Consider the following 57,671-nt stretch of genomic DNA (forward strand, 5'->3'; position numbering starts at 1 on the left):
ACAAGCCCAAAGATATATTCAAAACGGCCTGAGATGGGTTGTGGACCTCGACCTTGAGAGATTCTTTGACCGGGTAAACCACGACATGCGGATGGCAAGAGTGGCGCGGAAAGTGACGGACAAAAGAGTACTGACCCTGATTCGCGCGTATCTGAACGCCGGAGTCATGGTGAATGGAAAATGGGAACACAGCCGAGAAGGAACGCCGCAGGGGGGGCCGCTCAGTCCGCTTTTGGCAAACATTCTACTGGATGACCTGGACAAGGAACTGACCGGACGCGGGCTGCGCTTTGTACGCTATGCAGACGACTGCAACATCTTGGTGGCGAGTAAACGGGCAGGGGAACGGGTCATGGAATCGGAAAGCCGGTTTGTAGAAGGAAAGCTAAACCTAAAAGTGAACCGGGAGAAAAGTGCGGTAGCTAGACCCTGGCACCGAAAGTTCCTAGGATTCAGTTTCCTGAGCCAGAAACAGGCAACGATTCGAATCGCACCGAAGAGTCTCAACGCATGTAAAGAAAGGATTCGGGAGCTAACGAATCGGACCTGGTCCATTTCCATGGAAGAGCGAATAAGTCGACTAAACCGGTATCTGATGGGCTGGCTCGGTTATTTCCGTCTAGCCCCGGCGAAGACACACTTCCAAACGCTGGACCAGTGGATTCGAAGGAGACTTCGAAGGTGTCTGTGGAAACAGTGGAAACGAGTACGTACACGAATCCGTGAGCTTCGGGCACTCGGGGTTCCCAAGTGGGCTTGTTTGAAGATGGCCAACTCGCGGCGAGGCGCGTGGGAAATGTCCCGGAACACGAATAATGCCCTTCCGACTTCCTATTGGGAAGCGAAAGGGCTGAAAAGTTTACTTTCATGTTACTTGGAGCTTGGTTAACCTTTTGGAACCGCCGTATGCGGACCCGCATGTACGGTGGTGTGAGAGGACGGAGGCTTGCCGCCCTCTCCTACTCGATAGGATTAAATGTAGAGGCAGTCTTCAGGTGAATTACCAGGCATAAACCCCGCTCACATCCAAAAACTCTCCATTATGGCGCTTCCCGTCCGTGGCATAGCCTACGATAATGGCCGCCCCGGCTTCTTTGGATTTCCCGCCTTCTGCATTCCCGTTCAGGTCCGTCTTAGTGAACCCCGGAGTTACGGCGAAGACCTGGGCTTTGCTGTTTTTTAATTCCAGGGCCATAGAGACCGTCATTGCATTGTTTGCCGTTTTGGAGGAATTGTAGTCAAACGCATTCAGCGCATATTCGGAACTCTGCATGAAGTGAAGCGACGCCATATCGGTTGAGACATTCACAATCGTCCCTTCATTCTCTTTAATTAGTGGAAACAGGCGCTGGTTCAGACGGAAGGTCCCGAAGAAATTCACTTCAAATGCGTTCCGCAAATGCTCCTCCCGGGTCTCGCTGAATGAACCCGAGAACGCCCCCGGCATGCCGGCATTGTTAATCAGGAGCGTCAGACCGGCATACCGGCTGCGAATCGTCCCGGCTGCCTGCTCAATACTGTCCAGATTCGTCATGTCAATAGGGAGGAACGCTGCGTCCAGTCCTCGGCCGGTTAACTCAGATACTGCCGCTTCTCCCCGTTCGGGGCTGCGTGCGCCAAGCAATACCCTCCAGCCCGCTTCCCCGAGCTGTCTTGCGATTTCGAATCCAATCCCTTTATTGGCACCTGTTACAAAAGCGACTTTGGTCATTGTTATCCCTCTTTCCGTAAATTTGTAGCTATCAACAATTCCTAGCTTACTATGCTACACTAGGTGTAGGTCAACACTAAAGGTCAGGGAGTGATGAAGATTTTTACGATAGGACAAGTCGCCAATAAAGTAGGGATAAATATAGGAGCGATTCGCTTTTATGAACGGAAAGGCCTTCTGGAGCCTGCGGTCCGCAACGAACAGAACAACCGGCTGTATACCGAACAGGAGATCAACTGGCTGGTATTTCTTAAATGTCTGCGGGAAACGGGAATGAGTGTCGAGGAGATTAAGAAGTACCACGACATGGTCAAAGCGGGAACATCCACTCTGCCGGAGAGGATCAAGCTTATTCAGGACCAGAAGCAAGCCCTTTTGGACGAAATTGAACAGAAAAAAGCTCAACTCGTTCATCTCGAGCATAAGCTTGAGCGCTACTATCGCGGGGAAAATTATTAGGAATATGGCAGGATGGAAATTTCAAGCACTGCCCTGGCGCAGCCCGAACCGTTGCCGCCCCCGCTTAATTCCGGCAGCTCAAGATTATTCCTCTACCCAGCTATCCATTGTGCAAAAATCTCCTTCTCACCCTCCCGGTCTTCCATCAATGTCACAATCCTTGCTATAAAGGTCACCAGATTAGTAGCAGGCAGAGCGGCGGATTTCTACAATCAAGGTAACGGAGCAGTTTTCCGCACGCCTTCCTTCCTTTGCCGAAAGGAGCGTACACCAGGAAGAACGGAGGAGTGAGTCAAATTATGAACACAATGGAGGTAATGACATGTTAAGAAGGTTAAGGAGCAACAAGCTCTTAGCGTACGTACTGGTTCTATCCTTGCTGGTGCTGCAATTTCCGCTGGGGAATCATGTTGTATCTGCGGCGGCGCAAACGTATGAAGCGGAAGCCGCGACCCTTGCAGGCGGAGCCGTTATTGCGGCTGACCATACAGGGTATACGGGAACGGGCTTTGTAGGCGGGTATACCGATGCCAATAAAGGCAATGCTTCTGTGAAATTTAACGTAAGCGCTTCCGCGGCGGGCAGCTATACGACTGTTTTGAGGTACGCAAACGGTTCAGGTGCGGCGCAGACCTTAAGCCTGTACATTAATAACACCAAGCTGAGACAGATATCCCTTCCGGCGACCTCCGACTGGAATACCTGGGCAACGGAAACAGAGAATATAACGCTGAATTCCGGCAGCAACACCATCACCTACAAATTCGATACGACCGACACAGGCAATGTGAATCTGGACAACATCGTGCTGGATGCCTCCCTCGGAACCAATCTGGCCCTCAACAAAAGCGTCACCGCAAACAATACGTTCTCCGGCTTCCCAGCGGCCAACGCGGTGGACGGGAATGCTGCAACTTACTATGAAGGTGCGGCGAATGCTTATCCGAGCACGCTGACTGTAGATCTGGGCAGTGCGCAAAATGTGGGAACCGCAGTGCTGAAGCTCCCGGCGGGCTGGGGAACCCGGACGCAGACGCTTTCCATTCTGGGCAGCACCAATAACACCACGTACAGCACATTATCAGCTTCACAGACCTATACCTTCAATCCAACCTCGAATAATACGGTCTCGATTTCTTTTACAGCGGCTTCCGCAAGATATGTAAGAGTGAACATAACCGCTAATTCAGGTTCTGCCGCAGGCCAGGTAGCGGAGCTTGAAGTGTACGGCTCCGGTACAGTTACGCCTACGGCAACTCCAGTGCCAACGGCCACACCGACGGCAGTACCCACCGCTACTCCTGCGCCAACCGCCGCACCGGCGGGAACCTATGAGGCGGAGACGGCAACCCTTGCAGGCGGTGCAGTTATTGCAACGGATCATACGGGCTATAGCGGATCTGGTTTTGTGGGGGGATTCACGGATGCGAACAAGGGCAATGCCTCGGTAAAATTCACCGTGGGCGCAGCCTCCGCCGCCAACTATGATATCACCCTGCGCTATGCCAATGGTTCTTCAGCAGCGCAGACCTTAAGTCTGTACGTGAACGGGATCAAGGTCGGCCAGACCCAGCTGGCCGCAACAGCCAGCTGGGATACCTGGACTACGAAGCTGGATACCGTTGCCTTGAATGCAGGCAGCAATACGGTCATGTACAAATACGACACGACAGACACCGGCAATGTGAACCTGGATAGAATCAGCGTAGCGGTTGCCCCGCTCCCAACGCCTACACCAGCGCCGACCGCCACTCCGGTTCCAACGCCTACACCATCACCAGGTACGTATGGAGCGTCTATGCCGTATGACACCTATGAAGCAGAAAATGCAGCCTACACCGGAGCGCTTATCGGTTCCTCCACAACGGCAGGCAATATCGCTTCCGAGGCTTCCGGCCGCAAAGCGGTTAGGCTTACAGCTGCAGGCCAATACGTACAGATTACCCTTGCCAAAGCAGCCCAAGGCGTAACGGTAAGATACTCCATCCCGGACAATGCAGCCGGAACCGGAATCGACTCTGCAATCAGCATGTACATCGGCGGAGCCCTGTTCAAGGATATTAATCTGACCTCCAAATACAGCTGGAATTACGGGGAATGGGGAACCGAAGGCGGAGAGATCCGCTGGTCCAACAATCCGAATGCCGCCTCTACCACACCGGCTCATATGTATGACGAGGTTTCCGTAGTGCTGGATAAATCCTATCCGGCCGGAACCGTCATCAGGCTGCAAAGAAATGCATCGAACCTGAACTTCAGCTCCACTGCGGGCGTAACGGTGGATCTGATCGAAACCGAAGCTATCCCCGCGGCATTAACCATGCCTTCGAATTATGTGTCCATCACCAGCTATGGCGCGGTAGCGAATGATGGTGTCGATGATACCACAGCCATCAATAACGCAATCAATGCAGTCAAGAACTCCGGCGGCACCTACAAGGGCGTGTGGATTCCGTCAGGCAGCTTCACTCTGAACACAGGAACCCGGGGCGCGGGGTATAACAGCACGGGAACAAGACTCTATCTGGACAGCGGCGTTTCCGTAAAAGGGGCCGGGGTCTGGTATTCCACCCTGTCCGGCAATTATGCAGGCTTCTACCTGCGGGGCGGCAATGTTACCCTGTCCGACTTCAGGATCAGCGCCAATGACCTGATCCGTGACGACTATAACGGCGTGTCCGGGGTGGAAGGCAACGGCACCAACTCCATCATGAACAATCTGTGGATTGAGCATGGCAAGGTAGGCTTCTGGTTCACCAACCAGACGAATAACGTCACCATCTCGAACTCCAGAGTCAGAAATGTCTGGGCGGACGGCATCAACCTCCACTATGGCACCGCCAATTCCACTGTTACCAATAACTCTGTCCGCAACACCGGAGACGACGGAATGGCCATGTGGTCCGACACGTATCTGAATACCAGCAATACGTTCAGCTACAATACCGTACAGATTCCAACCCTGGCGAACAACATCGCCATTTACGGCGGCAAGGACAACAAAATCATCGGCAACCTGCTCACAGATACCGTGCGGACAGGCGCCGGGATCGCCTTCGGCACGAACTTCAATCCGCCGTCCATGACCGGAACCCTGACCATCCAGAACAACATGCTGCTGCGCACCGGCTCCGCCCACCGCGACTACGGCTACCAGATCGGCGCCATCTGGGCCTACTGGCTGAACAACAACGGCAAGGCCCAGAACCTGGCCGTAACCGTATCCGGCAACACGCTCCAAGACAGCACCTACTCGGGCATCTTCATCGAAGAACCGGCACCGAACATCTCGGTGACTTATGCTTCGAATACTATTATCAACGCCGGAACCTACGGCGTATACGTCCAAGGCACCGCCACCGGAACCTCGGTGTTCAACAATAACACGGTAACAGGTGCACCATCCGGGAAGTTCCTGAATACCTCGGCGAGCTTTACGGTGTCGGGGTCGGGGAATAACTGGTAAGTAGGATGGAAGAGGGAAGGCAAGGAACGGGAATGGGATTTAAAAGTGAATAGACGGTAAAAGGGCTGCCCCCAGATAATCGGAAGATTATTTGGGGGCGGTTTTTAATACATTTCAAGGATCGGAATGGGGGTGAGTACGCCTCGCACATACTGCCGATTGTATTCCTCAGGTCTGTCAAAGTAATCGCCTTTTCCAAAGGTAAAGAGGGCATTAATTACTAGCGGCGAGGGGGAAACCAATATCGATATTAAACGGGGTTGGTTTTTGCAGTATTATCTAAAGGTTATGCTTCTTCTCGTTCCACTCGATAACAGACTTCAGTACACTAAGCGCCATCTTCTGATCCTCCGATGGAGGTTCTGGGCAGATCAAGCACAGCAATTACTTCCCGATTGATCTTAGTGAGTGCTGCTATTTCCGCTGTACTCCTATCACAGATCAAAGTCATATGTTCATCTAACGCTTTGCGGTGGTCTGTATCATCCCCAAAACGGAAAATTTCTATAGCGGGAACTTGGAAGGCAGCTATTATTTTCTCCAGTGTCTCCAAAGAAATGTTCCGGTCGCCCCGTTCTACTCCACCTATGTAACTGTAATGAAGCGATGCTGCTTCGGCCAGTTGTTCTTGTGTCCATCCTTTTGCTGTTCTAAGCTCTCGTATCCGATTGCCGGCTCTTTCGGGTAAATTCATGTGATCACCTCGTTCATGCTTAATCCTTGAAAGCTCCCCGCACCTCTCTAACAACTCTCTTCAATGTATCAATTTGTTTTGCACTCAACTCACTGACAGTAACTGCATATTTCATCAATTGCTCTACGCTTCGCAGCGTTCTACTGCCCCAATGTATGCATCATCCAAGTTGGATAGTTCCGCTAACTGTTGTTGTGTTAGTCCCTTTGCTTTTCTTATAGCCCGAATTCTGTCTCCGACTGTACTCCGTAAGTCTGTCATGGTAATCACCTCTCCTAAAAGGTTAGGGTATGCGCGATTTCTTCAGGATAATCCGGAGGCGCTGGACTGGACGATACAGTCTTTGGTGCTGGCTCACCAGTCCAGGCATGACGGGGATTTCAAGCGCTGCCTGGCGCTGTTCGAAACACTGCGTGAAGGGGTCACTGAAGAGCAGGCCCGGCGATATCATGAGGTGCTGACGGAGTGTCTGGGTCAAGTTGTTTTGAAGATACCGGAACTTGCGCAGGCCTGTGGCTGAGGGTCAAGTGGTTTTCTTGTTCAGCAGCAGAAAGATCATTCCGCCAAAAACAAATCCGCTAATTACACCCGCCAATAAACATTTGATCAAACTGAGTGCAATGTCAGATGCCGTGCTGTCAGGAGTGGCTACTATATTTATAATGAACAGCAGGCTACACAGGATGGATGTAATCAGAAAAGACTTCGATTTCAGGAACCGCTTCATTTCTTTCCTCCATTCAGAAACAATCCTTTTGTTATAAACCTCCAAAGCAGGACTTTGCATAATTCTACCATAATTATCCTGAGAGTGCAGCGGCGGTGGGCTTGGCTGGCTGGTCCCGGTAGTATATAGTAAAGGGACATATTTTCCAGGCAGAGGAGCGATGAGGGATGATAGCCTTAATCTTGGCTGCAGGGTATGCGACCCGTCTCTATCCGTTAACCCAAGACACGCCGAAGCCGCTGCTGCCGGTACAAGGAAGCCGTACAATTCTGGATCTGCTGGTTGGCCGTCTGGAGGTGCTGGAGGAAATTACGGAGATTCTTATTGTGACGAATGAGCGCTTTTTCCGCGCTTTTGAGCAGTGGCATCGGCAGTATAGGGGTGCGAAGCCGATCCGTATTCTGAATGACGGCACTACTACTCCTGAGGGGCGGTTAGGCGCGATTGGCGATATCCAGTTTGTCATTGAACGGGAACGGCTGGCGGATGATCTGCTGGTGCTGGCGGGCGATAATGTGCTCGGCTTTGGCCTTGAAGGGTATCTGAATTATTTTCATTCGGTGGACAAAGACTGTATTCTGGTCCGGACGGTGGACGATATTGGAGAGCTGCGCAGTGTCGGGGTGGCCGAGCTGGATGCGGAGCTGCGGGTCCTTTCTTTGGAAGAGAAGCCGCAGAAGCCCCGGACGAACATTGGTGTATTTGCGCTCTACATCTATAAGCGTTCTACGCTGCCGCTGTTCTCGCGTTATCTCGCCGAGGGCGGCAACCCGGATGCGCCGAGTTATTTTCCTGAATGGCTGCATTCCCGCCAAGAAGTCCGGGCCTACTATACTCAGGGCACTATTGAGGATGTAGGCACTCCAGAAGCGTATGCTGAGATGCGGGCCAGGCTGGGGAACGGGCCGGGGGAGAAAGGATAATTCTCCAAGCAGCTCATCTATAGGAGATGAACCGTTTGTTGCCTCCTGAAATAGTCATAACAGGTACCCTACACGGATGGAGCTGCCAAGGTCCGCAATGCAGTTTCCTTCTAACCCAAACCAAACGGCGGTCCAGCCCGGAATACCGGGGTGAACCGCCGTTTGGTTTGAACTATTCCTCCTTGGAATGCGCTGCTTCGTCCTTCACTTCCTCACGGAAGCCTTGGAGGCTGTCCTTGCGGCGTTCGTTCTTTTCTTCGATTTGTCTCCGTTCTTCGCTGCTGATTTCCGAGGCGAATTCGCTTAAATAGCCCTCGGCTTCATTTAGGTTCTGCTCTGTATTCTGTATGCTTTGCTGTAGATGTTCAACATTGTCTGCACGGTTATCCGGCTTCGCCATTCGATAGTCGCCTCCTAAGATTAACGCGCCCAAGATGAACGCTAAGCATTAGGTTGACCTTTGCCGGATGATTTCATGCATGGGAAGCCCCAAGCCCCAGCCTGCCATCTGCCACTAATTGGATCACTGCCCGGCCTGTGATCTCGCTCAAGGCAGCTGCACATAGAACGTCGTAGACTCTCCGACCACACTCTTGGCGTAAATCCTGCCCTTGTGCTGATCGACAATCGATTTGGCGATGGCAAGGCCGAGGCCGTAGCCGCCCTGCTTGCGCGCTCTGGATGTATCCGTACGGTAGAAGCGGTCGAAGATGCGGGTCAGGTGCTCGGCGGCGATGCCCTCCCCGGTATTCGAGACGGACAGGAGCACGTCGTTATTCTGTTTTTTGAGCGTGATCTTGACTGAGCCCTTGGGGTTTGTATATTTCACGGCGTTGTCGAGCAGGATCATCACCACCTGCTTGATCTGCTCACTGTTGCCCTGTATGGCCAGCCCCGGTTCGATATCATAGTCGAAGGAGACATTCTTCTCGAAGATTACGGCTTCCATCGTCAGGATGATATTCTCCACCGCATCGCTCATATTGAACCTGCTGTGGATCATGCCTGTCCGCGAGTCGTCCATTTCCGTAAGATACAGCAGATCGTTGGTCAGCCGCGTCATCCGCTCCGTCTCCGACTTGATATACTGCAGCCACTTCGCCTGATTGCGGATCGTGTCGTTGCTGTTCGACAGGAGCACATCGGCATTGGTATTGATGATCGTCAGCGGCGTCTTCAGCTCATGGGAGGCATCGGCAATGAACTGCTTCTGCTTGTTAAAAGCCTCCCGGACCGGTGCAATCGAGCGGTTAGCGAAGAAACGGCTGGTGAAGTAGAGAATGATCAGCATCAGCAGGCCAACGGCGGTGAAGGTGTAGATCAGGTTGGTGAGGATTTTTTGCTGGGCCGTGATGTCCAGGAAGACGATTATCTCCCCGTCCGCCGTATGCTTGACTGTGAAGATCCACCGGCTGCCATCCAGGGTGAACCGTCCGGTATCCTTGCCTATGCCAAGGGCTTCCTTAAGCGCAGCGGCATAGAACTCATCGTCCATCGTGAATTTGGATTCCTTGTCTACCAGGGTCCCGTTCGCGTCGGTTTGCACTGTGAAGGAAATGGAGCGCTCCGGCGGCTGGTTGCCGTCACCCATAGGACCGTTGTCTTTGGGCTGTGCGCCTCCTCCTCCGCCAGTGCCGGGGCGGCCGGCCGCTTCGCCGGGACCGTTTTGCTGATAGTCGGCAATCCGGTGCAGATCCATATTAATATCGCTCTGCACATTCCGGTACGTAATCACGTAGATGGAGGCGAAGGCGATCAGCATCATCACCGAGATCGTTGCCAGATTGACGATCAGAAACCGGTTTCTGAGCTTTTTGAACATCAGCCGGTCACCTCTAATACATAACCTACGTTCCGGATGGTGTTAATGCGTACCTCCGAATTCAGGAACGCCAGCTTTTTCCGCAAAAACGAAATATAGACCTCCACATTGTTATGCTCCGCCTCCGAGTCGAAGCCCCACAGCTTCTCGATAATCTGCTCCTTCGAGGTCACCGCCTGCTTCCGCAAGATCAGCAGCTCCAGCAGCTCATTCTCCTTCAGATTCAGCTTCATCTCCTTGCCCTTGACGGTAAGCTTCAGATTCGCCGTATTCAGCTCCATATCCCCAAGCTTCAGGGTATCATCCGGGATGACCTCGCCCTTGCGGCGCAGCGCCGCCCGTATCCGGGCCATCAGCTCCTCTGACGAGAAGGGCTTGGCGATATAGTCATCGGCCCCATAATCAAGCCCCGTCACCATATCTGTAATCTCTCCCTTGGCGGTCAGCATGATCACCGGAGTGGATACGCCGTCGCTGCGAAGCTTCTTCAGCACGCTGATTCCATCCATTTCCGGCATCATAATATCCAGCAGCAGCAGATCATAGATCCCGCTCTCGGCGTAATCCAGTCCCGCTCTGCCGTCATGGACCGCGTCCACCGAATAATTCTGCTTCTTCAATATTTGGGTCAAGGCTTCCGCCAGATGCACTTCGTCTTCCACTATTAATATTCTCATGGGTATGCCCATCCTCTGCACATAAAGTTTGCTTATTCCTTAAGTCATTATAGCAAGATTACCTTTAACCAACCTTAACCGGGTTATATCCGCCAACAATGCTATAGATGAAGGAATTCAATCGGAGCCTCCTGTTTGTTAACGGGGTGTAAAAAATATCAGGGGAATGTAAATCCATTTAAGCTTCGTTAAAGGTTCCAAGGCTAAGATACATTCATAAGCAAGCGAGACACACAAGGCACACACACATACAGCACTCCTGAAACTTTTAAAAGCACTCCAATATGAAAGGATATGGCCCTTATGGCAATTGAGGTATTCAACCGATACGAGAACAAATATCTGTTCGATCATGCAGCTTACCTGAAGCTTTACAACGACCTGCTCAAGTATATGGAGCCGGACGATCACAACAAGCAGCATGAATTCTACTCCATTACGAATCTCTATTATGACACTGCCCATGACACTCTGATCCGCAGCAGCCTGGCCAAGCCCAAATATAAGGAAAAGCTCCGGCTTAGAGCCTACGGCATTCCGAACCAGGACACCAAGGTGTATCTGGAGATCAAGAAAAAGGTGTTCGGCCTGGTCAACAAAAGAAGAACTTCGCTTGAGCTGCAAGAGGCTTATGATTTCGTCGCCACAGGCGTGGAGCCGGAATTCAAGGATTACATGAACAAGCAGGTGATTGAGGAAATCAAGTATTTGCTGTCCCGTTATGATCTGGTGCCCAAGGTGTATCTCTCCTATGAACGCAAGGCACTCTTTTGCAAAAACAACCGCGATCTGCGGATCACCTTCGACACGAACATCCGCAGCCGCCGGTACGATCTGAAGCTGGAGCACGGCACGCATGGAGAATACCTGATGCCCCAGGGGCAATGGCTGATGGAAGTGAAGGCCGAGAAGACGATTCCGGTCTGGCTGGCACAAATGCTCTCCGAGCACCAGATGTACCGCACCAGCTTCTCCAAATACGGCAATGAATATAAAAAAATGCTGAAGGACAGCAAAATCGAAAGGGAGAGTGCCTTGTATGCTTGACTCTATTTTCTCCGCCGCGCTAACCAGTACTGAATTAACCTTCACCAATGCTATTCTAACCATTGTGATATCGATTGTACTCGGCGGCATTATCAGCCTGACCTATATGAAGACCAATCCGGGGGGATACTCGCAAAGCTTCACGCTCACGATGGTCCTGCTGCCGGTGATTGTGGCCATCATCATCCTGCTCATTGGCAGCAACGTAGCCCGTGCCTTCAGTCTTGCCGGAGCCTTCTCGATCATCCGCTTCCGCAGCGCACCCGGCGACCCGAAGGATATCACCTTTGTCCTGTTCACCATGGCTTCAGGCCTTGCCTGCGGGGTCGGCTCCTTCGGCTACGCGGTACTGTTCACGATCATTCTCTGCGTGCTGATGGTAATCCTGAACCGCACCGGCTTCGGGGCCAGAAAGACGCAGCAGAAGACGCTGAAGGTGACCATTCCCGAGAATTTGGGGTATGAGGAGGCTTTTGCAGAAGTATTCAACAAATTCAATGTCCGCTTCGAGCTGAAAAAGATTAGAACTACCGAGCTGGGCAGCTTATACGAGCTGGTGTATGACGTTACGATTAATGAGCATACCAGCCAGAAGGAATTCCTGGATGCGATCCGCACCCGGAACGGAAATCTCGATCTGTCACTGACGATGAGCCCAACCGCCACTGACTACTAAAATTGAAGGGAACGATGACATATGAAAAATTTCATGGCAGGGAGCAAGCTGGGAATTGTGCTGCTGACTGCAGCGTTAATGACAGCGTGCAGCACGAATACAGGAGCGGCGACCGATACAACAGGCAGCGCGGCAACGGGTACAGCCGTTACAGCCAGTGCAGCTAGCGGAACTACTGCCGCTGTAGAGCTGGCAAGTGTGAAAACAAGTGATCTGGTAACCTTTGACGAAGACGATACCACGACGGCCTGGACGGCAGATACATCGACAGATATTCTCCTTGCCGGAACAACTGCGGAGATCGAAGGCGGCACTGGCGCTACAGTCAAGGATGGATCAGTAACCATTACGGAAGCCGGAACCTATATCCTCTCCGGATCACTGAGCGACGGGCAGATTATCGTCGACGAGCAGGCGGAAGGAACGGTGCGGCTGGTGCTGAACGGCGTTAAGCTCACAGACAGCGACAGTGCTCCTGTCTACATCAAGGAAGCAGGCAAGGTTGTCATTACCCTGCAGGAAGGCACGGAGAACAGTGTTACCGATGGAGCCGCCTATGTGTTCGCCGATGCGGATACCGACGAGCCAAGCGCAGCTGTCTTCAGCAAAGCCGACCTGACGATTAACGGCACCGGCACATTGACGGTTGCCGCGAGCTACAACGACGGCATCACCGGCAAAGATGATCTGAAGATTGTGAGCGGCACGCTTAATATTACGGCAGCCGATGACGGCATCGTAGGCAAGGATCTGGTGGCAGTGCAGGACGGCAATATTACCATTAAGGCGGAAGGCGACGGCATCAAGTCCACCAATGACGAGGATGCGGAGAAGGGCTTCGTAGCCATTGAAGCCGGAACGTTCGATATTACGGCCGGCAACGACGGCATTCAAGCCGAGACTGCGGCAGTCATTGATGGCGGAACGTACAGCATCGTGACGAACGGCGGCTATGAGAACGCTGAAGTGAAGACCGGCGATCAAGGCGGCATGGGCATGGGCGGCGGCAGAGGCTTCGGCGGCCAAGGGGCAGCGGCAGGAACTTCGGCGGATACAGCGGCAGCGGCTCCGGCGGCAACCGCGGCAGCGGCAAGCACAGGGACAGCAGCGTCGGATGCAACAGCAACGACAGAAACGGAATCCACGAGCGCCAAAGGGCTGAAAGCCGGTGGAGACCTCACCGTGAGCGGCGGCAGCTTCACGATTAACTCCGCAGATGATGCGGTGCACAGCAACAGCAATGTCTCCATTACGGACGGCGAGTTCAAGATTGCCGCAGGGGATGACGGAATCCACGCAGATGCCCTGGCAGTGCTGGCTGGCGGCACCATCGATATCACGAACAGCTATGAAGGCATTGAAGGAGCCAACATCACGATCTCCGGCGGAGAAATCCATGTGGTCGCTTCCGATGACGGCGTGAACGTGGCCGGGGGCAATGACAACAATGCGGCGCAGGGTACTGCACAGCAGGATCAGTTCACAAGCTCCGGCAGCAATCTGCTTACGATCAGCGGCGGCACCATAACGGTTGATGTGAACGGCGACGGCCTGGACTCCAACGGCTCGATCTCCATGACAGGCGGTACCGCAATTGTCAACGGCCCAACCAATGACGGCAACGGCCCGCTGGATTATGACGGAACCTTTGACATGACAGGCGGCTTGCTGGTCGCTGCAGGCAGCTCGGGCATGGCCCAGGCGCCGGGTGAGGATTCCAGCCAATACTCTGTCAGCATGAGCTTCAGCGAAGCCCAGCAGGCAGGAACGCTGATCCATCTGGAAGACAGCGACGGCAACAACATCCTGACCTTCGCACCTTCGAAGAGCTTCTCGTCCGTAGTTGTCAGCTCCCCGGATCTGAAGGAGGGCGGCTCTTACACCCTCTCCACAGGCGGAACCTCCACAGGCTCCGCAGTAGACGGATTGTATACAGACGGCGAGTACAGCGGCGGCACTCAGGTAGTGGCGTTCGACATCTCCGGCAGCGTGACCTGGCTTAATGAATCAGGAGTCACGACGGCTAACACAGGCCGTGGCCCTGGCGGCGGTGGCGGCGGAGGATTCGGCGGCGGAGGTGGAGGCACCAGACCCGAAGGCGGTGCTGGCGGAACGCCGCCTGAAGGCGGAACAGGCGGCGCAGCACCTGGCGGCACAACCGAAACCACAAATTAAGCAGCAGCTAACAATAAGCGGCCCCTCTCCGGTGGATGGAGAGGGGCCGCTTATGCTTGGGACCGTTATGTGTGCTCCGGCTTGAACGCCGAACCTGAGAATCATAACCATGCCCGTGTAAAGGGTATACGGAAATCACTGACCGTCAGCCTGTTGATGAGCGTATTTTCATGTGGCGGGCTGGAGCCATGTAGCCGAGTGGAATTAGTAACATCCCCGGATATAAGCCGATTTTCAGCCCGTCCGCGCATCGGTGGCTCAATTAACGGCATTTCTGCCGTTAATCCAGCCCGCCTGCGCTTCGGTGGCTCAAATAACGGCATTTCTGCCGTTGCTCCAGCCCGTCTGCGTTTCGGAGGCTCAAATAACGGCATTTCTGCCGTTGTTCCAGCCCGTCTGCGCTTCGGGGGCTCAATTAACGGCATTTCTGCCGTTAATCCAGCCCGCCTGCGCTTCGGAGGGTCAATTAACGGCACTTCTGCCGTTATTCCAGCCCGCCTGCGCTTCGGGGGGTCAATTAACGGCACTTCTGCCGTTAATCCAGCCCGTCCGCGCATCGGTGGCTCAAATAACGGCATTTCTGCCGTTAATCCAGCCCGCCTGCGCTTCGGAGGCTCAATTAACGGCACTTCTGCCGTTGCTCCAGCCCGTCTGCGCATCGGTGGCTCAAATAACGGCATTTCTGCCGTTAATCCAGCCGGTCTGCGCTTCGGGGGGTCAATTAACGGCATTTCTGCCGTTAATCCAGCCGGTCTGCGCATCGGAGGCTCAAATAACGGCACTTCTGCCGTTATTTCAGCCCGTCTGCGCTTCGGGGGGTCAATTAACGGCATTTCTGCCGTTAATCCAGCCCGTCTGCGCATCGGTGGCTCAAATAACGGCATTTCTGCCGTTAATCCAGCCCGTCTGCGCATCGGTGGCTCAAATAACGGCATTTCTGCCGTTAATCCAGCCGGTCTGCGCTTCGGGGGCTCGTTTTACCACTTGAGGCTGTTCGGGACCGGGGAGCGGCGGATTCGCTGCGCTTTTTCCACTTCAGGCCGACGCAGTTTTGCTAAGCTGCAAGCGGGGATTAGACCGTTTCTGCGAAGCTCACCTGCTGCTCCAGCAGTGTGCGGCTGCATTGCCGCTTATTGCGCTTGATGCTACATGAAGTCAAAAAAATACCGGATCACATGGAAGAACACCGGCGAGGTATAGGCCAGGCTGTCGACGCGGCTGAGGTAGCTTTTCTGCAGCGCTGCGAACTTGTCGTCATCGCCGATCAGCAGATCGCGCTTCAGGACGGAGACGGTCAGGCTGCCGAAGAAGCCGGCCAGACTGATCAGCATGCCGGAGAACAGCCCGAAGACCGGGGTCAGCGGTGTCAGGTAAGGGTAGATCAGATAAGATACCGCTGCAGTGATCACGAATGCGCAGCCAAAGCCTTCCCAGGTCAGATTCGGGTTGGCGGTCGGAACGACCCTGCGTTTGCCGAAATAGATCGAAGCCAGATAATGCACGGCATCGTTCAGCTGTGTAAGCACCACCAGGAACAGCACCAGTCCCGCCCCATACTCCGGTGTGGCAAATTGGAAATAGGCGAGGTGGCTAAGCCCGAAGACCATGAGCATGAGGCCCCACTGGGTTGCGCTTACACTGCGCAGGAAGCCCAGGGTGCCTTTGTTGATGAGCCGGGGCAGCGGCAGGAGCAGGAAGACATACACCGGAATGAAGACGATGAACATGCCGTACCACTCGGTGTAGATCCAGTAGAACTGGAGCGGAATGGACAGGTAGGCCCACAGGAACAGCCTGCGGTCCGCCTTGCGGGTACGGATCATGGAGAAATATTCTTTGAGCGCGAAGAAAGCAAGCACCATCAGGGACAGCAGGGACACGACGGGGTTGAACAGGGTAGCCAGGCAGAAGATGAAGAGCATGCCCCACCAGGTTTTGATGCGGAAGCCAATTCCCGTGTAATCCTTGTCCTGCTGCAGTCTGCTCACCAGTATGTAGATCAGATGAATGGAGGATAAAGCCGTAAAGATAAGTATAAATGTAATGAGCGAGCTGTCCAAGCAATCACCAACTTGTCGCGGGATAGGATTTCAACAAGGGGATCATATGATAAAATATAAAAAAGCGCAAGCTGCATGTTAAGACACTTGGATAAGGGGAAATAGGTACATGGAAGCTGATCATTCGGTCTTTATTCTGCTTACGAACACAGGCACGCTGTTCACGAAGCTTATTCAGGGCTACACCAGGGCGCCTTACAATCACGCCTCGATCTCCTTTGACCGGGGACTTGCGGAGCTGTACAGCTTCGGACGGAAGAATCCCAGCAATCCCCTGAATGGCGGCTTTGTAAAAGAGGATCTGCACACTGGCACGTTCAGCAAGTATCCGAATACCACGTGCGTTATTTACGAGCTGCAAGTAACCGCACGCGAGATTGAGAAAATGAGGCGGGTGCTGCACATCTTCATCCGCAGCCGCCAAAAGTACCTCTACAATATTCTGGGCGTCATTGGCATTGCCCTCAGGGAGCCTGTCGAGTTCAGCAACTCCTATTTCTGCTCGCAGTTTGTTGCGGAGATTCTGGACCGCTCCGGCATCAAGCTGTGGAACAAGCTGCCTGCGCTCGTCACCCCGGACGATTTCCGGCAGAGTGAGCGGCTGCAGCTGGTCTACCAAGGAAAGTTAAGCGAGTATGCGCCGGAGAAGGGCAACTGACTTATTCTCCGCCAGGATTGCCTGCCCTCATAAGCTTTTGGGAATTACCTGCCTCCGCGAATCTTATGCATTGACCTGCAAACGCATACAGATTAATATTATGATAAATGTATAACAACTAAATAACAATGCTAACAGAATTTGAGGAGGCATCATTGATAATGGATATGGTCAAGCATTACATTCCCTGCAATCCAAACGCATCGGAGGAGGTCCGCTCCGTCATGAAGTATCTCAGCGATATTTCCGGCAAAGGGATTCTTACGGGGCAGCATACACAGACCACCGTACAGAAGGAGCTGCATTATATTGAAGAGGCGACGGGCAAGCTGCCTGCCCTCTGCGGATTTGAGCTGCTGGCGTATTCGCCGAACATCAACGCCGGGAATACAACCCCGGAATGCATGCTGGAAGTGGAGGAGAATAAGAATACGCTCGACAATGCCTGGGATTGGGCGCTGAACCGGAAGGGTCTGGTCACATTTACCTGGCACTGGTTCTCGCCTTTTGGCAGCTGGGCCAAGGGCTTTTATACAGAGAATACTACCTTCGATGCTTCCAAGGCTGTGATAGAGGGAACGGAGGAGTACGCAGCACTGCTGTCAGACATGGACGTGATGGCGGATATTTTAAAAGAATTCTGCGACAAAAAAATTCCTATCCTGTGGCGTCCGTTCCATGAGTCGGAAGGCACGTGGTTCTGGTGGGGGGCGAAGGGGCCTGAGGTTGCGGCGAAGCTGTTCCGGCTGATGTATGACAGATACACCCATCATCACCGGTTGAACAATCTGATCTGGGTATGGAATTCTCCGCTGGCGGAGGGCTATCCGGGCGATGATGTAACCGATGTGATCTCCAGAGACTTATATCCGCCCAAGCATGTCCACACGGATCAGCGGAAGGAATATGAGGAGCTTGTTCGGATTACTCCGACACCTAAGGTCACGGCTCTTGGAGAAATAGGCGTGATCCCGAGTATGTCCCAGCTGTCGGAAACAAGAATTCCGTGGACATGGTATATGACCTGGTCCAATGAATACGGTGCGTCGGAGGAATGGAACTCGCGGGAGGCGCTGAAACAAGCCTACCACCATGAATACGCAATTACCCTGGACAAGCTGCCAAGGCTGTATTAAGGGAACCGGGAGGGAGGGGCGGGGGAAGAAGACGCCTCTCCCTTCACTGCTGTTCCGGCACTACAACCCGGATATGGCGGGGGATGATGCTCAGCACAACCGGCAGCGCGGGGCCCTCTTCGCCGTCCACATTGGTCCGTACGGCTTCTGCCGAGCTTACGGTTACCTCTCTGGCGGTGAAATACTCTACATCCTTGTGGCTCTTCAGATTCCCGAGCAATAAAGAAAGGCTGACCGTAAGGGTATTGATGAAATGAAGATCCTTAATAATGTAGCAGTGGATCAGCCCGTCGTCGACAGCGGCTTCCGGGGTCAGCTTCTCGAAGCCGCCTACCGAGTTGGTCAGTGCGGCAAGGAACAGGGGAGCTTCTCCTTCCCAGGTTTCGCCGTCATGCTGAACCGTAAGCGAATGGGCTGAATTGCCTGCAAGCTCCTTAATGCCCTCTTTGAAGTAAGCCAGCGCCCCTAGTCTGGATTTGTCAACGGAGGAAACGGAGGACAGGGACTCAGCCAGCTTGCCGGCGGCGACAACGTTGACGAACAGACTGCCGTTTATCCTGCCGGCGTCGACTTGCTGCACCCTGGAGGAAGCCAGTGTCCGGATGGCTTCTTCCGGAACGAGCGGAATCTGCAGCGCCCGGGCAAAGTCATTTACCGTCCCGAGCGGAATAATTCCCAGCTTAGGCTGATGGGCCTGGCCGGACAGGCCATTGATCGTTTCATGAAGCGTGCCGTCTCCGCCGATGGACACGACCAGATCAGCCTCTGCTTCGCAGGCGGCAATGCAGTAATCGGTGGCATCGCCTTCCTTTTGCGTCTTCCTGACCGTAACCTCATAGCCTTGACTCCGCAGCAGTTCTTCTACACTCCTGACATGGTCCAGGGCTTCTTCCTTGCCGGAAGAGGGGTTAATAATGACAATGGCCTGCGTCATGCACAGCTTCCTCTCTATTTCAGATATGTGGCGTACCTACCATTACCCCAAAAGAAACGGTTGAATGACAGCAGCCGGCGTATCAGCGTGCAATATGGACAATCCGGTTGCGGCCTTTATGTTTGGCCTGATACAGAGCTTGGTCCACTTCTTCGAACAGGCTGGTTTTCCGGGAGAAATCATTGATGGTCAGGAGTCCCATGCTGATCGTAACGGATACAGGCCCGGCCGTATTTGCGATCGCAATTTGATTCCATTCAACCTGTGTCTTGACATGTTCGGCTAAACGCAGCGCCTCGGATTCACGGGTATCCGGCATATAAACAATGAATTCCTCTCCGCCATAACGCGCTAAAACATCAGTTGGGCGCAATTCCTGCTTAAGCACCTCCACGGTTTGGCAAATCACCTCATCTCCGGCCAGATGCCCATAAGTGTCATTCACCGTTTTGAAGAAATCGATATCCAGCAGGATCAGCGCGAAAGAAATGTGCGCTTCCCGGTTCTGGATCACCTCGTCCTCAAGGTGCTGCGTCAGATAATGGCGGTTATAGCAGCCGGTCAAGCTGTCGGTGACAGCCATCTGCTGCAGCTGCCGGTTTGTCTCGAACAGCTCTTTTTGCACCTCGATTAAGGAATGGTTGCGTTCCTGCAGGATCTTATTCTGGTGATTGGTTTCATGAATCAGCCGCTGCAGCTCGGTGATATCCTGGAATGTGACGATCCGCCCCACCCGTGATCCGCTGATCATAATGGGCGCCGCCTGAATATTCAGATAACGCTGGATAAACGTATGAAAGATTTCAATTTCGCTTCTCTCCAGCGGATGCTCGCGGTATGCCTGAATGAATGACTCAACGCCGGGTGTGCCTTCCGGAAAAATAATACCGATGTCGAAAGGCTCGCCCCGGTGCAGATGCATATAGGGGGACAGGAAACGGTTAATCTCGACCACATTGTCATGTTCATCAAGCACAAGAATACCATGCCCGATCGTGTCCATTACATCCTGATGCGCTATGGTCACAATGTCAAATACCTTGTCCCGGTTGATGGAAACCACAAAAAAACTGGCCGACAATAAAATGCCGAGCGAGGTCATTCCGGGGATCACGGGCAGATACCGGTCCAGCACCACATTCAGCAGAATATCAAGCAGGATAAACGCCGTTACGGTGAGAATGCCCTTAAGAACGAGCATAACCTGTGTCCGGACACGGGGGACAAGATTCTGGGTTAATGCCGCAGAGATGACATACAGCGAAATGATGACCTGAATGATGACTACGGTTATAAAAAGCCAAAAAAAAGGCCCGTAGGTTCTTTGAATATAACCCCCGTTGACAGGCTGCACAAACCAGCTGTGCGGATTGGCTATCACACCGGCCGAGGCCAGCACTGCCGGGACCGAGAGAAGCAGCATTGTTCTGCGCCGCAGAAACCGGGTTTGTCCGGTCAGCAGAATGGTGAAAAAGATCCAGCCTGTGCTGAGCAGCGCCGAATCCACGAATGCGGCCTTAACATAAAACAGTTGGTAGGTGGAATTATCGGTGGTTTTGACGGCAAACTGGCAGAAGGGCCATATCATCATAGTGAAGTGGAAGGCTAAATAAACTTTGTGCAGATTCGTGATGTTAACAGAAACGAAAATATAGACGAATAGTGCAAACAGAACGAAAAATAAAATCAGATCAATCCATACCACAAAACCCAATAAGTTACACCTTCCTGCTAATAGTAGTCATTATGAATGGTCTTTGGGCCTAAAGTCTTGCATCTTGCTTCTAATATATAATCAGCATGACAAGAATACAATATTTTAGTGAATGCGGCCTGAATGATGACTGAGCCAATGTCGGTAGCGCTTTAGGCAAAGGAGCATTTTTTGAAGCCGGATGTTGTCATTTTGCCGTTATTGGGAGCAAGAAGCTCAAAAGCGCTGCCCTTAAAGACAGCGCCTGTTGCTCAGGACAACAGCCTGGAATCCAGCCATGGACGGAGTAAGGGCAGGACATGTGCGGCTTGCATGGCCTGGGTATGATCCAGCCCTTCAAGCACTTCGACCTCCCAGCCGAGCGCTTCCAGTTCTGCGCGCCTGCGGATGAGCGGCCCGGCTATATCCACCCGTACATCCCCCCAGCGTTCGCCGTATTCAATGAGATCTGCACTTCCGGCGAAGCAGAGGCGGGGACAGCTTATTCCAGCCTGAGCCGCCCGGTCATCAAAGGCTTGCAGAGATTGATACAAGGTGACGAACTGCCGGGCCTGTGCTTCGCTCATCGCGACTTCAACCTGTGACCAGTCGTATTCATCTGTGCTCCCGTCCCATGCGGCAGGGGAGGAGCCTGAGCTGTCATGTGCTGATTGGGCAAGCTCGTGTGTAGCCAACGTCACCCTCAGCATTTCCTTGTAGGGACCGTCAACAGGCGGAAAGCCGCCCATGGCAAGCGCCGACAGACGATTGGTACGCTGAGCAAGCTGCATGCCGCACAATGCTAGCCAGGAGTAGCCGTAATAAGCGAATTGCTGAGCAGAAGCCGCATCGGCTATGGCGAGAAAGTCTCTGGATATATTATCAGGCGTCAGGGTATCGGGCTTAGGCGCATGTTGAACATGGCCCTCGTAGTCGAAGGCGATCACACGGCAGCTGCCGCTGAGCCGCTCAATCAGCGAACGCCCGAGCGCCGGGTCAACACCCCATTTCATCATCTCTTCAGCCTGCGGCCCTTCAGCAGGCCGGGGGTTCACCGGGAGCAGCAGGCAAGGTCCTGCTCCGTGAATCTCGACCCCGATCCAGCTTGTATCATGCATTTGTACTTTTAGCATTGTACCCCTCCAAGATAAGAGTTTTGTGTGGATATCGTCTACAAGAACCAATATACAACATTGATGCAAGTGAGAAGGTTTGCCTGAAGAATCCCTGATATGCCTGAATGCTTTTGGTTTGAGATTCTTATAGCACTTGAGGGTTTTATATGAAGGTTTGCAGGCGGTGCCGGTCTTTGGTAGGTTAGTATCAACAGACTGAAGGCAATGGGGTGAACGAATGCAATATTACAAACCGGCCGAGATTGCCGCAGCGCTTGGCATCAGTACCAGCGCTTTGCGGCATTATGAATCCCGGGGTGCGGTTCCAGCTCCGGAAAGGGCGGCTAACGGCTACCGTTTGTTTACAGAGCTGCACCTGGCCTATTTCCGCTGTCTCCGGGCCATGAATCCCGGGTTTGGCTACAAGGTGACCTATGATGTGCTGCGCTGCATTCAGCGAGCAGACATGGACCAGGCCCTGTGGCTTGCGGGTGCAGAGCAGGCCAAGCTGCAGGAGGAAAAAGCTGCAGCAGATCAGACATTGATACTGCTGCAGGACCCCGGGATAAACATAATCAAGGGCAAGCCCGTCAATCCACGGATGACGATCGGGGAAGCTGCGGAGATTGCGGGTGTTAAGCCCTCGGCGATCAGGCACTGGGAAAAGGAAGGGCTGCTGACTCCGCTGAGAAATCCGGAGAATGGCTACAGAATATATACTGCGGTGCATCTGAGGCAGATTCTGCTGATTCGCACCTTGAGAAGGACGGTTTACTTTCTGGAGAGAATGAAGGAGCTGGTGGAAGCCGTGGAACAGCATAGCCTGGAGAAGGCAAAGGTGGTTGCAGAGCATGCGCTGGACCGCATTAATCAGCGCAACCGCCAGCAGTACAGCGGCGTGCACCAGCTGGTGGAGCTATGCTTCAAGGCGGGCCTGATGGGACCGGAGGACACGGCGGCCCCTTCCATGTCAACCTATCAGGGCGTCAAAGACAAAATGGACAACCCGACGCCGGTGTAATCTGCTTAGCTGCAGCCTCAGCGTCCCTCGCTTCGTCTACGGTAGGAATCGTTGTAGGCGTCATGGCGGAAGTTAAGGATGGGGTCATCCGTCAGGGCCATTCCGGCCGGGATGGCCGTAGGGTCCATGACAAGTCCGGCGGGCTCCTCGATTATTCCGGTAATGTACAGACGTCCAAGGTCGATCCTCCGCCGGTCCTCAGGCCAGGCGCGGGTAGGATCATCTGTGGGATCGCCTTCCCCGCCGAAGATGGCGGCAAGCTGAAAAACAGCGGGAGCATCCTTGAAGCGCAGCTCCAGCTCTTCCGCGAGATAATTCTCAGGCTGCTGCGCAGCAGCCGGAACCGACAACGTCCGCACTCCTGCATCGGGTAACCATTCGAACTTCACTGGCCAAAGGGCGCCCTCGGGGTCTGCGAAATAGTATGCATGAATGCAGTAGTAGCGGCTCTCGGCATAGCTGGCCGGCGGCTTCAGGGCTTTGATGGCAAAGAGACTCTCTCTGCTCTCTGAGAAATGAGTCGTGATCTCCTTGATCAGTTCAAGCGGACCCAGCCTGCCCTCTTGTGCCTTGTGTGCAGCCCTGAGGATGCCGAGGAATGATTCGGGCGTCCGGGCAAAGAAGACGGGGAACGTGGCCCCGGTCAAATTTGTGACGCCTCCGCCGGGAAGGGAGAATTGCACGGCCATGCCCTTGGCCGGAGACAGCACATCGGCCAGCACGGGATTAGTGGAGCTGCCGGAGAAGCGGACAACCGCCGGGACTTCCTGCTCCTGCAGGTGGGGGGCGGTTGTGAACGGCGAGGCCAAGCCGCTCGGGCGGAAAATGGCCCGGCAGCACACTCCTTTGGCATGGGCCCGGCGGTAGCCGGGGTGAACGCCGGACAGATTCTCGATCGCGTCGACGGCTTGGGCGGCGAGGCCGGACTGGCCAAAGCCCGTATCGCCGGGTGAGGCCGGATTAAGTTCAGGTTCATTCATCAAAGCTTCCTTCTTCCTTGTTTTATCCAATTATTACCACAATATGGATGATTTGAACCATTTCTTGGCGTTTAACAAGGAGAAGAGCTTTCAGCGAACTAATTCCTTCTCGTACACATTGACCCTGTTGCCGTGCTGATCCTTGGTGCTTTTGATATTGGTATAGCCGCTCTTGTGCCAAAAAGAAGCCCCGATTAAATTCTCCAGCTGTACCGCCAGTCTGGTCTTCGTTACATTCTCCTGTTTCAGTCTCCGTTCAAAAGCATGAAGTGCGATTGACCCAATCCCCAGCCTGGCAAAGCCGCGATGGACAATGAAAAGACCGATCCAGCAATGCTTGTCGCCAGGATTGCTGGGCAGGTAGGCAATGATGCCGATGGATTGCCGGTTCTCCTTGATGAACAGCAGCTTCTCTCCCATTTCAAGAACATTCTGCTTGTTCTCTTTGGTGATTTCCTCCGGAGTGATGAGCTCTTTGTGCAGCACCATCAGGTTGAACGCGGGGTGCGAGTTGAGGATGGAGGCCTGAAGCTCAACGCTCGCCGGGGATGCAGAGTCCAGGACGGGTTCTAGAGTAATCAATAGATACACCTGCTTTGAATAAGATTTGGTTGTATTGAAAGTGAATTTTTAAAAACAAGTAATTCAATAAACTTCTAATTAGATAATAATCTAATTTATGTGCGAATTCAAGATGAATGAGTGCCAGTCATTGGACAGTTAACATTTTAAATACATAAATATGAATAAATATTAACATTCAAGTTGTAACCTTGTTAAGATGCTTACCGGAAAACTATGGGTTGGCGCATAATACCAGAGAGATTTTGATTAGGAGGAAGAGTTGTGAGATTGAAGAGGAATAAAATGGCGGCAAGCCGCGGGCTGCTGGTCATGCTGTGCTGTTTCCTGATATTTTCTGCCAATGGCATGTATCTGATGCCGCGTGCCGGAGCGGTGCAGAACGAATCCAACCTATTCCTGCTGCCCGGTGTAACCGCAGAGGCCAGCGGTACGCTGTCACCCGAAATGCCAGCAAATGCAATCGACGGTATAGAGACTACCAAATGGGCATATGACACGGGAAACGCTTCTCCGTCCGCAAGCAACCTCTACTGGCTGAAGGTGGATGCGGGAGCCGAGGCCTCAGTCAGCCGTTTTGAGCTGCAGCATGCGGGTGCAGGCGGCGAGCCGGCCGCATACAACACCAGGGCTTATACGATTGAAACCAGCAATGATAATGTTCATTGGGCTACTGCCGTTACCGTAACCGGCAATGTCTACGATAAGACTGTCCACGAATTAACTGCTCCTGTAACCGCAAGGTATTTCAAGCTGAACATCACTGACAGCGGTGATGCCAATCCTTCCGATGGCCATTATGCGGCCAGAATCTATGAATTTCAGGCGTTTGGCGTCCTGGGGGAAGCCGATGCGAAAGTTGCAGTCTCAGGGATTACCCTGAATAAGTCACAGGTATTTCTGGTGACGGGTGAACAGGAGCAGCTTAGTGCGCAGGCCACTCCCGGTGATGCTGCGGAGCCGGATTACGAATGGTCCTCCGACAATCCGGGTATTGCCAGTGTGGATGCCGGCGGGATGATCACGGCAACGGGTGCGGGCACTGCCATCGTCACTGCGGCCACGGAAGACGGCAGCTATAAGGCGTCGGCGACAGTGGTTGTCGAAGAGGCCAAGCTGATCGGCAAGAACAGTGCGTGGAGATACCTGGATGATGGCTCCGATCCGGGTACTGCCTGGCGCGCAGCGGATTTCAGCGACAGTGCCTGGAAGAGCAGCGCCGCGCCGCTTGGCTATGCAGGCAGCGGCAAAGGGCTGGACCTGAACACCCGGATCGGATACGGCCCGGACTCGGGCAGCAAATATATCACCGCCTATTTCCGCAAGGACTTCCAGGTGGATGATGCGGACAAGCTTGGCAAGCTTGCTGCAACGCTGATTCGCGATGACGGCGCGGTGATCTATTTGAACGGAACAGAGGTGTTCCGCACCAATATGCCGGATGGGGCGGTCTCCGCCGGCACATTGGCCGCAAGCGCAGTCGGAGATGAGCGGAATGCCGTTTCGTTCACCATTGATCCGTCCCTCGTGTCAGAAGGCAGGAACGTCATCGCCGCTGAGGTGCATCAGAATGCCGCCAGCAGCTCAGACCTGTTCTTCTCGCTGGAGCTGGAAGGCTCGGAAGCGCCTGCGGCAACCCAAGGCCTGCTGGCTGAATACTACACCAATAAGGGCCCGGCCGGGGATTTTGCCTATGATGTCCTGAAGTCCACGATCATTGATCCGCAGATTAACTTCAGCAACCTGGAGCCTGTGTTTCAGGAACGGATCGGAAGACAGGATGAAGGCTCGGTGCGCTGGACAGGGCAGATTATGCCGGCGACTACCGGGGATTACACTTTTTTCTTAATAGGAGATAACGGCTTCAAGCTGTATATCGGGGATATGAATCAGCCGGTCATCACATTCTGGGAGAACAAGTGGGATTTGGAGCAGACGAGTGCTCCGGTTCATTTGGAGGCCGGGAAGAAATATAAATTCAAAATCGAATATTTTGAAAATAACGGCGGCTCGAATCTCTACCTGCGGTGGTCCAGCCCAAGCCTAGCGAAGCAGATCGTTCCGGCGGCCGCCTTCTTCCTTCCGGCGGAGTATACGGGGCCTGTGAGCGGCACGCTGCTGGCAGCCGGGGATCAGGGCGAGCTGCAGTTTGCAGAGGAACTGGGCAATCTGCCGCAGGATCTGGCTGCTCACCTGACGGTTACTGCGGGCGAAGAAGCCCGGACGGTTACGGCAGTTCAGAGCAATGCGGGGAATGCATCCAGGCTGACGCTGCAGCTGAATGAGCAGATCGCACCCGGAACCGCGGTTAATGTCCGGTATGACGGCAACGGCGGCTTGCAGACCTTGGCGGGAGCGGCTGTGGGCAGCTTTGCTTTTACACTGGACAACCGCTCGGAATTCGCAGATTATTCGCCGATCTCTATTGCAATGTCCTTCAACGGAAGCCCTAAGACGAATCGCGCTTTCGCATGGTATACGCCGTATGAGCTTCCGGAGAATGCACCGGCTAATGTGAAGGACAGCATTGTCGAGGTTGTTCCGGCCGGGGAGAGCTTCGAGTCGGACGAAGTGATGCGTTACACGGGCAAGCCGGAAGAGACACTGGTGCTGAATTTGAAAATTACGAACTCGGAGAACGGCTCCTTTATCAGCCACAAGGTGCTTGCAGACGGCTTGACTCCGGGTACCGCCTACGATTACCGCGTTGGCAGCGACGGCAACTGGAGTGCTGCCGGAAGCTTCACTACGGAAGCGGACAGTGAAAAAGAGTTTGAGTTCCTCTATATGACAGACTCTCAAGGCGGCAGCTCGAGTGATTACGAAGTATGGGCCAACACGCTGAAGAACGGCCTTGCGGACTATCCGGATTCCAAATTTTTAATGATGACCGGAGATCAGGTGGATGCCGGTGCGCTGGAATACCAGTGGCTGGATTATTTCGGCAAGCCGCAGGCTCAGCTGATGAACCTTCCGCTGATGGCGGCTGTGGGGAACCATGAAGGGCCGTACAACGACAACTATTACTATCATTTCAATTATCCGAATGCTTCAATTGAGGACCCTCTGCCTCCGGGCAGCGTGTATTCCTATGATTACGGCGATGCTCATTTCATGGTCATCAATACGATGGATATGGGCTGGGATGACCGCCAGAAGGAATCCTTCAAGCAGCAGATTGAATGGCTGCGCAGAGAGGTGGCGCAGACCAGCAAGAAATGGAAGGTAGTCGCGTTCCATAAGGCGATTTACTCGGTTGGCGGCCATTCCGTGGACAGTGATATTCTGGCCCTCCGCCAGACCCTGTACCCGGTCTTTGACGAGCTTGGCATTGACGTTGTCCTGCAGGGCCATGACCATACTTACATGAGATCCTATCAGATGTACGGGGACAAGGCGGTTGCGGATATAGAGCAAGACGAGAGCGGCAATCCGCTGAATCCGGACGGAACGATGTATATTGTCAATAATGCTGCAGGCACGAAATACTACGATGTGAACAATAACCTGGATAAATACTATGCGGCGGTGTTTGAGCAGCCGAAGGTGCCAATCTACTCGGGAATCAAGTTCACAGAGAACAGCTTCACTGTTGAATCGTACAGATCCGGTGAGGCCGCCCCGTTCGATACCTACACGATTGTCAGGAATGACAGTGCACCCAAGCCTGTCGAAGACTTGGCCGCAGGCAGAACGGGGGACGGGAAGACGGTTCTCACCTGGACCAAACCGGCAGACAGCAGCACTGAGGATGCCATCCGGGGCTTCCGGATTTATGAGAAGAACGGCAAGCTCGGCATGAACTGGAGCGTGTATGTTCCGGTGGAGCAGGGCCGTGAGAACTATCAATATCTTGTCGAGGGTGCTGACAGCAGCCGGGCTTATGAATTTGAAGTCAAATCTGTCGATAAGCGGGACAACTCGGCAGCCAGCACGGTAACTACTGGCGGCGGCCGACCGGCAGCACCGACTGGAGCAGTGGTCAACGACGGATTTAATACATTCGGCTGGACGAATGTCTCCGGATATGCGGACCTGGCTGATTACGAATACAGCACCGATGGCGGAAAGACCTGGATGCCGGTTACGGCAAATCCGCAGCCGCTGGAGGATGCCGATTACCCTGCCGGAATGGTCATGGTGCGTATCAAGGAGGACGAGGCTGCGGGCATTCCTGCGGGAGCACCGCTTGTGTCCAGCCAGGCTTTTACAGTGAATAGCATTCATAACTCATATTCCGTCACCGGCTCCGTGCACCGCGGCAATCAGATGAAGGTTGAGGTTACTGTGGAGCAGCGCTCTGACTACAGCGGTGAGGCCTATGCAGTGTTCGAGCTGTTCGACGGAGATACGCCGCTGCTGATCAATGCGATTCCGATTCAGCAGAGCAAGCTGAGCATCTCCCAGTACTTCAACGTCAGCGGAGCAGGGTACAGGGTGAAGGTCTTCGTATTCGATGCATTCAACAGTGACATTGAGGTTCCGGTCCATCTGGCACAACCGATCGAGCTACAGTAACGGAAGAGAAAGAGAGGACTAACAACGGTGAAGAAATATTTAGCTGCCCTACTGGTGTTCCTGTTCGTGCTGTCTCCGGCTTCCGTCTTCGCGGCGGACTCCTTCACGCTCAGCCTGAGTGCGAAGGAGGTTCTGCGCGGAGAAGACATCGTGCTGTCCGGAACAGCTTCGGAAGGCATCAGCAATATCGTAATTAAAATGGTGCGCCCCGATCAGACCGTTTTGTATATGGATGTATTGTTTCCTTCGGCAGGCAGCTACTCTGCAAGAGTAACCCTTCCGGCTGCCGAAGACGCGGCTCCTTATGGCGTGTACACGGTTATTGCCGGCAGCGGTACGGTCAAGCAGACCGGGACGTTCTCGGTAGTCGGGAAGCTTGGCGCAGAGCCAACACCGACTGTAGCGCCAACCGCGGCACCAACCGCAACGGCAACAGCGAAGCCGACGGCATCGCCAAGCGCGGCACCAACCGCAACACCGGCACCTGCGCCGTCGTACGAACCCGCGGCGACCGATACTCCATCGTCGACACCGGCACCGGCAGGAATTCCGGTTGACGCCGGTCAGGCCGGCGGCTCCACGATTCAGCCGGAGCCGGGACCGAACGGACAGTTATGGCTGGGCAGTGAAACGATGAGCGAGGCGATCCGGCAGAACGCGGGCTTGGTAACGGTTGAGCTGCCCGCCTCCGCCGCTCAAGCCGGTACTGCCCTGGAGCTGCCGGGAGTGTCTCTGGAAGAGCTCTGGAATCAGAAGCAGGATTTGCGGATTACATCCGGCAATCTTACGATGCTGTACCCGGCAGGGTCCATCACGGCTTCCACCGGACAGGAGTCGCGAATCCGCATTACGCTGAACACTGCCCTTACGGGCGAAGCGAGTACGATGGTTGCCGAGTCACTCCGGTTAAGCTCGGGCTACACGGCAACAGGAGTCGTCCTCTCTGCTGTGCTTGAGGATGTGGCCGGAGGCAAGACTACTGAAATTCACAAGATGAACAAGCCGGTCCAGGTCAGCCTCAGGCTGGCACCGGAGAGAATCAGCTCCATCGCCGCTGATCTTGCCGGGGCGTATTATGTGGACGGACAGAGGATCGAGTATGCCGGGGGCAGCATTGTTGATGGCACGCTTAACTTCAAGGCCAGTCATTTCTCTTACTATACAGTGCTTCAGTATAAAAAAGTGTTCGCCGACTTGACGGGACATTGGGCGGAGAACCCGGTTCAATCGCTTGCGGCGAAGCATATCGCCACCGGTGTGGACGAGCAGCATTATGAACCGGCCCGCAGCATTACGCGGGCGGAATTCGTCTCCCTGATCATGCGTTCCATGGAATGGGCGGACAAGGCCACGGCCAGCGCAGCAGCTAATCCGTTCTCGGATGTCGCCGCAGGCAAATATTATACCCAGCAGGTAGCCGCAGCAGCGCAAATGGAAATTATTTCGGGCTATGGCGGGAAGTTCAGACCGGCTGATCCGATTACGCGCGAGGAAGCTGTTACGGCTCTGGTGCGGGCTGCGGAGCATTTCAGTCTCGCCGGAACGGTTCAGGCGAAGCCTGATTTTGCCGACAGCCGGGTCATTTCTTCATGGGCACTGCCGGCGGTCCAGGAGGCTTGGACGCTTGGGCTCATCCAGGGCGATGGTTCCCGCTTCCGTCCGCAGGACCCGGTTACCCGGGCGGAAGTTGCTGTAATGATCAACCGGCTGCTGCAGGACGGCACATTATAATACGAAATCAGGGGGGATAACAGAGGCAATGGGCAAACAGCTTAGTTCAATCGCAATGACGTTATTATTCCTGTTCCTGGCCACAGTTGGACCGTTATTGCCGGAAGCCGCTTCGGCGGCCTCCGTTCCGGTGCCGGCAGGTGTCACCGTACAGGATGCGGCAGAGACCGTCAACGTGGCCTTAAATGCGCAGGCTACTGCTTCAGGACAGTGCAATGACAATGAGAAGGCAAGCTTCGCCGTCGACGGCAAGACCGACACGAAATGGTGCGATAACTCCGTGGGCACCAAGAAGTGGCTGCGCCTGGATCTTGGCCGGGAGTATAACATCAACGAATGGATTGTCATGAATGCAGCGATCAATGAATCGGGCAACAGCCCCTTCTGGAATACCAAGGACTTCCGCCTGCAGAAGAGCGTGGACGGCACTGTGTGGGAAACCGTCGATTTCGTCACGGACAATGTGCAGACAATTGTCGACCGGTATGTGCCGGCATTTACTGCCAGGTACGTCAGACTCTACATTGATAAGGGTGCCTATGACAGCAATACGGTCCGTCTGTATGAATTCAAGGTATTCGGAACCACTACGGACAAGTCCCCGGCCTACCCGCAAAGGAACCTGGAACCGGTGGAGTATGTAGATCCGTTCATTAACACTCTGGGCGACAACGGGCAGACGAATCCGGGCGCCACAACACCCTTTGGCCTGGTTTCCTTGGGACCGGACAGTGATGGAGGAGCCTTCAGCGGCTACTACTATCAGAATCAGTATCTGAAGGGCTTCTCACATCTGCGCTTCAGCGGCGTGGGGTGCAGCGGTGCGGGCGGCAATATTCTGATGATGCCCGAGACGCAGTCTTTTACCAAGAACAGCAGCGAATACAAGCAGAAATACGACAAGGCAAGCGAGACGGCATCCCCCGGATATTACGCCGTGCAGCTTGCTTCAGGCATCGGCGTCGAATTGACCACCTCCCGGAATGTCGGCTTTCACCGCTATACGTTCCCGGCAGGCGAAACGGATGGCTCTGTGCTTATTGATCTGTCCAATTCCTACGCCGGAATGGTGGACGCGAATCTGAAGGTGGAGAACAATAATACGATTTCGGGGATGATCCAGTCCAAGAATGTGTGCGGGCACGGTTACTACACGATGTATTATTCCATTCAGTTCGATCATGATTTTGAATCTTACTCCTCCTGGCAAGGTGACGCGGTGGGAACCGAAGCAACGCGTACCGGCTCGAACAGCGGAGTCTGGGTGAACTTCAACACAGCGGCGGCCAAGGTAGTGCAGGCGAAGGTGGGTCTGTCCACGGTCAGCGTGGAGCAGGCGCAGCTTGAACGCGATCACGACATCGAAGGCTGGGATTTCGCTGCCCAGCATGCGAAGACACGCAGTCTGTGGAGCGACATGCTGAACAAGGTTGAAATTACCGACAGCAATGAAGAGAACAAAACTGTATTTTATACCCAGCTGTATCATGCGTATCTTCATCCGAATAATGTAACCGGCTCAGACGGGACCTTCCGGGCCGCGAGGGATGAGAATACGATCCGCAGCACTTCCGGGATCGGCGAAGACTTCGAGTATTACAACGGCTGGACCACCTGGGATGATTTCCGTAAATATTCCCTGTACTCCCTGCTGGAGCCCCGGAAATTTGAGAATATGGTCAAATCGATGATCGATGTGTACAAGACCAGAGGCTCCTATGCACAGTGGGGTGACGGATATTGGCCCAGCCCGACCGTGCGCAATGAGTTCAATGGTGCGGTGATCCTTGATGCATACGCCAAAGGCTTCGACTTCAACAGCTCCGATGTATACACCGCGCTGCAAGGCATGTCTGTAGACACGGACAACTATACTGTCAGCGACAGTGAAATCTCCGGCAAGCTGGAAAAAGCGTACAGCGCGTATTATCCGATGAAGCTTGCCGGGATGATCGGCGACAAAGCGACTTACGAGAAATATAAGCCAATCGCCCTGTCTTACCAGAATCTCTGGAATGCCGGCCAGGCAGATGAGAAGGGGGTGAAACGCGGCTTCTTTACACCGAATGGCGGGACGGTAAGCCAGAACGACATCACACCTGTTGACAAGTTTGCCTACCAGGGCAACCTGTGGACGTACCGCTGGTTCGTGCCCCAGGATATTAACGGACTGGCTGAGCTGATCGGCGGCAAAAGACAAATGGCTGAAGACCTCCAGCATTTCTTCGCCATTGATGAGTATATGGCTATTAATGAGCCGGATCTGCATGTGCCGTATCTGTTCAACTATCTGGGTATGCCTTACCTGACCCAGTATTATGCCAGAGAATACACAACTGAAGTGGTAACCCAGAAGTACCATAACCACGGGCTGTACGCCTATCCGATGAAATCCCGTGTATACCGCGATGATCCGGAAGGGTATCTGCAATCCATGGACGACGATGCCGGAGCGATGTCCTCCTGGTTTGTCTACAGCGCCATGGGTCTGTATCCGGGGAATCCGGGGGACCCGTATTATCTGGTGGGATCACCGATTTTCTCTGAAATGAAGCTGCATCTGGACGGAGGCAAGACCTTTACGATCAAGGCGGACAATGTCTCCAGCGATAACCGGTTCATCCAGTCCGCGAAGCTGAATGGACAGAGCTTCGATCAGGCCTGGATCAGCTATGAGGATGTGATGGCCGGAGGAGAGTTCGAGCTTGAAATGGGCGCGGAGCCAAATACGAAATGGGGGGCGTCGTCTCTTGCCGCGCCGCCGACAACCGATTTCTCGGCGGACTTCGACAACCTGCTGCTCCGCAAGGAACTGATCGCCGGAGAGTCAACCTGGAGGTACTTCGATCAGGGGCGGGAAGCCGGAACAGGCTGGACCAGCCTGGAATACGATGACAGCAGCTGGGCTTCCGGACCTGCAATGCTCGGCTACGACAAATTCAATAATGTGAAAACCCGGGTGGGCTATGGGCCGGATGCGAACAACAAGTATGTCACGACATACTTCCGCACGACCTTTGACGTTAAGGACGCAGCTGATTTTGCAACCCTTGAGGCCAGCCTCATCCGCGATGACGGTGCGATTGTGTACCTGAACGGACACGAGATTATCCGCACGAATATGCCGTCCGGCCAAGCGGGCTACGGCACTTACGCCAACGTCACAGTCAACGATGAGCGGGACCGCAATGTCTATGCTGTCGATCCGGCGTATCTTGTTGAAGGGACGAATCTGCTGACAGCGGAGGTTCACCAGTCGGCAGCGGGCAGCTCGGATATTGCCTTCGACTTCAGTCTTCAGGGAACCCGCAGCCTGAGCGTGCCGGAGGCGCCAACCGCTCCGGTGGCCGATGATGAAGCGAATACCTTCGGCTGGACTGCTGTTCCGGGCTTTGAGGAAGCAGCCGCTTACGAATACAGTACAGACGGCGGCAGGAGCTGGAAGACGGCGGCTGCGAATCCGCAAAGTATTGGACCCGGCGCGTATAAGGCTGGGGCGGTACAGGTGAGAGTCAAAGCCAATGAAAGTCTGGACCTCGCTGCAGGGCGTGTATTGGCTTCTGACAAAGCGTATACCGGCGACCGCCTGTGGGATGTGTACGAGCTTGCGGTGAAGGTGGAGCAGAAGGGCAACCTGCAGGTGAATGTCTCCGGCAGGCTGACGGGTGACTATCACGACTCGGCATTGGTTGTCTATCAGCTGATGGATGGCAAGGATCACGCCTTGCTGTCGAGCAGTGTTCCTGTGCAGAATGGAGACTTCCGGCTGACACAGATCTTCAACGTGAATGCTGCTAAATACAAGGTGAATGTTTACCTTGTAGATGCCTACAACGGCGATGTCTACGACTCCACCTGGCTGGCAGAGCCGGTTGCACCGCAGCCGTTGCCGGAGCCGGAAGCCCCGGTCGATCCTGACCCGCAGCCGGAGGAACCGGAAACGCCGGTCGGAGAATACCCTGATCCGCTGCCTCTGCCGGAGAAGGAGCCTGCGCCTGCCATGCCGGAAGACGGCGAGGAAGAACCGGGAGAGGTGCTGACCGTCGAGTTCGAGAGCAACAGCGGCTGGACAACGGCTGTGAATACTTTTAATAACGGCCCGTTGAAGACAGAGGGCAATAATGGCGGAACTACGGTCGGCAACACATTCACAGGTGCCTGGATTGCTTATAAAGGCCTTAATTTCGGGACAGAGGGCAAGAACAGAGTGACCATCGAGTACGATGCGCCTAAGAACAGAGTGCCCGCAGACAGTGCAGTTGAAGTTAGACTCGGCAGTGTGGATGGTGAGCTGCTGGGTACAGCTGCACTTAAGATTACAGGCGACGGATGGGGCACTTACGCAACCAGCGGAGTGAATTTGAGCCAAACCTTAACCGGCAAGCAGGATATCTATCTGGTGATGAAGGGCAGTACGGACAGCAATCATCCCTACATTGGGAATCTGGACCGCTTCAGCTTCGAGAAGATCCGGACCGATTATGCCAAGCTTGAGCTGGAGAGCTACGATGCCTGGTCTACAGGGCTGAATCCGGAGAATCATGCTCCACTGAAGACCGAAGCCGGCAAGAGCGGCAAGCAGGTCGCCAACACCTTCAGCGGGGCCTGGATGCTCTACAAAAAGATGGATTTCGGCAGCAATGGCGCCAATCAGCTGTCCATAGAGTACTCTGGCAACAGCGGCAACTGTGCCGCCGACTCTGCGGTAGAAGTTCGACTCGGCAGCGTGGACGGCATCCTGGCCGGCAGAATTGCCATCCCTCCGACGGCAAACGGCTGGGGGACCTATGCTACGGCTACGGGCAATCTGACGCAGAAGCTGACCGGTATTCAAGATGTGTATCTGGTGCTTACCGGTACCACAGACACCACCTTCAAGTATATCGCGAACGTCGACAACGCCAGCTTTTCGCTGCGCGCGGCAGAGCCGGATACGACCGTGGAATTTGAGAGCGGAGCGGGCAACTGGTCCCAGGAGCTGAATACGTTCAATGGCAGGGGGCTCATGACTGAATCCAACAATGGAGGAACCATGGTCGGCAACACGTTTACCGGCATGTGGATCAACTTCAGCAAGGTCGACTTCGGAGCGCAGGGCAAAAATCATGTAGAGATTCTATATGATGCCCCTGCGAACAGGGTGCCGGCGGATGTCACCGCCGAAATCAGATTAAACAATAAAGACGGCGAAGTGATCGGTACGGTCAATATGCCGAATACAGGCGGGGCCTGGGGCACGTACCAAACAGCCGGTGCGGATCTGAAGCGGGCGCTTAGCGGTGAGCAGGACGTTTGCGTGGTTTTCAAAGGCTCTACTACAGCAAGCCTGATGTATATCGGCAATCTCGATAAAATGACATTCTCCTTAAAATAGCAACACCATGCAGGACTGGCCCCGAACAACTGGGCCGGTCCTTTTTTGTGCAGGAAATTATGAATTTCTTTTGTCGTGTATAACGTGTATTCAAAGTTGGGATCAGTCCAAATGCGTGGTAATCGTGCTGAACCTGCGGGTTGTGCTTTGCTGGAGGAAGCGGGGATTTAGGGGCCGGCCCGGGTCTCGGGGGGCAGGAAAGTAAAGTGGAATGGAGTGAAGTGGAATTCGTAAGAATTAGTACACTTACTCGGACGCCCGGACGGAAAAGTCTTAAAGGAATCGTGGGAAAAGCTGGCTCCATCTAAAAATTAGGGGCCGGCGCTAAGTGCGGACATAGCGGAGGGTAGAGGAATTCCGGAGAAATGATAGTGTTCGCTTTTAAAGACCGGTTCCAACCTGCAATCTTATTCCAATATCAGGAAACCGGGCTGTAACAGCGGCCGGAAGAACCCTCTGAACCCGCAGCGGACTTCATTCACATCGTCAACCGCTGATTTTTGTGTTGAGCCAAAAAGGTAATTGAATGTATAGGAATGGAACCGGCGGACCTGAACACGCTGATGAAACGCAAGGAGGTTCATAGGGAACGGAAGCGAAGTGGAAAAAGTAACACTAATGGGCTGGAATTCTGGCTTTAACGGGCTTTAGTGGGATTTTGTACACTTAATAGAGGCCCACTCCCTCCAATTGGCTGATTTCAGCCGGATTAGTTGTACTTTTTCCCACTAGGGATAATCCAGTATCCGAATTCGCTGCTTTAGTTATACTTTTTACCACTAAAATGGCTGTCCTTTTTATGAATGTGTTTCAAGTTCATCTTAAGGTAGGCGTATTCCTCTGTACTTATCCCCTTGTGTAGGTGCGGAATGGGCAAGCTGAGCATCCGGCAGCTCTCTTCCCAACGTTAACTTCCACACTCCTTCGCTTACTCTTTCTCGCTGTGTGAGATTATTCGCAAGATTACAGCAGCGCGCCCTGAAATAACGGCAGAAATGCCGTAGTTGAGGCGGGGTTGGCCTGTGCACTCCGAAATAACGGCAGAAATGGCGTTGTTGAGGCGAAGCTGGCCAACTCTCATCACCTCTTACTTTTTTCTTACCCATAGTTCTTACTTAGTTTATTCTGGGATAGGCTCTAAGTTTCCTTTTTCCACTTGGGCGTAGCCGCCGGGTCTGGGCAGGAAGGTCTGGAGGGATCGGGGAGGAAGAGCTTCAGCCGGCCAGGGGAACCGAACCGGAGAGCCAGGGAACCGCAGCCAGCCTTACACCTGAAATCCCAAACAGCTAATCTGTCCAGCAAAGGGCGGCATAGCCGTTTTGTTCAAGATAAGAATTTATCCTGAATTTCGAAAGTAAGCATCTACAAATCATCTAAAAGGCTCTACACGAAGGGATTTTTTTGTGAAAAACAGCTTGCACCAAATGGGTGAAGGAAAAAGAGGGTTTATCCCTTGTCCTATCTGGACTTGTTCAATTCACTTTCGAAATTCAGGTTTATATGTTTCACGCTAAAAATTAGCCTTATCCTCCTTGCTGAAACGGATACCGTCCTTATAAGGACGGCGAAGCCGTTTCCACTTGTTTGGGCTTGACCAAGCGTAAACCGGTTGAGGCCAGCGCAGCTCCATTCCAGTTCAGGTCAACGTTCTATTACACTTTGTACAGCGAATTCCGCAGAGAAGGTGTTTAGGACCGGAAATTCAGAAATCAACTTTAATCCGTATAATGCGTATTTACAGTGCAGCCCTCCATCTCCTAATAAAATACCTTCTTCTGCAGCAGATCGAGCGCCCGCTCGATCTCTTGGCGTTCCCCGTCCGTCACATTGGCGATCCGCTCGGCGAAACGGACGGCGATATGCTGAAAGGCCTCATTCATCATGGCCTCTCCGGCTGCGGAGAGGGTAACGCTCTGCTTGCGGCGGTCGGCGGGATCGGGGATTTTGTCGCAGAGCTGCTTCTCGCTGAGCTTCTTGAGCTCACGGCTCGTGTTCGGCATCGACATATGCATGCAATCGCTGATCTCGCTGAGGGTTACCGGCTGGCTGACAGCGATATATTCAAGGATTTTATATTGTACGGGCGTCAGCGCCTCGGATTTCACATCTTTGCTGATGTCACTGGTTATTTGGTGGACGGATGCCGTAAAGGCCACGAACTTCTGAAATAAATGGTTGTTATCCATGAAGATCACCTCTACCTGCCACCATAACAAAAAAGTTATCAAATAACAATTATCATTTGACAACTAAAAATTACCGTGATACCCTTTGGTTATCAAATGACAAGTAAAGAGGTGCGCCATGAACACATTGGTTATCTATACCCATCCGAATCACCAGAGCCTGAGCTATGCTTTCTTGCAGGAGGTGCTCCGGGGAAGCCGGGAGAATACGAAGGTGGCAGAGATTCAGGTGCTTGATTTGTATGAGGAGGCGTTCAATCCCGTCCTGGTGTTCGGGGAAAATAAGCGCAGAAGAGATATGCACTCTGATCCTGAATTGGCCCGGTACAGGGAGCAGCTGCTGTGGGCGGATAAGATTGTATTTGTCTATCCCATATGGTGGGGCCGGCCTCCGGCCATGCTGCTGGGTTATATTGATCAGATATTTGCTTCGGGGTTTGCGTACCGGGACAAGGGCGGGCTGATGCCGGAGGGGCTGCTGAAAGGCAAGTCGGTGGTCTGTGTCTCCAGCATGAAGGGGCCTGCCCATTACCCGCTGCTGCTGCTGAACAATGCGCACAAAGCGTTGATGCGCAAAGCGCTGTTTCACTATGTGGGCATTCGCAAGGTGAAGTTCTTTGAGTTCGGCAGCATGGAGAGCAAGCGGGGCAAGCATGAGCGTAAGCTGGGCCAAATCTACCGTTATTTCAAAACGGTCAGCCAATAAGGGGTTCGGCCCGTCCGGCTGGGAAAAAGGCCGCCTCTTGTTGCGGGAGGCAGGCCGCCTCGGCTTGCTTTCGGCTTGCTTCAGGAGGGGTGCTCGACTACCCAGTCAATCAGTTTGCGGGCGATGCTGACTTGGGGCGGAATGACGGGCAGCCGGTCGAACTCGAACCAGTCGGCATGATCCAGCTCTTCGCCGTCCACAGTAATTTCACCGCTCTCATATTCGGCCAGAAAGCCAATCATCAGGGAATGGGGAAAAGGCCACTGCTGGCTGTCGAAGTACCTGATGTTCTTAACCTTGATCCCCACTTCCTCCATAATCTCGCGCTGTACACAGTCCTCCAGCGTCTCACCCGGCTCGACGAATCCGGCAATCAGCCCGTACATATTGTTCACAAAATGCGGAGAATGCGCCAGCAAAATCCGGTTGTCCTTAAGAATTGCGGTAATGACCGCGGGGGCAATCCGGGGATAGCTGACCAATCCGCAGGCTGGGCAGGCGCGTGAATGCTCAATCTGCGACAGCACGGTAGGTGTGCCGCATTTGCCGCAGAACTGGTGGGTGTCATCCCAGGCCAGCATTTGAATGCCCTTGCCTGCAAGATGGAACAGATCTTCATCCAGCGGTTCATACAGGGAGCGCAGCGGGCGGAAGGTCATCCCTTCCGGTTCGGGTGCATCCGCCCGGACCTCTGCAGCGAAGCAGGGGATTTCCTCAAATGTTCCGAGATAAAGGGTTCTTAAGGGAACCATGGACAGCTGCTCAAGGGACGGCAAGAGTGGAATGCCGGCGCTTTCTGCAGTTTCTGTAACCAGCAGCTTGCCCGAGTGGAAGATCAGCCAATAGGCGGAGCCGCTGAAGCCGGGCGTGGGACTGACGGCAGGAATATATCGCTTATAAATGCTTGCTCTTGGTTTAGACATCGCGCAGAACCTTTCTGATAGCAGATCATTTCTATATTCTATTTCTATTAAGAATAGCAAAAAGCGGCAAGGCTAACAAATATTTATCTTAAGCTGAACTGGTCATAGTGGTTACACGCAAAGTTAAAGCGTGCCCGGAAAGAGACGTGTATGGTTTGACATTTTCCAAACATGTAACTATATTAGTTACAAGGAAAGGCTTGCTGAATCTGTTTGGCTGAAGCAGGCATCGCTATAAATAGTTCTACTTAGGAGGAATAGAGATGAAGATTGCATTAACAGGAGCCACCGGACAATTCGGTTCAATCGTGGCCGAAACTTTACTGAAGTCGGCAGCGGCAGAACAGCTGGTGGCCAGCGTTAGAAACCCGGACAAAGCGGAGCAGCTGCGTGCACGCGGAGTAGACGTCCGTCACGGCGATTTCGGCCAGCCGGAGACGCTGGGTGCAGCATTTGCCGGTGTAGACCGGCTGCTGATTGTCTCGGCGGATGGAGACAATGATACAAGAATCCGCCAGCATAAGAACGCCGTAGATGCAGCGGTACGTGCCGGAGTGAAGTTTATTGCCTACACCAGTGTCGGCCATGCCGACAGCAGCCCGCTGTTCCTGGCACCGGTACACAAAGCTACCGAAGAATTCATCCGTGAATCCGGGATTGCCTACTCCTTCCTGCGCAATAACTGGTACCTGGAGAATGAGATGGGTTCGATCCAGGCGGTTCAAGCCGGAGCGCCATGGCTGACCTCGGCTGGCGAGGGCAAGGTGGGCTGGGCCACACGCCGCGATTATGCAGAGGCGGCGGCTGCCGTACTTACGGGCGAAGGACATGAGAATTCCGTGTATGAATTGTCCGGCCAACCGGCAACCCAGGCAGAATTGGCAGCGGTTGTCGGCGGGGTGCTGGGCAAGGACGTTGTGGTGCAGCAGGTTGATGATGCTGCCTATTCCAGTATTATGGCCGGAGCGGGTGTGCCTGAAGCGGCGCTTCCGATTGTCGTCGGCATTCAAGCCGCCATCCGCGAAGGCGCACTGGACATTGTCAGCAGCGATTTCCCGAAGCTGCTGCAGCGTCCGCTTACGCCGCTGAGCGAAGGCGTTAGCGCCATGCTGGCCGGAGTGAAGGCTTAAGGCCAAGAGCGGCCTGAACCGGCCAAAAGACAGCTTAGTCCGCAGCGTGGTTTGACTGATTACGAAGAGGAGGCTTCCCCCAGGGTCTGTTGACCGGAGGAAAGCCTCTTTTATTGCGTTATTCCTGGCCGCAGCTTACAGCGCCGAACCTGCCGAATAGCTCCGGATTAATTCCCCGACCGCCTCCGTGAGCACCGTCTCATTCCCTGCTTCAAGCCATTCCCCGGGAATCAGGGCATAGCTGCCGGAGCGGCTTTTTAAATAGCTGTAGATGATTTGGGCCTCGTCCAGCTTATGGCGGCTGATTTCAATTGGCTTCCCGCTTGAAGGCTTGCCGAAGCAGTCTGTAATGGCAGATTGTATGACCGCATGCAGCTGTGTCCCGCTTAAAGTTCCTTCCAGCCTGCTGCGGAAAAGAATCTCGCTGCCTTGGATCAGAATCAGCTTAAGCGCTTGTTCATTGACAGACTCCAGTACAACGATATTCTTGTTCTGCCCGGTGAAGCCAATCACTTTCTCTTTCTGCAGCAGTGCTCTGACCGCCGTATAATAATCACGGTATTTGGCAGCCGTCTCGAACTCGAAATTCTCTGCCGCCAGATTCATCCGCCGTTGAAGCTCGTCCAGAATGCGGTGATCGTTCCCGTTCAGCAGCCCTTCAACGCGATGCATAATCTCCCCGTACCGCTCCGGCGCCTCTCCGCCCCCGCACATGCCGATACATAAGCCAAGCGAGTGGTTGAGGCAGAACGCATTTTTGGAGTGGGGTGTGCTGCAGAGAATCTTCTGGCTCTCCTTAATTCCCTGCAAGGCCCGCTCGACCGTGCTTCTGCTGGTATAGGGACCGAAGTATGGGCTGTCCCCATACTCAGCCGGATCATAGGTCACTGCCAGCTGCCGGTAAGCCGTGTCCGTGCGAATGGCAATATAGCTGTAGGCAAGCGGATTTTTCATTTTTTTATTATACATCGGCTTGATTTCTTTAATGAGCTCGCACTCCAGCATGAAGGCTTCAAATTCCGTATCGGTCAGCCTGTAGTCGAGGTCCCGGATATTCCTGACCAGCTGCTTCACCTTGGGGGAATGACCCTTGGCCTTGTGAAAATAGGACTGTACCCGCTTCTTCAGCTGTTTGGCCTTGCCGACATAGATGATATGGCCCAGACTGTCCTTCATCAGATAGACCCCGGGAGATAAAGGGAGATCCGCCACCTTCTCCGCCAGATTCATGAGCTTCCCTCCAAAACTGCATCTTCTATATAGAATGAAAACTTGTAATTTTTCTATCTTAGGATTAGCCGTGACTCCAGAGAATGCTTGGACTTCCCGCCGCTGCACGTCTGCAGATTTCTTGATGTATATCACTGTTCGCGGTGGAAATCCGCAGACAAAGACAGACGCTCCTCCTGCATTTCCCGAATTTCCTTCTGCCGCTTTTTCGCCAGCCGTAATTAGTGGAAAATAGAACCCCTAAGGTAGCGCATTCGGATTCTGATTCATCCCTAGTGGGAAAAAGTACAACTAATCCAGCGCATTCGAATTCTGATTCATTCCTAGTGGGAAAAAGTACAACTAATCCGGATGAAATCAGCCGTATGGGGTGAACGGCCCTCCATGAAGTGTACAAAATCCCACTAAAGCCCGTTAAAGCCAAAATTCCAGCCCATTAGTGTTACTTTTTCCACTTCGCTTCCGTTCCCTATGAACCTCCTTGCGTTCCATCAGCGTTTTCAGGTTCGCCGGTTCAATTCATATAGTATATTTTAGTATAATCGATCCTGCTGTAAGGAGCGACCGGAAAAGCGAAAGGTCCCACTCAGCCAGAAGCTTTTTTTGACGGATTATCCTAAAGCAATAAGCGGAGGTTTGTCTTTTCCGTTGAAGTGGCCAAGACGGCAAAAACCCGGCAGCGGCGTATGGATTAGGCGGTTAATCTGCCGGAAAGGAAGAGCGCAGGGATGAAGAGGGCAGAGCTTTGTGATTAATTGTGACAAAATTCACAAAGTCCTTTTTGAAAACCCTCTATCATGAATAACAGGAAGATAGTGCTGGACGAAGCTGGGGGGATTTTTATGATATATTCAATCGGCGAGTTTGCTTCGATTCTGGGTGTGACAGCAGATACCTTGCGGCTGTATGAGAAGCATGACATTGTGCGCCCGATGAAGGATCAACACAACAATTACCGTTATTTCAGCGATTTGGACGCCAGGAATTTATTGTCCAGCCGGTGGTACCGGAGTATGCAGATTCCGCTGCAGGATGTGGCCGGACTGATTAATGACGCCCCTGCGGAGCAGGTCCTGAAGTCGATTGCCGCCGCGCAGCAGCAGCTGGAAGAGGAGATCAGGCGGAGCACGATGCTGCTGAACAAGATTAATGCGATCCAAACGGAGCTGGAGCAAATCAGCGTTTCTTTCTATACCTGCTGCGTGAAGCAGGTGCCGGGTATGTACCGCATTCAGCAAACGGACAAAAATCAGCTTCTGCAAAAGGAGTGCCTCAAAAGAACGGTGCAGGCCTGGATGGAAATGCTTCCCTTTTCGTTCTATTCCTTCAAAATAGAGAACACGGTGAATATCCGCGGAAGCGGGGAGCTGGAGTACAGCTGGGGTCTGGCTTTGCTGGAAGAGGATCAGCGGGAGCTGAAGGCTTGCGTTAACGAGAGCATGGAGTATGTTGAGCCGTCCACCTGTATTTCCGCGGTTATTGCCAGCTCCTATGAGGAGGATTTGGACCGGGAATCTTTTCAATTCATGCTGGATTATGCCGAGACAGAGGGCTATGCCGTCGCCGGCGATATCCGCGGTAAAATTCTGTTCACGGAACGGATGAGCAGCGGCAACAAAACCTTTCTGGAGATCAATATTCCTATTGAGAAAAAATTCACATAACATTCATTGACCTTGGTGCAGCACCAAGGTATACACTCTGTGCGTAGTCCGGCGGCCCTGCCAGAGAGAAAGGGGCGGCCCACTAACCACACAGGGGGAGTACCAATGCGCAAGCAAGCACAGAACAAAATATTCATGTTATCCGTGTGCCTCGTCATGATTCTTTCGCTGATCAGCGGCTGCAGCGGCAATAATGCTGCCGAGCCGTCTGTCTCCGAACAGCCGTCAGCATCGCCTGAGGCGAGCCAGCAGGCAGCGGAGACAAACGAGGTGCCGGCATCTTTTAAAGCGGGGACCTATAAGGCGGAAGCCGATGGGAAAGACGGAAAGATTCAGGTGAAGGTTACCCTGGATGCGGAATCCAAAATCACCGACATTCAGGTGGTCAGCCAGACGGAAACCGCAGGGATCGGCGTTGAAGCCATTGACAAGATCAAGGATGAGATTATCGCAGGCCAGACGCTGGCGATTGATGCCGTCAGCGGAGCTTCCGAATCCAGCGCGGCCATTCTGAGCGCCGTTGAAGATGCCGTGAAGCAGGCGGGCGGCAATGTTGAGGCGTTCAAGTCCAGAACGGTAGCCAAGGCCGGTGAAGGCAAAACCGAGCAGCTGTCGGCAGACGTTGTCGTTGTAGGTGCAGGGGCATCCGGTGTCTCGGCGGCTGTCTCGGCAGCGGATAAAGGCGCAAAGGTTATTATTATCGAGAAAACAGCCACAATTGGCGGAGCCAGCAACCTGTCCTGGGCGGGCAAGTTCTACAATTCCTCGGCGGCTGTCAGCAGCGGACTTAAAGTCAATGTGGAGAAGGAGATCTCCGACTGGATCGTGAATAATCACTGGAGAGCTGATGCGGCTGCGATCCGCCAGTATGTGACGAAGTCCGGGGAAACCTATGATTGGCTGAACCAGAAAGGCTACAAAACCACCTTCATCAACTTCGCCGGGGAGCAGCTGCATATGCTTCCGGCCTACGAAACCCGCCAGCCCGCCCTCCGGGCCATGCTGGCCGCTTCAGTAGAGAAGGGCGGCGGACAGGTGATTACCGAGACGACAGCCAAGAAGCTGATCACCGGCGCAAATGGCGAGGTAACCGGCGTAGTTGCGGAGAAAGCCGACGGCACGACGCTTGAGATTACCGGCAAGAGCATCATCATGGCAACCGGCGGTTATGCCGGCAACAAAGAAATGGTCAAGGAGGCGTTCGGCTTCGAAGGCGTCAACGGCGGACTGGGCCAGAATATCGGCGAAGGGCTGCAAATGTCCTGGGATGCCGGGGCCAAGGTTCCCGATAATTTCGGCGGGCAAATGCTGCATCAGACCCTGGCGAGAGCGACCGAGAAGCTGAAGACTGAATACGGGCCGTTTGAAGCCAGTTATCCGTTGATGCTCTCCTACCTGCCTACCTTGATGAATGTCGGCCCTTCCGGAGCGAGATTCAGGGATGAAGCGGCCACGCTCACTTCAGTAGCGGCTGCCAATACCAGCGCGTTTAACGGAGCATATCATTTGGTCATTATCTCGCAAGCGCAGATCGATGCATTGAAGGCTAAGGGAATGAACGGGGTAAAAGCACCTGCTCTGCCGGGAATGCCGCCGGAATTCTACGCCTCATTTGCCGACCAGTTCAAGCTGGACACGCCGTGGAAGGATGCGGATAAGGTATTCGAATCGATGGTAGCGAACGGTGACGGCTATAAAGGCAGCACTGTTGATGAGCTGGCCCGCAATGCCGGTCTGGACCCGGATGTGTTTGCAAGTGACGTCAGCCAATACCAGGAAGCGACCCGGACAGGTGTGGATACCGAGTTCGGCAAAGCAAAGGAATACCTGGTTCCCATGGGCGAGAGCGGCCCGTACTACGCGATTATCGCCGAGATCAACAATTTGGGCTCGGTTGGCGGGCTGATGGTCAATACCAAGTTTCAGGTGCTGAACGACAACCGCGTGCCGATCAAGGGTCTGTATGCAGTTGGACTGGAATCCGAAGGCGTATTGTACAATGACACCTATGTCGGCAACGGCGTGGGGCTGGGCTACTCCTTCACATCCGGCCGTCTGGGCGGTGAGGATGCCGCCGCCGGAGCTTTGGCGGAATAGCTTTATAGTTCAGTGTAAGGGGGAGCCGGCGGCTTCCCCTTTTTCCGTAAGCATCAGCCGGGTTTAAAAAATCATTCTCTCGTGACCGATAAATAGGATAAGTGCGTTTTGTATGAAGAGAGGGGGGAAGCAGTGTGCATAATCCTATTACCGGAATCAATGGCATTTCTTTGGCCCGGTCGCCGCAGCAGCAGGAGATTCATTCGTTAACGCCGGCAGCAGCGCTTGGCTTTAATGAAACCTTGGCAGCGGTCAAAGCGGCAACGCAGGATCAGGCCGAGCGGATGAAGCGGAAATATCGTGTGCAGGTGCGGATTCAGACCGTTTCCACAGAAGACCAAGAGATCAAGAGCCTTGGACTCAGCGGAGGACAACAGGAAATTATAATTGCGCCAAATATCCTTCAGCAGATGGCCAAGGACCCTGCCATGCAAAATAAAGTATATGCAGCCATCAATCCGTATTTTCAAGAGCACCAGGCAGGTCTGAAGCCAATGGAGCAGCCGAATGATGTACAAGCCTTGACTCACAGCCTCATTGTACATAAGGATGGAAAAATTACTGTATGGACCGCTCCGGCAGCCTCCGCGGAGGGCAGGGAGACAGGCCAACGCCCGGATGCGGCGAAGCGGAAGGGGCAGACCGGGGAAACACGCGCGGCTGCTGAAAGGCGCCATGCCTGGGAAGCTGCCCTCCCGGTTTTATCGGGAAATCTGCGTTGCTCCCATTCCGGTTCTCTTCAGGGCTCAAAAGTCATAATGAATCCGGTAAACGGAACAGCTGTCCATGATTGGCTGCAGCAGATTCAGCTGATGCGGGCCAGAAGAGCTGGCAAATCGAAATAAAATTTTCCCGTGCTCAAAAATTATGACTGCGCCGTTCCTCATCAAGGGACGGCGTTTTCTGCCGTTCAGCCTATGCGCCGCCTTCTTCGGCCTAAACGAACAACCGCCTACCTGCCCGCATAGCATATAGCACCAGCCTGCAGGGTGAAGAGAGGGCGTGTTCAATAATGGGCATTCAGCTTACTGCTATACATTGGGTTTACCTGACTTTTATAGTGTTCATTATGGTGCTGCTGGTTCGGCGGCGGGATACGACGATGATCTGTGTGGCCGGGATTTTTGCCTTGGGGCTGCTTGCTGCGGAGACGCTTAGCGGCTCGGTGTCGGGGATATTCAATTCTTTTGTCTATGCGACCAAAGAGCTGCTGGGAACGATTATGATTATATCCATTATTGTGGCGATGAGCCGGATTCTAATAATTACAGGCGTTAACGAGACGATGGTTGCCCCGCTTACCCGGTTCATGCGCACACCGGCGATGGCTTACTGGGGCATCGGGCTGATTATGATGGTGACCTCCTTCTTCTTCTGGCCTTCACCTGCCGTTGCGCTGGTTGGTGCGGTCCTGCTGCCTGCAGCGCTGCGGGTTGGGTTACCCGCCCTGGGCGCTGCTGTAGCCATGAACCTGTTCGGCCACGGCATTGCGTTGTCCGGAGATTATATCATCCAGGGCGCACCGAAGCTTACCGCAGATGCTGCGGGCCTTCCCGTGTCCAGTGTGATGGAAGCAAGCATCCCGCTTGTGATTGTAATGGGTCTTGTGACCACTGTTGCGGCTTTTTGGATGATGCGCCGCGACCAGAAGAACGGCACTTGGAGCGACGGTCTGGTCTCTGTTAAGGGCAGCACGGGGAAGCTGAGGGGAGCGGAGGCTGAGGGGCTGGCTGTGGAGGAAGGGCCGGTTCTTCTGGACGCCCGGCTCCGGAGAGCGCTGGCGATTGCCATTCCGCTGCTCTTTCTGCTCGATGTGGCGGCAATGTTTGCGCTGGGACTCCAGGGCGGGGACGCTACGGCGCTTGTCGGCGGCACCGCCGTGCTCATTCTGATCACGGTCACGCTGCTGGCCCATCGCAGCAAGGGACTGGAGAAGATCACCTCCTACCTGATTGAAGGCTTTGTCTTCGGCTTCAAGGTGTTCGGGCCGGTGATCCCCATCGCCGCCTTCTTCTATCTCGGCGACGCGGCCTTTACCGGGCTGTTCGGCCAGGTGCTGCCGGACGGCTCGCACGGCATCGTGAACGATCTGGGCGTCGCCCTGGCGAATCACGTGCCGCTTAACGGCTCAGTGGGAGCCATAACCCTGACGGTGATCGGCGCGATCACCGGTCTCGACGGCTCCGGCTTCTCCGGCATCTCGCTGGCCGGCTCGATTGCCCGGCTGTTTGCCGCCGCCATCCATTCCGGCGCGGCAACGCTGACCGCCCTGGGCCAGGTGGCCGCCATCTGGGTCGGCGGCGGCACCCTGATTCCGTGGGCGCTCATTCCGGCGGCCGCCATCTGCGGCGTCAGCCCGTTCGAGCTGGCCCGGCGCAACCTGAAGCCGGTCCTGCTTGGACTTGCGGCGACTACGGTCGTCGCCATGTTCCTGGTGTAGCGCCGCGGGCAGCAGGGCTTCAGCGGCGGAGCAGCCGCTGAACCGGCAAGCGGAACGGAGTATGGCACGCTCCTTCAAAAGGGGCGGCAAAGCCGCTTTCGATTGAAATATAGAGTTTATATGCTTGGCACACTAAATGATCCTTCTATTTCTCGCTGAAACACGCCATCCTTTACAAGGACGGCGTAGCCGTTTCTGCTTGCTCCCGCGCAACAGCTGTTTCAGGGCTTGTGCATAAGAACACCGCTCACCATCCATCCTAAAGAGGATTAATTACTGCGACAGAAGGGAGCGGTTGATAAGATGAAGCATTATGAATCCAGTCTGCGGACGGCCAGTACGGTGGAGCAGGCGCAGGATGCGGTGACCAAGCTGCATAATTCCGTCACTCAGGCGCTGAGCCATCCGAACGAGCAGACCCTTACACAGGCGGAGAATAGTCTGGAGCACGCGGAGGCGGCCGTTAGCCATGCCCCTGAGGGCTCGGTAGACGGCCATGGGGTCGATCTGACCGAGGAAAGACTGGCGGATGAGAAAAAAAGGCTCGCCGCCGCAGAAGCAGCGAATAGCAAAACCAAGCAATAGCTCGTTAAGTAAACATCACGGCATTTCCGGGTAAACACGGGAATGCTTTTTTGAAAATATAAATTTTTGATTATTTGATTATATATTTGGAAATTATGCATTTTGAATTCTTACGGATCATGAAAATTTGCTGTAATTAAGCTTGTGGCCCCTGACCTTGAATGAGAGGTAAAAGTGCATCTGATTTCGGCAAAGGAGGGTAGTTGTAGCGGTACTGTCCTTAATCGGATCAATCACACCCCGCAATTGCGGTTATAACTTAAATAGAACCAATTGCCCGTATTGAACGTAGTAATCCAACAAATAAGTATATTTAAGGGGGCATAGATATGCCTGAAACCGCTGGAAACCTCCCGCATCTGGAGACTGCGGAGGAGCTGGATGCGGCGCTTGCCGGAATTGCGAAGTGGGAAAAGGAACAGAACAAGCTGATGATCTGGGACCGCATCACCCGTCTGCCATTCAAGCTGCTCGATAAACTTACGCCGAAGATTATTCATGACAAGCTGGGCAAGCTGCTGGATGAGCTGGGAAGCTACATACAGAATGGAGGCAATTATCTTGTTGCGGGCCGCAAGGTCGGGTTGCTGATGCAGGCCGAAAGCCGTGCGTCCGGCGGTTCTGGAGAGGGACCTTATCCGCTGGCGGTTATGGATAAGGCAGCGCAGCAGCTGACGCAGAGCAGCAGGAATGTCGCTACAGCGCAGGGGGCGACCACCGGGTTCGGCGGATTCTTCACACTGGCCGCCGATATTCCTGCAATTCTGGGCTTGTCCCTGAAGGTCATTCAGGAGATTGGCCTATGCTATGGTTATAATCCTACCGATAAGGCGGAACGGATATTTACCGTCAAGGTGATGCAGTTTGCTTCCTCGGATATCGTCGGCAAAAGGGCGATTCTGAAGGAGCTGAACCTGCAGGCCGGAGGCGACGGCGATATCACCGCAGGAACCAATGCGGCAGTGTCCAAAATCCAGGGCTGGCGGGAGGTCATTACGGTGTACCGCGACAACTGGGGCTGGAAAAAGCTGCTGCAGGCCGTTCCGGTAGCCGGGATGTTCTTCGGCGCCTACACCAACCGCAAAGCGCTGGAGGACGTGGCCGAGGCTGCCCGGATGCTCTACCGCAAAAGAAGAATCATCGCCAGACTGGCGGAAATGCAATAACGAATTGGGCGGATATGTACATGAGATAAGCTGAATTTTTGATTGGCCAAACCAAGCTTTGGTTATGACTGCGGTGAATTTTGGACTTGCGGCCGCTATCGCCCATGCCTTTCCAAACTTCCTGCCACTTCTTCCTTTTTTTGATACATCATCACATACAACCGTCCAATCAATAAAGGCAATAACACAGCTCTGCAAAAGACTGTGGTTATTGCCTTTTTGGGCGGTATCCCCTCGTATGGCCTTGTCTATCCCGGCAACGCAGCTCTTGCAGCTGCTGCGGCTGTCAAGCAGGCGGAGCCTTAAGCGGTACGGACAGCCGGTCTTGCATATTCCTCCGGGAGTTACTATGATTAAGTCATTCAATTGTCCGGAGGAAGGAGGGATGACATGCCGGAGAATACAACCTCACAGGACCCTGTGCAAGAGCAGATGACGGAGCTGGCCTCGATCATTGAACGCCGCACCGTGCAGGACGGCACGCATGATACAGCTATCCCTGCGCTCCGTTTCATCCGCGCTTCCAGATTATCGGAGCCGGTATATTCCGTGTATGAGCCGTCTCTTTGCATAATTGCCCAAGGGGCGAAGCTCGTTATGCTGGGGCAGGAGAGCTACTGCTATGATCAGACCAGCTATCTGGTAAGCTCCGTCCATCTGCCGATTGCGGGACAGGTTACTGCTGCTTCTAAGGATATGCCTTACCTATGCTTGCAGCTTTCTTTTAATTCCGGCCAGATTCTTGATATCATTAAGGATTCCGGGCCGTCCTGGATTGCCCGCGGTGAGGCGGAACGCGGACTGGCGATTCACAGAACCGGCACGCGGCTGGCAGATGCGGCGCTTAGGCTTGCGCAGCTGCTGGATACGCCGCAGGATATTCCAGTGCTTGCGCCGCTTGTTATCCGCGAAATCCTGTACCGGATTCTTCAGGATGAACAGGGGAACACCATCAAGCAATTCGCTCTCATGGGCTCACATGCCCACCGGATTGCCAGGGTTATTGAACGGATCAGCCATGATTATGCGAAGCCGCTCCGGATTGAAGAATTGGCGGCGGAAGTGAATATGAGTCTTTCCTCCCTGCATCAGCATTTCAAAGAGGTTACCGCGCTGAGCCCGCTGCAGTACCAGAAAAGGCTTCGCCTTCAGGAAGCCCGGAAGCTGCTGCTAGCCGAAGCAACGGAAGCCGCCGATGCGGGATTTCAGGTGGGCTACGAGAGTCCCTCCCAATTCAGCCGTGAGTATGCGCGGCTGTTTGGCCTTCCGCCTATGAGCGATATCAAGCAGCTGCGTGATTCCCTGGGCATTGTGTACAATTAATTAACACTCGGGCAAGCAAGGATACTGTGGATCGTCTTCTGGTTAGAATAGACATAATGTCCGGCGGAATCCGCCGGAATTGGAAGTGGGAGTGGGCATAATTGGAAAATGAGCTGCAAGACAAATCGCAGACGGTGCTAATCGGGCAGGCGGAGTCGTTCATCCGGCTATGCTATGCGGAGCTGGAGAAGCCGGAGCAGCAAACCGCCGAACGCATTCAAGCCATACATGAGGAAATCCGGAAATCGGGCACTTATACACATACGGAGGAGGAGCTGGCGCATGGGGCGAAAATGGCTTGGCGCCACAACAGCCGCTGTATCGGCCGCTTGTTCTGGCACACGCTTGAGGTAATCGACGCCCGCGAGGCTGAGACTGCGGAAGAGGTGGCGGCAGCGCTGCTGCAGCATGTCAAGCACGCGAACAACGGGGGGCGCATCCGTCCCGTGATTACAGTGTTCCGCAGCGGGGAAGATCCGGAGAAGGTGATCCGGATCTGGAACCACCAGCTGATCCGCTATGCAGGTTATCCGGGAGATGATGAGCATCCGCGTAACGGTGACCCGGCGTCCGATGCGTTCACCGCTGTCTGCCGGAAGCTGGGCTGGCAGGGCACCGGCGGCGATTTTGATGTGCTGCCGCTTGTTATCAGCGTCGGCGGGGAACCGCCGCACTGGTTCGACATTCCGCCGGAGCTTGTGCAGGAGATCCCGCTGAGCCATCCCGAGATTGAACGGTTCCCGGAGCTGGGGCTGCGCTGGTATTCCGTTCCGATCGTGTCGGACATGCTGCTCGAAATCGGAGGGATTGTCTATCCGGCAGCGCCTTTTAACGGCTGGTATATGGAGACGGAGATCGGCTCGCGCAACCTTGGCGATACCGGCCGCTATAACCGGCTTCCGGCCGTGGCGGATCTCCTGGGTTTGGACCGCTCCACCAGCACCTCGCTCTGGAAGGACCGTGCCCTGCTGGAATTGAACCGTGCCGTGCTGCATTCCTTCAAGCTGGCCGGGGTCAGCATTGTCGATCATCATACGGCAGCAGATCAATTCGTCCGCTTCCAGGAGCAGGAGAAGCAGCGGGGCCGCCAGGTATCCGGCAAGTGGGGCTGGCTGATCCCGCCCATGTCTCCGTCCTCTACGCCGATATGGAACGACAGCACCTTGAAGGAGCTGAACCTCAGCCCGAGGCTAAGCTATCAGAAATCCGCATATGCCGGGTGGCTTGAGAAGGAACCGGCCGGCTCTGCGGACAATGCCGGGGCAAATGCTTTTTCAAATGCTGGCAATGAATCCGCCGGGGCATCTGAATCCGGCACTATCCCTTCGGTGGAGACAGCCTGCCCTTTTCATCATCAATAATGGGTAAGCAGCAACCGTGCCGTTTCTTCTTGAATGGCGGATATGCTATTATGGACACAAATATGGAATGAAATGAGATGATCCATTGATCGGACGCAGCGGAAATCCCGCGTTAAATGAGAAGACATTTGAGCGCACGGAACCATACTCCGGACAGGAGCGAATGAGCATTAACGGAACGGTCAACAAAACCTTTATTACCCTGACCATTCTGCTGGCAGGCGCCTTCAGCGCCTGGTCCATGTACTTCAGCGGGCAAAATGTAGCTCCTTACGCCATCGGCGGTGCTCTGACCGGCTTCGTGCTTGCCTTAATCATCAGCTTCAAGCCGACAGCCGCCCCTTATCTGGTGCCTGTGTATGCGCTGGCTGAAGGCTTGTTCCTCGGTGCCATTTCGGCCGCCTACGAAGGCCTGTACTATGGCATTACACTGCAAGCCGCCTTGCTGACGCTGGGCATATTTGCGGCTCTGCTGCTTGCCTACAAGACAAGAGTTATTAGAGCGACGGAAAAATTCAAGCTTGGCGTATTTGCCGCCACGGCCGGAATCGCCATCGTATACCTGCTGAGCTTTGTGCTGGGGCTGTTCGGCGTAACCGTTCCTTATCTGCACAGCAACAGCCTGATCGGGATCGGCATTTCGGTCATTATCGTCATCGTGGCCGCGCTTAATCTGGTGCTGGATTTTGATTTTATTGAGCATGGGGCACAGCAGGGTGCTCCCAAATACATGGAATGGTATGGAGCCTTCGGCCTCATGGTCACTCTGGTATGGCTCTACGTGGAGATCCTCCGGCTGCTGTCCAAGCTGCGGAGCCGAAACTAAGGCTCATCCGAAGCAGCGGGTAATAACAGCTATCTATTGTTTCTCTTGGAACAGCTGACGACGTCTATCTTTAAGGGCGGCGCAGCTGTTTTTTTCAAAATATACCCGCATTGGGCAAGGAAATTGTCCGGATTGCCCGCGCAGCGAGCGAAAAGTCAAATCCGGTGATTCCGGCGGGTGCATTCGGCTTATCGCTGCTGGGCCTGTTCGCTCCTGTATTGAAAGAGATTGTGGAGATGCTCTATCTGACAAAAGAGCCTTTGCGCTTAAGCGGTGCAAAGTATAAGCATTTAATCGGCCCTCTTCCGGCAACTTCATTTGGGGACGGCATCAGGGAGACGGTGCGCGATCCAGAGCCGGCAGGCCAACGCTCAGTGAACTCCAGTTCCACAGCTCTATGGCGCGGTCCCGCATGTAGGATTCTAAGGAGGATGCTATGAGCTTCGGACCATCCCAATAGCATCCGCTGATTCCGCTGAGCCTCTGATCCAGCACCAGCCGCGCCAGATCGCCACCGGACTGCTGCGCAGACCGGATGCCCGGATGGACGAAGCGCAGAGCGGGCAGCACACGGTTCCACAGGAAGCGGTTTACCGCACTGTGATCCCGCGCAAGGCCGGAGCCTGGCATCAGGCCGGGATTGAAGGCATTGGCGGTAATATCCTGTCCCCGCTCCTCCAGGCAGCGGGCCAGCTCATAGGTGAAATACAGATTGCAGAGCTTCGAGGTCGTATAACGCGTTTGCCCCCTCCGGGTTGCGCTTAAGGAGGCCATGGCCCGGTCGGAGGCCCCCGGATCAGCCAGAATCTCCGGTTTTAGATAGAGAGGGTGCGGCATGCCCGTCTTCTTCGAAGGATCATGGGTATCGCTGCTGACCACAACAATCCGGCCGGGCTCCTTCAACTGGCCAAGCAAAAGGCGTACCAGCAGAAAATGGCCCAGGTGGTTAACGCCGAAGGTAGCTTCGATGCCTTCCTTGGTCTGCTCGGTTTCCCTGACGATTTGCAGGCCGGCATTGCATATAATGGCGTGCAGCGGCGGAAGAGACGCGTGAGCCAGCCGGTCCGTGAAGCTGCGGATGGAAGACTGGGAAGCCAAATCAACAACCATGCCTGTAATATGGGGATTTCCGGTCCTGCGGGATAACTCAGCGGCTGCCTGTGTCACGCGCTCTTTGCTGCGCGAGGCCAGTACGAGATGCCACCCGGCGTTGGCCCGGGCGATTGCTCTGGCGCTCTCGAACCCCAGGCCGGCATTTCCTCCGGTGATAATCACCGTCCGGAATGCTTTTGTGAATAATGCGCTGTCTGTACTCATGGTTCATCACAGCTCCTTTGGGATAAATGATGGAATGGATTATAAACGATACGATACTGTTTCGTATTGTAAATGTCAAATGAAAAACCCCGCTGTCCATAAGCAGGGTTCAGTTGAGGCTTATTCTATTTTTTATTGTTGCTGAATTCCCTTAAGAATAATATCAATGGCCGTTCTGAGGTCTGCGTCCAAATTTGTGGGAGACGGCTTCAGAAGCAGCTGGAACATCACGAAGCTAAGAACCATCTCGGAGACAGTTTCCAGATTAACCCCGGCTTTGAGAGAGTCCCGCTGGCGGTATTGCTCAAGAAGAGTACCCAGCTCCCGGGTTTTGGGAAGCGAGTGCTTTTGCCAATAAGAGTCGGAAATCTGTGTATTGCCGGATAAAGTGGAGATCAGCAGGGACAGCATTTGGCGTCCAAGCGGGTTGTCCATATTGTGCGCAAAGCTGCTGGCCAGATTGAATATGACCTCGCGAATGCTTCCCTCACCGGGAGCGGGCATGACCGGCTTCAACCGTTCAAGCGCATCGACCACCAGCTCGTCTTTATTGCTCCAGCGGCGGTATATGGAGCTTTTGCCCACACCGGAGCGCCGGGCTATCATTTCAATGCTGAGCTTCTCGAAACCGGCTTCTGCCAGCAGCTCCAGGGTGGTGTCCAGAATGCGGGAATGCACCTCAGCGCTTCTGGGTCTGCCGCGTCCGCTCAGTTCTTGGGAGGGAGAATTGTTGTGGGTAGGCATAGGGCATCCTTCCTTAAGGCAGGGTAGGGATTAACTAAGTGTATATTATAGCATAATCGAACCGGGTATCTGTGTAGTCAGGGTTCTTGAACTATGATACTATTTAGGTCTATATACAAGAGGGAAGTGAGCTACAATGATCAGCATTACGATTCCAACGCCGGATGTTACCATACACAAGCAGGAGAATCCTGAACTCAGCCATATTTACGGCTTCACCGATTTCCACCTGATCACCCGGGAAAAGGGCGGCATCTTCATGTTCTACAACGACAAGGATGAGCTGCTGTTCGTGGGCAAGGCCAGAAAGCTGAGACCGCGCATCAAAAAGCATTTTGAAGACAATGTGTCTGTGATGAAGCCGCACCGCGACGAAGTAACCAGGATCGAAGTCTGCATTGTCGATGATGCGGTGGACAGAGAAATTTACGAAACGTACCTTGTAAACAAGCTCAGAGCCAAATACAATGTAGAGAAAGTGCTGTATAAATAAACATGACAGCAGGAGGCGCGGTCGATGGAGATTGCGCTTTTTTATTGTTTAGGAAATTATGAATGCTTTAGCTGTGGATAAGGTGTGTATAAAGTTGGGGATAAGTTGAAAATGTGGTCATCGTGCTGAACCTGCGGGTTGCGCTTTGCAGGAGGAACAGCGGAATTTGAGGAGCTAACCGGGATCGCGGGGTGGGGAAGTACAGTACAATGAAGTGAAGTGGAATTAGTGAACTTAAATGGGCAGAAAGCTGGCGGTGGAGGGAGTAGCGGGAAAAAGGCAACTTAATTTCAGCGTATTTTCTTGAAACGGGACGAAATGGATGGAGTAGGTATCCTTTTTCCCACTAACACTTGCGAAACGGGGGAGATGGGGAGAAAGAAGTTCACTTTTTCCACTTGGGCTTGCCGCCAGGTTTCCAGCAGGCCGCCGTACACCTGAAATCTCAAACCGCTGCGCTGTCCAATGAAGGACGGCCGAGCCTTTTTGTTCTTGAATTCTAAGGGATTTACTGGTTTTACGCTATGAATTATCGTATTGATTTCCGCAGATACGTTACCTGAAAGCGATACGGGCATCAGCTGCTCCGGGAGCATTGGCATCCTTAAAAGGATGGCAAAACCGCTCCTGCGCGGCATTGGGATTTACAATTAAAGGATCATTTTTTTTGATATAGGACTTTTGGTACATTTAGCAAACTTAGATATAAAGGCTCACTTACATACAGGTTAAATCGACTATAATAAACTCGTACAAGCTCGACATATTTTGACATTTATAATGAGGTGATAGTATAGATGGCGACTCCTTTTTTCAAGAAAAAAGATACGGTCGACAACAAGCAGCCGAGGCCCGGCGTGGTTCAAAAGGTTCAATTGGCGGAAGATCCGCCTGAGGAAACGGAGTCCTACGAAACGGTGGAGAGCCTGTCCAGCCTCATTTCCACCGGCAAAGCGCAGCTGGATAAGAAGTCGCTGGATCTGATTTTTGCCGTAGAGCAGATCATTCAGGCCAGAACGCATGCAGATACAACCAATCATGAGCTGCAGGATCGGCTGACCCATACCAGCGGGCATGTGGAACGCTTGAACAAGGACCTGAAGAATCTGAACAAGGTGATCGAAGAGCGGGAGAAGAGCATCCTGGAGCTGGAGCATACGCTGGTAGAGCGGAATCTGAAGGTGGATCAGGTCATGGAGGACCATCGTGAACTGCACGCCACCCTGTCTTCGGAGATGGATGAGCTGAAGAGCACCATTGAGCTGGAACGGCAAAAGTATGCCAATCTGGTGCAGAAGCAC

The 57,671-nt window shown here is 53.8% G+C and carries 46 protein-coding genes (1 of these 46 running past the window's edge); 28 read left to right on the forward strand and 18 right to left on the reverse strand.

The features are described from left to right. A partial coding sequence (locus HYD27_RS24400; RefSeq protein ID WP_255596509.1) for a reverse transcriptase domain-containing protein occupies positions 1 to 889 on the forward strand: 889 nt, incomplete at its 5' end. Between the two features lie 111 nt (positions 890 to 1,000). On the opposite strand, the gene HYD27_RS24405 is transcribed toward HYD27_RS24400, so the two are convergent. Next, positions 1,001 to 1,711, reverse strand: a complete 711-nt coding sequence (locus tag HYD27_RS24405) for an SDR family NAD(P)-dependent oxidoreductase (RefSeq protein WP_219219477.1) — start codon at positions 1,709 to 1,711, stop codon at positions 1,001 to 1,003. 93 nt (positions 1,712 to 1,804) lie between these two features. Here HYD27_RS24405 and HYD27_RS24410 point away from each other — a divergent pair, with 93 nt between their 5' ends. Then, positions 1,805 to 2,170 carry a MerR family transcriptional regulator gene (locus tag HYD27_RS24410; RefSeq protein WP_220101750.1) on the forward strand — a complete coding sequence of 122 codons (366 nt, stop codon included), beginning with the start codon at positions 1,805 to 1,807 and terminating at the stop codon, positions 2,168 to 2,170. Between the two features lie 322 nt (positions 2,171 to 2,492). After that, positions 2,493 to 5,636 carry a discoidin domain-containing protein gene (locus HYD27_RS24415; RefSeq protein ID WP_219219479.1) on the forward strand — a complete coding sequence of 1,048 codons (3,144 nt, stop codon included), beginning with the start codon at positions 2,493 to 2,495 and terminating at the stop codon, positions 5,634 to 5,636. Positions 5,637 to 5,964: 328 nt separating this feature from the next. Here the strand turns inward: HYD27_RS24415 and HYD27_RS24420 are convergent, their stop codons facing one another. After that, positions 5,965 to 6,330 (reverse strand): helix-turn-helix domain-containing protein, encoded by a 366-nt coding sequence (locus HYD27_RS24420; protein ID WP_219219480.1) that lies wholly within the window; start codon positions 6,328 to 6,330, stop codon positions 5,965 to 5,967. 123 nt (positions 6,331 to 6,453) lie between these two features. Continuing rightward, positions 6,454 to 6,591 carry a helix-turn-helix domain-containing protein gene (locus HYD27_RS32990; protein WP_219219483.1) on the reverse strand — a complete coding sequence of 46 codons (138 nt, stop codon included), beginning with the start codon at positions 6,589 to 6,591 and terminating at the stop codon, positions 6,454 to 6,456. Between HYD27_RS32990 and HYD27_RS24430 the strand changes: the two genes are divergently transcribed. Continuing rightward, positions 6,590 to 6,850, forward strand: a complete 261-nt coding sequence (locus HYD27_RS24430; RefSeq protein ID WP_219219485.1) for a hypothetical protein — start codon at positions 6,590 to 6,592, stop codon at positions 6,848 to 6,850. The genes HYD27_RS32990 and HYD27_RS24430 overlap by 2 nt on opposite strands. Positions 6,851 to 6,853: 3 nt before the next feature. Here HYD27_RS24430 and HYD27_RS24435 read toward each other — a convergent pair whose 3' ends face one another. Then, the gene (locus tag HYD27_RS24435; RefSeq protein WP_219219487.1) at positions 6,854 to 7,057 is read right to left on the reverse strand and encodes a hypothetical protein; all 204 of its coding nucleotides are present in this window, start codon (positions 7,055 to 7,057) and stop codon (positions 6,854 to 6,856) included. Positions 7,058 to 7,224: 167 nt separating this feature from the next. On the opposite strand from HYD27_RS24435, the gene HYD27_RS24440 reads away from it, so the two are divergent. Further along, positions 7,225 to 7,980 (forward strand): sugar phosphate nucleotidyltransferase, encoded by a 756-nt coding sequence (locus HYD27_RS24440; protein WP_219219489.1) that lies wholly within the window; start codon positions 7,225 to 7,227, stop codon positions 7,978 to 7,980. Positions 7,981 to 8,152: 172 nt separating this feature from the next. Here the strand turns inward: HYD27_RS24440 and tlp are convergent, their stop codons facing one another. The 3 genes from tlp to HYD27_RS24455 form a co-directional block, all read right to left on the reverse strand. Next, entirely contained in the window at positions 8,153 to 8,380 is a 228-nt protein-coding gene (gene tlp / locus HYD27_RS24445) for a small acid-soluble spore protein Tlp (protein ID WP_219219491.1), read from the reverse strand. Positions 8,381 to 8,527: 147 nt separating this feature from the next. Then, on the reverse strand, positions 8,528 to 9,802 hold the full coding sequence (locus HYD27_RS24450; RefSeq protein ID WP_219219493.1) for a sensor histidine kinase: 1,275 nt from the start codon (positions 9,800 to 9,802) through the stop codon (positions 8,528 to 8,530). After that, on the reverse strand, positions 9,802 to 10,479 hold the full coding sequence (locus tag HYD27_RS24455; RefSeq protein WP_219219495.1) for a response regulator transcription factor: 678 nt from the start codon (positions 10,477 to 10,479) through the stop codon (positions 9,802 to 9,804). The genes HYD27_RS24450 and HYD27_RS24455 overlap by 1 nt, the downstream gene beginning before the upstream one ends. Before the next feature lie 303 nt (positions 10,480 to 10,782). Between HYD27_RS24455 and HYD27_RS24460 the strand changes: the two genes are divergently transcribed. From HYD27_RS24460 to HYD27_RS24475, 4 genes are all read left to right on the forward strand, one after another. Further along, positions 10,783 to 11,526 carry a polyphosphate polymerase domain-containing protein gene (locus HYD27_RS24460; RefSeq protein WP_219219497.1) on the forward strand — a complete coding sequence of 248 codons (744 nt, stop codon included), beginning with the start codon at positions 10,783 to 10,785 and terminating at the stop codon, positions 11,524 to 11,526. Then, positions 11,519 to 12,202, forward strand: a complete 684-nt coding sequence (locus HYD27_RS24465; RefSeq protein ID WP_219219499.1) for a DUF4956 domain-containing protein — start codon at positions 11,519 to 11,521, stop codon at positions 12,200 to 12,202. The genes HYD27_RS24460 and HYD27_RS24465 overlap by 8 nt, the downstream gene beginning before the upstream one ends. A 21-nt stretch (positions 12,203 to 12,223) precedes the next feature. After that, positions 12,224 to 14,377, forward strand: coding sequence for a carbohydrate-binding domain-containing protein (locus HYD27_RS24470; RefSeq protein WP_219219501.1), 2,154 nt, complete (start codon positions 12,224 to 12,226; stop codon positions 14,375 to 14,377). 198 nt (positions 14,378 to 14,575) lie between these two features. Continuing rightward, positions 14,576 to 15,520, forward strand: coding sequence for a hypothetical protein (locus tag HYD27_RS24475; RefSeq protein WP_219219503.1), 945 nt, complete (start codon positions 14,576 to 14,578; stop codon positions 15,518 to 15,520). A 2-nt stretch (positions 15,521 to 15,522) separates the two neighbouring features. Here HYD27_RS24475 and HYD27_RS24480 read toward each other — a convergent pair whose 3' ends face one another. Continuing rightward, the gene (locus HYD27_RS24480; RefSeq protein WP_219219505.1) at positions 15,523 to 16,437 is read right to left on the reverse strand and encodes a phosphatidate cytidylyltransferase; all 915 of its coding nucleotides are present in this window, start codon (positions 16,435 to 16,437) and stop codon (positions 15,523 to 15,525) included. Between the two features lie 109 nt (positions 16,438 to 16,546). On the opposite strand from HYD27_RS24480, the gene HYD27_RS24485 reads away from it, so the two are divergent. Together HYD27_RS24485 and HYD27_RS24490 are read left to right on the forward strand one after the other, a co-directional pair. Next, on the forward strand, positions 16,547 to 17,095 hold the full coding sequence (locus HYD27_RS24485; RefSeq protein WP_219219506.1) for a hypothetical protein: 549 nt from the start codon (positions 16,547 to 16,549) through the stop codon (positions 17,093 to 17,095). Between the two features lie 161 nt (positions 17,096 to 17,256). Next, positions 17,257 to 18,231, forward strand: a complete 975-nt coding sequence (locus HYD27_RS24490; protein WP_228745301.1) for a glycosyl hydrolase — start codon at positions 17,257 to 17,259, stop codon at positions 18,229 to 18,231. Positions 18,232 to 18,274: 43 nt separating this feature from the next. Here HYD27_RS24490 and HYD27_RS24495 read toward each other — a convergent pair whose 3' ends face one another. The 3 genes from HYD27_RS24495 to HYD27_RS24505 all read right to left on the reverse strand — a co-directional run bounded on the left by HYD27_RS24495 (position 18,275) and on the right by HYD27_RS24505 (position 21,991). Continuing rightward, positions 18,275 to 19,165, reverse strand: a complete 891-nt coding sequence (locus HYD27_RS24495) for a diacylglycerol/lipid kinase family protein (protein WP_219219510.1) — start codon at positions 19,163 to 19,165, stop codon at positions 18,275 to 18,277. 82 nt (positions 19,166 to 19,247) lie between these two features. Further along, positions 19,248 to 20,870, reverse strand: a complete 1,623-nt coding sequence (locus tag HYD27_RS24500; RefSeq protein WP_309242124.1) for a histidine kinase N-terminal 7TM domain-containing diguanylate cyclase — start codon at positions 20,868 to 20,870, stop codon at positions 19,248 to 19,250. A gap of 260 nt (positions 20,871 to 21,130) precedes the next feature. Continuing rightward, positions 21,131 to 21,991, reverse strand: coding sequence for an alpha/beta fold hydrolase (locus HYD27_RS24505; protein ID WP_219219514.1), 861 nt, complete (start codon positions 21,989 to 21,991; stop codon positions 21,131 to 21,133). Between the two features lie 220 nt (positions 21,992 to 22,211). Between HYD27_RS24505 and HYD27_RS24510 the strand changes: the two genes are divergently transcribed. Next, the gene (locus HYD27_RS24510) at positions 22,212 to 22,994 is read left to right on the forward strand and encodes a TioE family transcriptional regulator (RefSeq protein WP_219219516.1); all 783 of its coding nucleotides are present in this window, start codon (positions 22,212 to 22,214) and stop codon (positions 22,992 to 22,994) included. Between the two features lie 17 nt (positions 22,995 to 23,011). On the opposite strand, the gene HYD27_RS24515 is transcribed toward HYD27_RS24510, so the two are convergent. Together HYD27_RS24515 and HYD27_RS24520 are read right to left on the reverse strand one after the other, a co-directional pair. Then, complete coding sequence (locus HYD27_RS24515; RefSeq protein WP_219219517.1) at positions 23,012 to 23,974, reverse strand: catalase family peroxidase; 963 nt, start codon at positions 23,972 to 23,974, stop codon at positions 23,012 to 23,014. A 90-nt stretch (positions 23,975 to 24,064) separates the two neighbouring features. Then, positions 24,065 to 24,556, reverse strand: a complete 492-nt coding sequence (locus HYD27_RS24520) for a GNAT family N-acetyltransferase (protein WP_219219519.1) — start codon at positions 24,554 to 24,556, stop codon at positions 24,065 to 24,067. 264 nt (positions 24,557 to 24,820) lie between these two features. Here HYD27_RS24520 and HYD27_RS24525 point away from each other — a divergent pair, with 264 nt between their 5' ends. The 3 genes from HYD27_RS24525 to HYD27_RS24535 are packed head-to-tail and all read left to right on the forward strand — an operon-like array spanning position 24,821 to position 36,179. After that, on the forward strand, positions 24,821 to 29,074 hold the full coding sequence (locus HYD27_RS24525) for a discoidin domain-containing protein (RefSeq protein WP_219219521.1): 4,254 nt from the start codon (positions 24,821 to 24,823) through the stop codon (positions 29,072 to 29,074). A 27-nt stretch (positions 29,075 to 29,101) separates the two neighbouring features. Beyond that, positions 29,102 to 30,805: an S-layer homology domain-containing protein gene (locus HYD27_RS32770; protein WP_219219523.1), complete on the forward strand. Its 1,704-nt coding sequence runs from the start codon at positions 29,102 to 29,104 to the stop codon at positions 30,803 to 30,805. A gap of 28 nt (positions 30,806 to 30,833) precedes the next feature. Further along, complete coding sequence (locus HYD27_RS24535; protein WP_219219526.1) at positions 30,834 to 36,179, forward strand: GH92 family glycosyl hydrolase; 5,346 nt, start codon at positions 30,834 to 30,836, stop codon at positions 36,177 to 36,179. Positions 36,180 to 37,936: 1,757 nt separating this feature from the next. Here HYD27_RS24535 and HYD27_RS24540 read toward each other — a convergent pair. Continuing rightward, entirely contained in the window at positions 37,937 to 38,365 is a 429-nt protein-coding gene (locus HYD27_RS24540) for a MarR family winged helix-turn-helix transcriptional regulator (RefSeq protein ID WP_219219529.1), read from the reverse strand. Positions 38,366 to 38,483: 118 nt separating this feature from the next. Between HYD27_RS24540 and HYD27_RS24545 the strand changes: the two genes are divergently transcribed. Continuing rightward, on the forward strand, positions 38,484 to 39,071 hold the full coding sequence (locus tag HYD27_RS24545; RefSeq protein ID WP_219219531.1) for an NAD(P)H-dependent oxidoreductase: 588 nt from the start codon (positions 38,484 to 38,486) through the stop codon (positions 39,069 to 39,071). Between the two features lie 80 nt (positions 39,072 to 39,151). Here the strand turns inward: HYD27_RS24545 and nudC are convergent, their stop codons facing one another. After that, positions 39,152 to 39,994 carry an NAD(+) diphosphatase gene (gene nudC / locus HYD27_RS24550; protein ID WP_219219533.1) on the reverse strand — a complete coding sequence of 281 codons (843 nt, stop codon included), beginning with the start codon at positions 39,992 to 39,994 and terminating at the stop codon, positions 39,152 to 39,154. Between the two features lie 263 nt (positions 39,995 to 40,257). Here nudC and HYD27_RS24555 point away from each other — a divergent pair, with 263 nt between their 5' ends. Next, on the forward strand, positions 40,258 to 41,124 hold the full coding sequence (locus HYD27_RS24555) for an SDR family oxidoreductase (protein WP_219219535.1): 867 nt from the start codon (positions 40,258 to 40,260) through the stop codon (positions 41,122 to 41,124). A 135-nt stretch (positions 41,125 to 41,259) separates the two neighbouring features. Here the strand turns inward: HYD27_RS24555 and HYD27_RS24560 are convergent, their stop codons facing one another. Continuing rightward, on the reverse strand, positions 41,260 to 42,354 hold the full coding sequence (locus HYD27_RS24560) for a UvrB/UvrC motif-containing protein (RefSeq protein ID WP_219219537.1): 1,095 nt from the start codon (positions 42,352 to 42,354) through the stop codon (positions 41,260 to 41,262). Positions 42,355 to 43,196: 842 nt separating this feature from the next. Between HYD27_RS24560 and HYD27_RS24565 the strand changes: the two genes are divergently transcribed. From HYD27_RS24565 to HYD27_RS24605, 9 genes are all read left to right on the forward strand, one after another. Further along, on the forward strand, positions 43,197 to 44,018 hold the full coding sequence (locus HYD27_RS24565) for a MerR family transcriptional regulator (RefSeq protein WP_219219539.1): 822 nt from the start codon (positions 43,197 to 43,199) through the stop codon (positions 44,016 to 44,018). A gap of 105 nt (positions 44,019 to 44,123) precedes the next feature. Further along, positions 44,124 to 46,115: an FAD-dependent oxidoreductase gene (locus HYD27_RS24570; protein WP_219219541.1), complete on the forward strand. Its 1,992-nt coding sequence runs from the start codon at positions 44,124 to 44,126 to the stop codon at positions 46,113 to 46,115. 134 nt (positions 46,116 to 46,249) lie between these two features. Beyond that, entirely contained in the window at positions 46,250 to 46,960 is a 711-nt protein-coding gene (locus HYD27_RS24575; RefSeq protein ID WP_219219543.1) for a DUF6033 family protein, read from the forward strand. 167 nt (positions 46,961 to 47,127) lie between these two features. Then, complete coding sequence (locus HYD27_RS24580; RefSeq protein ID WP_219219544.1) at positions 47,128 to 48,555, forward strand: hypothetical protein; 1,428 nt, start codon at positions 47,128 to 47,130, stop codon at positions 48,553 to 48,555. 303 nt (positions 48,556 to 48,858) lie between these two features. Then, positions 48,859 to 49,140 carry a hypothetical protein gene (locus HYD27_RS24585; protein WP_219219546.1) on the forward strand — a complete coding sequence of 94 codons (282 nt, stop codon included), beginning with the start codon at positions 48,859 to 48,861 and terminating at the stop codon, positions 49,138 to 49,140. 329 nt (positions 49,141 to 49,469) lie between these two features. Beyond that, the gene (locus HYD27_RS24590) at positions 49,470 to 50,306 is read left to right on the forward strand and encodes an EcsC family protein (RefSeq protein ID WP_219219548.1); all 837 of its coding nucleotides are present in this window, start codon (positions 49,470 to 49,472) and stop codon (positions 50,304 to 50,306) included. Positions 50,307 to 50,696: 390 nt separating this feature from the next. Next, the gene (locus HYD27_RS24595; protein ID WP_219219550.1) at positions 50,697 to 51,629 is read left to right on the forward strand and encodes an AraC family transcriptional regulator; all 933 of its coding nucleotides are present in this window, start codon (positions 50,697 to 50,699) and stop codon (positions 51,627 to 51,629) included. Between the two features lie 101 nt (positions 51,630 to 51,730). Next, the gene (locus HYD27_RS24600) at positions 51,731 to 52,990 is read left to right on the forward strand and encodes a nitric oxide synthase oxygenase (RefSeq protein ID WP_304623811.1); all 1,260 of its coding nucleotides are present in this window, start codon (positions 51,731 to 51,733) and stop codon (positions 52,988 to 52,990) included. A gap of 85 nt (positions 52,991 to 53,075) precedes the next feature. Continuing rightward, positions 53,076 to 53,816, forward strand: coding sequence for a Bax inhibitor-1/YccA family protein (locus tag HYD27_RS24605; RefSeq protein ID WP_219219552.1), 741 nt, complete (start codon positions 53,076 to 53,078; stop codon positions 53,814 to 53,816). A 330-nt stretch (positions 53,817 to 54,146) separates the two neighbouring features. Here HYD27_RS24605 and HYD27_RS24610 read toward each other — a convergent pair whose 3' ends face one another. Together HYD27_RS24610 and HYD27_RS24615 are read right to left on the reverse strand one after the other, a co-directional pair. Continuing rightward, positions 54,147 to 55,133: an SDR family NAD(P)-dependent oxidoreductase gene (locus HYD27_RS24610; RefSeq protein WP_219219554.1), complete on the reverse strand. Its 987-nt coding sequence runs from the start codon at positions 55,131 to 55,133 to the stop codon at positions 54,147 to 54,149. A 132-nt stretch (positions 55,134 to 55,265) separates the two neighbouring features. Then, positions 55,266 to 55,877, reverse strand: coding sequence for a TetR/AcrR family transcriptional regulator (locus HYD27_RS24615; protein WP_219219557.1), 612 nt, complete (start codon positions 55,875 to 55,877; stop codon positions 55,266 to 55,268). Positions 55,878 to 56,013: 136 nt separating this feature from the next. Between HYD27_RS24615 and HYD27_RS24620 the strand changes: the two genes are divergently transcribed. Both HYD27_RS24620 and HYD27_RS24625 read left to right on the forward strand, forming a co-directional pair. Beyond that, the gene (locus HYD27_RS24620; protein WP_219219558.1) at positions 56,014 to 56,370 is read left to right on the forward strand and encodes a nucleotide excision repair endonuclease; all 357 of its coding nucleotides are present in this window, start codon (positions 56,014 to 56,016) and stop codon (positions 56,368 to 56,370) included. A 797-nt stretch (positions 56,371 to 57,167) separates the two neighbouring features. Beyond that, positions 57,168 to 57,671 carry the 5' portion of a hypothetical protein gene (locus HYD27_RS24625; protein WP_219219561.1) on the forward strand. Its footprint extends 222 nt past the window's final position, so 504 of the gene's 726 nt are visible here — the first part of the coding sequence; its start codon is at positions 57,168 to 57,170; its stop codon lies beyond the right edge, outside the window.

Origin of the sequence: Paenibacillus sp. S150, from assembly GCF_019352175.1 — a bacterium.
GTDB lineage: Bacteria > Bacillota > Bacilli > Paenibacillales > Paenibacillaceae > Paenibacillus_AQ.

Bases quoted from the DNA above. Each gene is read 5' to 3' on its own strand.
- HYD27_RS24495 (WP_219219510.1), bottom strand. From the start codon at position 19,165: ATGACGCAGGCCATTGTCATTATTAACCCCTCTTCCGGCAAGGAAGAA.
- HYD27_RS24440 (WP_219219489.1), top strand. From the start codon at position 7,225: ATGATAGCCTTAATCTTGGCTGCAGGGTATGCGACCCGTCTCTATCCG.
- HYD27_RS32990 (WP_219219483.1), bottom strand. From the start codon at position 6,591: ATGACAGACTTACGGAGTACAGTCGGAGACAGAATTCGGGCTATAAGA.
- HYD27_RS24610 (WP_219219554.1), bottom strand. From the start codon at position 55,133: ATGAGTACAGACAGCGCATTATTCACAAAAGCATTCCGGACGGTGATT.
- HYD27_RS24455 (WP_219219495.1), bottom strand. From the start codon at position 10,479: ATGAGAATATTAATAGTGGAAGACGAAGTGCATCTGGCGGAAGCCTTG.
- HYD27_RS24490 (WP_228745301.1), top strand. From the start codon at position 17,257: ATGGATATGGTCAAGCATTACATTCCCTGCAATCCAAACGCATCGGAG.
- HYD27_RS24595 (WP_219219550.1), top strand. From the start codon at position 50,697: ATGCCGGAGAATACAACCTCACAGGACCCTGTGCAAGAGCAGATGACG.
- HYD27_RS24570 (WP_219219541.1), top strand. From the start codon at position 44,124: ATGCGCAAGCAAGCACAGAACAAAATATTCATGTTATCCGTGTGCCTC.
- HYD27_RS24420 (WP_219219480.1), bottom strand. From the start codon at position 6,330: ATGAATTTACCCGAAAGAGCCGGCAATCGGATACGAGAGCTTAGAACA.
- HYD27_RS24510 (WP_219219516.1), top strand. From the start codon at position 22,212: ATGCAATATTACAAACCGGCCGAGATTGCCGCAGCGCTTGGCATCAGT.
- HYD27_RS24615 (WP_219219557.1), bottom strand. From the start codon at position 55,877: ATGCCTACCCACAACAATTCTCCCTCCCAAGAACTGAGCGGACGCGGC.
- HYD27_RS24565 (WP_219219539.1), top strand. From the start codon at position 43,197: ATGATATATTCAATCGGCGAGTTTGCTTCGATTCTGGGTGTGACAGCA.
- HYD27_RS24505 (WP_219219514.1), bottom strand. From the start codon at position 21,991: ATGCTAAAAGTACAAATGCATGATACAAGCTGGATCGGGGTCGAGATT.
- HYD27_RS24415 (WP_219219479.1), top strand. From the start codon at position 2,493: ATGTTAAGAAGGTTAAGGAGCAACAAGCTCTTAGCGTACGTACTGGTT.
- HYD27_RS24435 (WP_219219487.1), bottom strand. From the start codon at position 7,057: ATGAAGCGGTTCCTGAAATCGAAGTCTTTTCTGATTACATCCATCCTG.
- HYD27_RS24460 (WP_219219497.1), top strand. From the start codon at position 10,783: ATGGCAATTGAGGTATTCAACCGATACGAGAACAAATATCTGTTCGAT.
- HYD27_RS24470 (WP_219219501.1), top strand. From the start codon at position 12,224: ATGAAAAATTTCATGGCAGGGAGCAAGCTGGGAATTGTGCTGCTGACT.
- HYD27_RS24515 (WP_219219517.1), bottom strand. From the start codon at position 23,974: ATGAATGAACCTGAACTTAATCCGGCCTCACCCGGCGATACGGGCTTT.
- HYD27_RS24620 (WP_219219558.1), top strand. From the start codon at position 56,014: ATGATCAGCATTACGATTCCAACGCCGGATGTTACCATACACAAGCAG.
- HYD27_RS24540 (WP_219219529.1), bottom strand. From the start codon at position 38,365: ATGGATAACAACCATTTATTTCAGAAGTTCGTGGCCTTTACGGCATCC.
- HYD27_RS24555 (WP_219219535.1), top strand. From the start codon at position 40,258: ATGAAGATTGCATTAACAGGAGCCACCGGACAATTCGGTTCAATCGTG.
- HYD27_RS24430 (WP_219219485.1), top strand. From the start codon at position 6,590: ATGGTAATCACCTCTCCTAAAAGGTTAGGGTATGCGCGATTTCTTCAG.
- HYD27_RS24585 (WP_219219546.1), top strand. From the start codon at position 48,859: ATGAAGCATTATGAATCCAGTCTGCGGACGGCCAGTACGGTGGAGCAG.
- HYD27_RS24545 (WP_219219531.1), top strand. From the start codon at position 38,484: ATGAACACATTGGTTATCTATACCCATCCGAATCACCAGAGCCTGAGC.
- HYD27_RS24535 (WP_219219526.1), top strand. From the start codon at position 30,834: ATGGGCAAACAGCTTAGTTCAATCGCAATGACGTTATTATTCCTGTTC.
- HYD27_RS24580 (WP_219219544.1), top strand. From the start codon at position 47,128: ATGGGCATTCAGCTTACTGCTATACATTGGGTTTACCTGACTTTTATA.
- tlp (WP_219219491.1), bottom strand. From the start codon at position 8,380: ATGGCGAAGCCGGATAACCGTGCAGACAATGTTGAACATCTACAGCAA.
- HYD27_RS24410 (WP_220101750.1), top strand. From the start codon at position 1,805: ATGAAGATTTTTACGATAGGACAAGTCGCCAATAAAGTAGGGATAAAT.
- nudC (WP_219219533.1), bottom strand. From the start codon at position 39,994: ATGTCTAAACCAAGAGCAAGCATTTATAAGCGATATATTCCTGCCGTC.
- HYD27_RS24590 (WP_219219548.1), top strand. From the start codon at position 49,470: ATGCCTGAAACCGCTGGAAACCTCCCGCATCTGGAGACTGCGGAGGAG.
- HYD27_RS24465 (WP_219219499.1), top strand. From the start codon at position 11,519: ATGCTTGACTCTATTTTCTCCGCCGCGCTAACCAGTACTGAATTAACC.
- HYD27_RS24560 (WP_219219537.1), bottom strand. From the start codon at position 42,354: ATGAATCTGGCGGAGAAGGTGGCGGATCTCCCTTTATCTCCCGGGGTC.
- HYD27_RS24450 (WP_219219493.1), bottom strand. From the start codon at position 9,802: ATGTTCAAAAAGCTCAGAAACCGGTTTCTGATCGTCAATCTGGCAACG.
- HYD27_RS24405 (WP_219219477.1), bottom strand. From the start codon at position 1,711: ATGACCAAAGTCGCTTTTGTAACAGGTGCCAATAAAGGGATTGGATTC.
- HYD27_RS24485 (WP_219219506.1), top strand. From the start codon at position 16,547: ATGGAAGCTGATCATTCGGTCTTTATTCTGCTTACGAACACAGGCACG.